29 protein-coding genes (1 of these 29 cut by a window edge) are annotated in these 43,762 nt (G+C 35.6%); 19 read left to right on the top strand and 10 right to left on the bottom strand.

What is annotated here, in order from left to right; genetic code table 11:
- Together QWY92_RS07785 and aspS (QWY92_RS07780) are read right to left on the bottom strand one after the other, a co-directional pair.
- Positions 1 to 314: DUF6503 family protein (locus QWY92_RS07785; protein ID WP_290269965.1), on the bottom strand; the 314-nt coding region annotated here is incomplete at its 3' end.
- 16 nt (positions 315 to 330) lie between these two features.
- Entirely contained in the window at positions 331 to 2,085 is a 1,755-nt protein-coding gene (gene aspS, locus QWY92_RS07780) for an aspartate--tRNA ligase (RefSeq protein ID WP_290269959.1), read from the bottom strand.
- A gap of 398 nt (positions 2,086 to 2,483) precedes the next feature.
- Here aspS (QWY92_RS07780) and QWY92_RS07775 point away from each other — a divergent pair, with 398 nt between their 5' ends.
- The 3 genes from QWY92_RS07775 (at position 2,484) to QWY92_RS07765 (ending at position 8,439) form a co-directional block, all read left to right on the top strand.
- Entirely contained in the window at positions 2,484 to 3,872 is a 1,389-nt protein-coding gene (locus QWY92_RS07775) for a TonB-dependent receptor (RefSeq protein ID WP_290269964.1), read from the top strand.
- Complete coding sequence (locus QWY92_RS07770; protein ID WP_290269962.1) at positions 3,860 to 5,113, top strand: TonB-dependent receptor plug domain-containing protein; 1,254 nt, start codon at positions 3,860 to 3,862, stop codon at positions 5,111 to 5,113. The genes QWY92_RS07775 and QWY92_RS07770 overlap by 13 nt, the downstream gene beginning before the upstream one ends.
- A 386-nt stretch (positions 5,114 to 5,499) precedes the next feature.
- Entirely contained in the window at positions 5,500 to 8,439 is a 2,940-nt protein-coding gene (locus QWY92_RS07765; RefSeq protein ID WP_290268288.1) for a TonB-dependent receptor, read from the top strand.
- Between the two features lie 495 nt (positions 8,440 to 8,934).
- On the opposite strand, the gene QWY92_RS07760 is transcribed toward QWY92_RS07765, so the two are convergent.
- A complete protein-coding gene (locus QWY92_RS07760; protein WP_290268288.1) occupies positions 8,935 to 11,874 on the bottom strand; it encodes a TonB-dependent receptor in 2,940 nt (979 codons plus the stop codon).
- A 387-nt stretch (positions 11,875 to 12,261) separates the two neighbouring features.
- Entirely contained in the window at positions 12,262 to 14,892 is a 2,631-nt protein-coding gene (locus QWY92_RS07755; RefSeq protein WP_290269961.1) for a TonB-dependent receptor, read from the bottom strand.
- Between the two features lie 398 nt (positions 14,893 to 15,290).
- Between QWY92_RS07755 and aspS (QWY92_RS07750) the strand changes: the two genes are divergently transcribed.
- The 5 genes from aspS (QWY92_RS07750) to QWY92_RS07730 all read left to right on the top strand — a co-directional run bounded on the left by aspS (QWY92_RS07750) (position 15,291) and on the right by QWY92_RS07730 (position 21,741).
- Positions 15,291 to 17,045 (top strand): aspartate--tRNA ligase, encoded by a 1,755-nt coding sequence (gene aspS / locus QWY92_RS07750; RefSeq protein ID WP_290269959.1) that lies wholly within the window; start codon positions 15,291 to 15,293, stop codon positions 17,043 to 17,045.
- A gap of 44 nt (positions 17,046 to 17,089) precedes the next feature.
- Positions 17,090 to 17,806: a DUF6503 family protein gene (locus tag QWY92_RS07745; RefSeq protein WP_290269957.1), complete on the top strand. Its 717-nt coding sequence runs from the start codon at positions 17,090 to 17,092 to the stop codon at positions 17,804 to 17,806.
- Between the two features lies 1 nt (position 17,807).
- The gene (locus QWY92_RS07740) at positions 17,808 to 19,601 is read left to right on the top strand and encodes a chloride channel protein (protein ID WP_290269956.1); all 1,794 of its coding nucleotides are present in this window, start codon (positions 17,808 to 17,810) and stop codon (positions 19,599 to 19,601) included.
- A 101-nt stretch (positions 19,602 to 19,702) separates the two neighbouring features.
- On the top strand, positions 19,703 to 21,490 hold the full coding sequence (locus QWY92_RS07735) for a chloride channel protein (protein WP_290269953.1): 1,788 nt from the start codon (positions 19,703 to 19,705) through the stop codon (positions 21,488 to 21,490).
- 14 nt (positions 21,491 to 21,504) lie between these two features.
- Complete coding sequence (locus QWY92_RS07730; RefSeq protein WP_290269951.1) at positions 21,505 to 21,741, top strand: hypothetical protein; 237 nt, start codon at positions 21,505 to 21,507, stop codon at positions 21,739 to 21,741.
- A gap of 207 nt (positions 21,742 to 21,948) precedes the next feature.
- On the opposite strand, the gene QWY92_RS07725 is transcribed toward QWY92_RS07730, so the two are convergent.
- Positions 21,949 to 22,398: a nucleoside deaminase gene (locus tag QWY92_RS07725; protein ID WP_290269949.1), complete on the bottom strand. Its 450-nt coding sequence runs from the start codon at positions 22,396 to 22,398 to the stop codon at positions 21,949 to 21,951.
- Between the two features lie 52 nt (positions 22,399 to 22,450).
- Between QWY92_RS07725 and dxs the strand changes: the two genes are divergently transcribed.
- The 4 genes from dxs to QWY92_RS07705 all read left to right on the top strand — a co-directional run bounded on the left by dxs (position 22,451) and on the right by QWY92_RS07705 (position 26,812).
- Positions 22,451 to 24,223 (top strand): 1-deoxy-D-xylulose-5-phosphate synthase, encoded by a 1,773-nt coding sequence (dxs, locus tag QWY92_RS07720; protein ID WP_290269947.1) that lies wholly within the window; start codon positions 22,451 to 22,453, stop codon positions 24,221 to 24,223.
- A 171-nt stretch (positions 24,224 to 24,394) separates the two neighbouring features.
- Positions 24,395 to 25,180 carry a hypothetical protein gene (locus tag QWY92_RS07715; protein WP_290269944.1) on the top strand — a complete coding sequence of 262 codons (786 nt, stop codon included), beginning with the start codon at positions 24,395 to 24,397 and terminating at the stop codon, positions 25,178 to 25,180.
- A 218-nt stretch (positions 25,181 to 25,398) separates the two neighbouring features.
- Entirely contained in the window at positions 25,399 to 25,632 is a 234-nt protein-coding gene (locus tag QWY92_RS07710) for a hypothetical protein (protein ID WP_290269942.1), read from the top strand.
- Positions 25,633 to 25,687: 55 nt separating this feature from the next.
- Positions 25,688 to 26,812: a glycoside hydrolase family protein gene (locus tag QWY92_RS07705; protein WP_290269940.1), complete on the top strand. Its 1,125-nt coding sequence runs from the start codon at positions 25,688 to 25,690 to the stop codon at positions 26,810 to 26,812.
- A 195-nt stretch (positions 26,813 to 27,007) separates the two neighbouring features.
- Here the strand turns inward: QWY92_RS07705 and dgt are convergent, their stop codons facing one another.
- Positions 27,008 to 28,348: a dGTP triphosphohydrolase gene (dgt, locus tag QWY92_RS07700; protein WP_290269938.1), complete on the bottom strand. Its 1,341-nt coding sequence runs from the start codon at positions 28,346 to 28,348 to the stop codon at positions 27,008 to 27,010.
- A gap of 164 nt (positions 28,349 to 28,512) precedes the next feature.
- Between dgt and QWY92_RS07695 the strand changes: the two genes are divergently transcribed.
- The 3 genes from QWY92_RS07695 to QWY92_RS07685 all read left to right on the top strand — a co-directional run bounded on the left by QWY92_RS07695 (position 28,513) and on the right by QWY92_RS07685 (position 33,388).
- On the top strand, positions 28,513 to 28,902 hold the full coding sequence (locus QWY92_RS07695) for a carboxypeptidase-like regulatory domain-containing protein (protein ID WP_290269936.1): 390 nt from the start codon (positions 28,513 to 28,515) through the stop codon (positions 28,900 to 28,902).
- A gap of 306 nt (positions 28,903 to 29,208) precedes the next feature.
- On the top strand, positions 29,209 to 30,477 hold the full coding sequence (locus QWY92_RS07690; RefSeq protein ID WP_290269934.1) for a beta-helix domain-containing protein: 1,269 nt from the start codon (positions 29,209 to 29,211) through the stop codon (positions 30,475 to 30,477).
- Between the two features lie 82 nt (positions 30,478 to 30,559).
- Positions 30,560 to 33,388: a TonB-dependent receptor gene (locus tag QWY92_RS07685; protein WP_290269932.1), complete on the top strand. Its 2,829-nt coding sequence runs from the start codon at positions 30,560 to 30,562 to the stop codon at positions 33,386 to 33,388.
- A gap of 78 nt (positions 33,389 to 33,466) precedes the next feature.
- Here QWY92_RS07685 and QWY92_RS07680 read toward each other — a convergent pair whose 3' ends face one another.
- Complete coding sequence (locus tag QWY92_RS07680) at positions 33,467 to 33,781, bottom strand: toxin-antitoxin system YwqK family antitoxin (protein ID WP_290269930.1); 315 nt, start codon at positions 33,779 to 33,781, stop codon at positions 33,467 to 33,469.
- A 388-nt stretch (positions 33,782 to 34,169) separates the two neighbouring features.
- On the opposite strand from QWY92_RS07680, the gene QWY92_RS07675 reads away from it, so the two are divergent.
- The 4 genes from QWY92_RS07675 (at position 34,170) to QWY92_RS07660 (ending at position 39,133) form a co-directional block, all read left to right on the top strand.
- Complete coding sequence (locus QWY92_RS07675) at positions 34,170 to 35,360, top strand: porin (RefSeq protein ID WP_290269928.1); 1,191 nt, start codon at positions 34,170 to 34,172, stop codon at positions 35,358 to 35,360.
- Positions 35,361 to 35,432: 72 nt separating this feature from the next.
- Positions 35,433 to 37,736 carry an inorganic phosphate transporter gene (locus QWY92_RS07670; RefSeq protein ID WP_290270021.1) on the top strand — a complete coding sequence of 768 codons (2,304 nt, stop codon included), beginning with the start codon at positions 35,433 to 35,435 and terminating at the stop codon, positions 37,734 to 37,736.
- An 86-nt stretch (positions 37,737 to 37,822) separates the two neighbouring features.
- Positions 37,823 to 38,104 (top strand): pyrimidine/purine nucleoside phosphorylase, encoded by a 282-nt coding sequence (gene ppnP, locus QWY92_RS07665; RefSeq protein ID WP_290269927.1) that lies wholly within the window; start codon positions 37,823 to 37,825, stop codon positions 38,102 to 38,104.
- A 171-nt stretch (positions 38,105 to 38,275) separates the two neighbouring features.
- Positions 38,276 to 39,133, top strand: coding sequence for an OmpA/MotB family protein (locus QWY92_RS07660; RefSeq protein ID WP_290269926.1), 858 nt, complete (start codon positions 38,276 to 38,278; stop codon positions 39,131 to 39,133).
- 390 nt (positions 39,134 to 39,523) lie between these two features.
- On the opposite strand, the gene QWY92_RS07655 is transcribed toward QWY92_RS07660, so the two are convergent.
- The 3 genes from QWY92_RS07655 to QWY92_RS07645 all read right to left on the bottom strand — a co-directional run.
- Positions 39,524 to 41,320, bottom strand: coding sequence for a ribonucleoside-diphosphate reductase subunit alpha (locus QWY92_RS07655; RefSeq protein ID WP_290269925.1), 1,797 nt, complete (start codon positions 41,318 to 41,320; stop codon positions 39,524 to 39,526).
- 2 nt (positions 41,321 to 41,322) lie between these two features.
- Positions 41,323 to 42,597 carry a ribonucleotide-diphosphate reductase subunit beta gene (locus QWY92_RS07650; protein ID WP_290269923.1) on the bottom strand — a complete coding sequence of 425 codons (1,275 nt, stop codon included), beginning with the start codon at positions 42,595 to 42,597 and terminating at the stop codon, positions 41,323 to 41,325.
- Positions 42,598 to 43,279: 682 nt separating this feature from the next.
- Positions 43,280 to 43,762, bottom strand: partial view of a DUF3109 family protein gene (locus tag QWY92_RS07645; RefSeq protein WP_290269921.1) — the 3' portion only. The gene runs 81 nt beyond the window's last position; the window shows 483 of its 564 coding nt (coding positions 82-564); its start codon lies beyond the right edge, outside the window; its stop codon occupies positions 43,280 to 43,282.

The raw sequence follows: 43,762 nt of genomic DNA, 5'->3' as shown, positions 1-43,762 counted from the left end.
AGATAAGGTGCAGTCTGATTTGTTAACAACGGACTCCGCAAGTATCTCGTGTCTTTTTGAGTTTGTAAAGCAAAATATTCTTTAGGTAAACTTATTGAAATATTACTTATTCGTTCGGGTTTGTTGGGCATGTTCATGGTAACTGAAAATGCGCCTTCAAAGTTTTTCCAATTATTATCAGGGTCGTGAAATTGTATAGATTTCTCTAATAATTCAGCACCCGTAATATCTTGGATAAACCGATTGTTGATACGAAAAGTAAGCAAAGAAGGATTAAATTTTTCATGTATTTGGTTTACTAAAAAATCCTGCAAAAGCAGGATTTTAATATTATGATTTTAAATTAAGTTTTAAGCTTAACTCTGTTAATTGATCATCATCAATTGGGGCGGGTGCATCGATCATTACATCTCGGCCCGAATTGTTTTTTGGAAAGGCAATAAAATCTCGAATAGTTTCTTGTCCGCCTAAAATAGCAACCAATCGGTCTAATCCAAAAGCTAAACCGCCGTGTGGTGGAGCACCATATTCAAAGGCATCCATTAGAAATCCAAACTGTGCTTTTGCTTCTTCTTCAGAAAAACCTAAATGTTTCAGCATGATGGCTTGCGTGGCTTTATCGTGAATACGAATAGAACCTCCTCCAATTTCGTTACCGTTTAAAACTAAATCGTAAGCATTGGCTTTTACTTCGCCTGGGTTAGAGTCTAAAAGTTCTATCTGTCCCGGTTTTGGCGATGTAAATGGGTGGTGCATGGCGTGGTAATGTCCGGTTTCTTCATCCAGTTCCAGTAAAGGGAAATCGATAACCCAAAGTGGAGCAAATACTTTGGGATCTCTCAATCCTAAGCGTTCTGCTAATTCCATACGTAAAGCACTTAATTGTGCGCGTACTTTATTTGTATCTCCAGAAAGTACACAAACTAAGTCGCCTGCTTTGGCGCCTGTAATTTCTGCCCATTTGGCTAAATCGTCTTGGTCGTAAAATTTATCTACGGAAGATTTGAAGCTTCCATCGTCATTACAACGTGAATAAATCATGCCTAAAGCACCAACTTGCGGACGCTTTACCCAGTCTATTAATTTATCAATTTCTTTTCTAGTGTAGCTATTTCCACCTGGTACAGCAATACCAACAACTAATTCAGCATTGTTGAATACCCCAAATTCTTTATGTTGTGTTACCGCGTTTAATTCGCCAAATTCCATACCGAAACGGATGTCTGGTTTATCGTTTCCGTATAAACGCATTGCATCGTCGTAAAGCATTCTTGGGAATTTTTCAATTTCAACACCATTCACTTCTTTTAATAAATGACGGGTTAAACCTTCAAACACATTTAAAATATCTTCTTGGTCAACAAATGCCATTTCACAATCTATTTGTGTAAACTCGGGTTGTCTATCGGCGCGTAAATCTTCATCTCTAAAGCATTTTACAATCTGAAAATATTTATCCATACCACCAACCATAAGCAGTTGCTTAAAGGTTTGAGGCGATTGTGGAAGGGCGTAAAATTCACCAGCATTCATACGTGATGGAACTACGAAATCGCGTGCGCCTTCAGGAGTAGATTTTATTAAATATGGTGTTTCAACTTCGATAAAGCCTTCAGTAGAAAGATAATTTCTAACCGCTTGAGATACTTTAGATCTAAAAATTAAACTGTTTTTTACCGGGTTACGACGAATATCTAAATAACGATATTTCATTCTAATATCTTCGCCTCCATCGGTTTTGTCTTCAATAGTAAAAGGAGGTAGTATCGATTTGTTTAAAATAATAAGCTCGGAAACTAAAATTTCTATGTCTCCCGTTGGCATATTCGGGTTTTTTGAAGCACGTTCAATAACCGTTCCTTTAACTTGAATTACGAACTCACGTCCCAAATGTTGGGCTTGTTCTATTAAATCTTTGCTAGTACGCTCTTCATCAAAAACAAGTTGAGTGATACCGTAACGGTCGCGTAAATCGACCCAAACAATAAAACCTTTATCTCTAGACTTTTGCACCCAACCAGATAGGGTTACTTCTGTATTAATGTGTGCCGCAGTTAATTCGCCGCAATTATGACTTCTGTACATTGTTGTAAAATTGAGGTGCAAATTTAACCCAAATTATGCAATTACAAATCTATTCGGTCGCAAATATTGATTAAATAGGGTTGCGTTATGATGTTTTTAGAGTTAATCGCCTAGATGTGTTGTTGAAGAGGGGAGAGGCGAGTCTGTTTGAGTCTTTTTTTGATGCTGTTTTTAAGCGATGCTGGATGGTGTTGAAACCTTGGGTTGATTTTAATTTTTATATTATTGGCAATTATCATATTGATATTTTTTAGCTTAAAAATCAATAATATATATGGTTTGTTACGGTATCTTTTGTTAAAATGCTATATGTAGATGGAATATTATGTTAATTTTTTATTAAGAAAAACGATAATATGTATATATTAGCTATAACTAATTCAAAATAAACTAATTATATGACTAAATTTTTAAATCATTTTGGGATGATGTTTCTGTTATTTATAGGCACATCGGGAACGCTAATCGCACAAGAGGTTTCGGGTGTGGTAAGTGACGAATCTGGTGCTTTGCCAGGTGTATCGGTAATTGTTAAAGGAACAACTACGGGGACCACAACAGATTTCGATGGTAAATACTCCATAAGTGCCGATAGTAACGCTGTTTTGGTGTTTTCGTACGTGGGTTATGAAACTCAGGAAAAAGCAGTTTCAGGAAATAAAATGAATGTTACCATGCAATCGGGAGTGGCTTTAGATGCTATTGTTTTAACAGGAAATAGAGCAAAACCAAGAACTATTTTAGATTCACCTGTGCCTATTGATAATATAGGTTTAGATGAAATGCGTAAAACGGGACAGCCAACTATTGATAAAATGTTGACTTATAAAGTGCCATCGTTTAACTCGTCTACTCAAGCTGTTTCTGATGCTACAGCGCATTTTGATCCTGCAGATTTACGTGGCTTAGGACCAAGTAGAACGTTGGTTTTAGTAAATGGAAAGCGTAAAAACCAAAGTGCATTAGTGTATATTAATGATACGCCAGGAAAAGGTGAAGTTGGTGTAGATTTAAAAAGTATTCCTGCTGCTGCCATTGAGCGTATCGAGGTTTTAAGAGATGGTGCTTCGGCACAATATGGCTCTGATGCTATTGCGGGTGTTATCAATATGGTATTAAAAAAGAACGTTGAATATACTACGGTCAATGTAAAATCGGGGATGACAACCGAAGGAGATGGTTTTAATTTTGGTGTGGATTTAAACACAGGCTTATCTGGTGATAATGGTGCGTATTTAAATTTTACTGCGGGATATTACGAACAAGAAAAAACCAATAGACCAGGGGCTCCTGGAACAGATGCTTTAATTGGAGTGTATGCTGGTGATCAGACTTGGGGAGATTGGTTAGCTAATAATCCTGAATTAGGGATGAACGTTGGGCAACCCGAGTTAAAAAAACTCGATTTGTTTTTTAACGCAGGAGTGCCTTTCAAAAATGATTCAGGTGAGTTTTATACTTTTGGAGGTGTAACGTCTAGACAAGGCACAAGTTTTGCGTTATACAGAGCGCCTTACTGGGTTGGAGATCCATATAATTTATTACACGAAGCGGGTTCTGATTATAATGGGTTTCAGCCCACTTTTGAAACCGATGTTGTCGATAACAACTTAACGGCTGGTGTAAAGTGGAAATTATTTAACTTCGATGTCGATTTTAGTGGAACATACGGAAGAAACAGAATTGATTACGATGTAAACAACACTTTAAATATAGACTTAGGAGCAAATAGTCCAATTGAATTTGCTGTTGGGGGTATACGTTTAGCAACTCGTTGGCGAATTTAGATTTGTCAAGAAGTTTAGGGCAAGTGAATATTGCTTTTGGAGCAGAAATAAAGAAAGAGAACTTTTCTGCAAGAGCAGGTGATCCTGCTTCCTACTATAATCCTACAGGGAATGGTAATGCGCAGTCTTTCCCAGGTTTACAGCCTGCTAATGCGGTGCGTGCCGATAGACATAATTATGGTGTTTATGGCGATTTAGAATGGGAGCCAACCGATGCTTTACTAATTGGTGGAGCTATTCGATATGAAGATTTTAGCGATTTTGGAGACAATGTATCATGGAAAGTAAGTGGGCGTTACTCCTTAGGTGATAAAGGGGCTTTGAGGGCATCATATAGTACAGGGTTTAGAGCGCCATCGTTACATCAAATATATTTAAGTAATGTGCAAACATTGGTTTCTGGTGGTAGTATTTCAAACCAAGGCACGTTTAATAATGTAGACCCAATTATTCGAGAAGATTTAGGTGTGCCGCAGCTTACTGCGGAAACATCTAAAAACATATCGGCAGGTATAACTTATAAGGTTAAACCTAACCTTTCTGTTTCAGCAGATTTTTATAATGTAAAGGTGGATGATCGTGTTTTATTTACAGGTGAAATTGGATTCGATGGCGATGATGGATCAACAAATCCAGTAGAAAGTGTATTGATAGCTAATTCTATTACCAGTTTGAAGTTTTTTGTAAATGCTGTAAGTACAAGTACTTCAGGAGTAGATTTAGTGGTTAATTATACTAATATCGATTTAGGTAAAGGGCTCTTGAATGCTACTTTAGCGGCTAATTTTAATGAAACTACTATTGAAGGCGCAATTGATACACCTGCTATATTTGCAGCAAATGGTTACGAAATTTTCAATAGAAAGGAGCAAGCTAGAATTACATCGGCAAGACCAAAATCTAAAGTATTATTAGGTTTAGATTACGATTTAAATAAATGGGATTTTATTGTAAATAATACTTATTTTGGCGAGGTTACGTGGCAACATGGTAGTAATCCTGCGTTCGATCAAACCTTCGCAGGTAAGGTGCTTACAGATTTAATCGTTGGTTATGAGTTTAATGAAAAGGTTTCGGGGAACATTTCTGTAAATAATTTATTTAATGTGTATCCAGATGAATTAGATGCTAAAGGTGATGTGGTTACCGATCTTGGAGGGCGTTTTAAATACGCTTGGGAAGTAAATCAATTTGGTTTTAACGGTACTATAATTAATGCGAGTTTAGCCTTTAAATTCTAAAGTTAATAACGCTTGTTTTAGAAAACGTATTTTTTATTCTATAAACCCCAAATTTTGGCCTTTTCTCCAAAATTTGGGGTTTTTTTTTAAGTTTAACATTTTTTTTAGACTATTTAAAATAATTCTTAAATACTAATAAAACGTTAATAATACGTTTTATTTTTAAGGCTATACTTTGTGGTTTGTTTTTTAGAATATTGATTGTCATTGAGTTATAGTTGTGTTTGGTTTTTTGTTTAAAAAAACAAGACACAAAAACAGTTTTTTAATTTGTAAGTTTTTATATCGGAAAGGATGTTTTGTGTGTATTGTTTTACATCTAAGCATTTAATATCCAATATAATATGCATATATTAGCTTTAACTAATTCAAAATTATTTATTATTATGAGTAAACTTTTAAACTTTAAATGCTTGATGTTTCTATTATTTATGGGAACTTCAGGAACGCTATTCGCCCAAGATGTTTCGGGTGTTGTAAAAGATGATTCTGGAGCACTGCCAGGTGTGTCCGTTGTTGTGAAAGGCACAACAACAGGAACAACAACAGATTTTGATGGAAATTATTCTATCAACGCCAGCAACGGCGCTATTTTGGTGTTTTCTTATGTGGGTTATGAGACACAGGAGAAAGCTGTTTTGGGTAGTGTAATGAATATAAGGATGCAATCTGGAGTTGCTTTGAATGAGGTGGTTTTAATTGGGTCTAGAAATCCAAGTAGAACATCTGTAGACACGGCTGTTCCTGTTGATGTTATTGATATGGCCGATTTAGCTACTGCGGGTCCTCAAGTTTCAGTAACACAAATTTTGAACTATGTGGCGCCTTCATTTTCATCTAACACACAAACTGTTGCCGATGGGACGGATCATATTGATCCTGCTCAATTAAGAGGGCTTGGACCAGATCAAGTATTGGTTTTAGTGAATGGAAAAAGAAGACACACATCGTCTTTAGTAAATGTAAACGGTACGCCAGGACGTGGTTCTGTAGGAACCGATTTAAATGCTATTCCTGCAGCATCTATTAAAAGAATTGAAGTATTACGTGATGGTGCTGCGGCACAATACGGATCTGATGCGATTGCTGGAGTTATCAATATTGTATTAAAAGATAATGTTAATGAACTTACAGCTGCCATAACTACGGGAGCAAACATGTCTAAAAATGGAAATGATCATGATGGTGGTATCGATGGTGAAAAAACACAAATTGATTTAAACTATGGTATTCCATTAGGTGATAAAGGAGGTTTTATTAACATGACGGGGTCTTTAACAACACGTCAAAGAACTTCTCGTGCACGTGCAACTACTGGAGATATTTTTCATGCTTACAATTCTATAGAGTGGCAAGCGTATCAAGATGGTTTTAATCTGTCTGATTTAAGAACCGATTTAGGAGCTATTCAAAACTATGCTTCACAAGTAGGTCATTTTGATTCTGGTTTACAATCGCAAATCGCTGGTGCTTCAAGTATTGAAGAGTTATCGGGGTATAATACAGTTACAGGAGCGCAAACTGCCGGAATTTTAACTGGTTTAGATGTTACTGATGCTGAGTTAGTGGCTAGAGGTCAAACGCGTAACGATTATAATATGAGCGTAGGTCAGTCTGCTTTAGATCAAGGGCAATTTATGGGTAATTTAGAAATCCCTTTAGGTGATGATGAAAACGAGGCTAAATTATATGCTTTTGGTGGTTTATCTTACCGTCATGGTGATGCTTCTGGATTTTATAGAACGCCTGGGCATGCTTCTGGTAGAGGAAATACCTTATCTTATATTAATGGATTCTTACCAGATATCGAGTCTGATATTATTGATAAATCTTTAGGTTTCGGTATTCAAGGAAAAATTAACGATTGGAATATCGATTTATCTCATACTTGGGGTTTAAATACTTTTGCATATAATATTACGAACACCACAAACTTTTACTTACAAGCTTCATCTCCAACGGAATTTGATGCAGGACTTAATGGTTTTCAACAAAACACGGTTAACTTCGATATGTCTAAGTTTTACGAAGATATCATGTCTGGTTTAAACGTTGCTTTTGGTGCGGAATATCGTGTTGAAAATTTCTTTATTGAAGCTGGTGAAGTATCATCTTACGCTAAATATGATGTTAATGGTGAGATTGAAACTGTTGCAGCGTCTGGAACTCCAGCATTACAAGTAACTGACTTTTTTGGAAATCAAACCGATGCAGGTTCTCAAGTATTTTCAGGGTTTACTCCAGGAAATGCTATAGATACTAAAAGAAACAGTATGGCATTATATGTTGATGTTGAAGCAGATATTACCGAAGCATTTTTAGTGAGTGGAGCAGTGCGTTTTGAGGATTTTAGCGATTTTGGAAGCACATTGAATGGTAAATTAGCCATGCGTTATAAATTAAGTGAGAACACCAATATTAGGGGGGCTTTAAGTACAGGGTTTAGAGCGCCATCTTTACATCAACAATTTTATAGCAAATCGAATACCTTATTTAACGATCAAGGTATTGCAGAGCAAGTGGGTACATTTACAAATAACTCTAGAGCAGCAGCTTTATTCGGAATACCGAAGTTAAAAGAAGAAACATCGTTTAATGCGAGTTTAGGGTTTACTTCTAAAATACCAGATGCTAACCTAACATTTACAGTTGATGGTTACTATATCGCTATTGATGATAGAATTACATACACAGGTAACTTTTCAAGTCCTAATGATGGCTCTCAGTTAGCCGATATTTTTACTAATTTAGGTATTGGTCAAGCAGCGTTTTTTGCAAATGCTATTGATACAGAAACTAAAGGTTTAGATGTTGTTATTTCTCATAAAGCAAATATTGGAAACGGACGATTAACTAATAATTTAGCAGCAACTTATTCAAAAACTAAAAAAGTAGGCGCTACAAAAGGAAGTGATATTCTAACGGCTGCAGGTTTATTGGATAATTATTTTGATGAAGCTTCTAGGATATATTTAGAGCTTGCAGTACCTAGAGTTAAAGCGAATCTATCGCATAACTTAGAAATGGGAGATTGGAATTTCTTCTTAAGAAATGCATTCTTTGGTAGTGTTTTCGATACCGGAAACTTAACAGGTGGTGGTCATCCAGAAATTGGATCTAATGTAGTAACCGATTTAACTGTAGGTTATAACTTTAGCGAATCTCTTAGGTTAACTGTAGGAGCAAACAATTTATTAGATGTTTATCCAGATGAATTACCAGGTTATTTAACGTCTAGCAACCAGTTTGTGTACTCTCGTCGTGTATCGCAATTTGGTAACAACGGACGCTATGTTTTTGGTAGATTAACATTCAACTTGAAATAAGATAGTTTACCTATTAATATTTAAAAGCCTCGTAAATCATTTGATTTACGAGGCTTTTTTTTTGAGCTTATTTAATTATGATGATACAATTTCTCCTTACGTTGAAATGGTTTACGTAAACTTTATACGCTTAGAAGTATACCGACGATTGGCGGTGTCACACACGATTCTATTAGCATAGTTCTATTTAATGATACTACGTGTTTTAACAGACTAATATCAAAAAATAAAAACCCAGACACTTTAATAAAAAAGGTCTGGGTTTTTATTTTTTGATATTAGTCTGTTAAAACACGTAGTATCATTAAATAGAACTATGCTAATAGAATCGTGTGTGACACCGCCAATCGTCGGTATACTTCTAAGCGTATAAAGTTTACGTAAACCATTTCAACGTAAGGAGAAATTGTATCATCATAATTAAATAAGCTCAAAAAAAAAGCCTCGTAAATCAAATGATTTACGAGGCTTTTAAATATTAATAGGTAAACTATCTTATTTCAAGTTGAATGTTAATCTACCAAAAACATAGCGTCCGTTGTTACCAAATTGCGATACACGACGAGAGTACACAAACTGGTTGCTAGACGTTAAATAACCTGGTAATTCATCTGGATAAACATCTAATAAATTGTTTGCTCCTACAGTTAACCTAAGAGATTCGCTAAAGTTATAACCTACAGTTAAATCGGTTACTACATTAGATCCAATTTCTGGATGACCACCACCTGTTAAGTTTCCGGTATCGAAAACACTACCAAAGAATGCATTTCTTAAGAAGAAATTCCAATCTCCCATTTCTAAGTTATGCGATAGATTCGCTTTAACTCTAGGTACTGCAAGCTCTAAATATATCCTAGAAGCTTCATCAAAATAATTATCCAATAAACCTGCAGCCGTTAGAATATCACTTCCTTTTGTAGCGCCTACTTTTTTAGTTTTTGAATAAGTTGCTGCTAAATTATTAGTTAATCGTCCGTTTCCAATATTTGCTTTATGAGAAATAACAACATCTAAACCTTTAGTTTCTGTATCAATAGCATTTGCAAAAAACGCTGCTTGACCAATACCTAAATTAGTAAAAATATCGGCTAACTGAGAGCCATCATTAGGACTTGAAAAGTTACCTGTGTATGTAATTCTATCATCAATAGCGATATAGTAACCATCAACTGTAAATGTTAGGTTAGCATCTGGTATTTTAGAAGTAAACCCTAAACTCGCATTAAACGATGTTTCTTCTTTTAACTTCGGTATTCCGAATAAAGCTGCTGCTCTAGAGTTATTTGTAAATGTACCCACTTGCTCTGCAATACCTTGATCGTTAAATAAGGTATTCGATTTGCTATAAAATTGTTGATGTAAAGATGGCGCTCTAAACCCTGTACTTAAAGCCCCCCTAATATTGGTGTTCTCACTTAATTTATAACGCATGGCTAATTTACCATTCAATGTGCTTCCAAAATCGCTAAAATCCTCAAAACGCACTGCTCCACTCACTAAAAATGCTTCGGTAATATCTGCTTCAACATCAACATATAATGCCATACTGTTTCTTTTAGTATCTATAGCATTTCCTGGAGTAAACCCTGAAAATACTTGAGAACCTGCATCGGTTTGATTTCCAAAAAAGTCAGTTACTTGTAATGCTGGAGTTCCAGACGCTGCAACAGTTTCAATCTCACCATTAACATCATATTTAGCGTAAGATGATACTTCACCAGCTTCAATAAAGAAATTTTCAACACGATATTCCGCACCAAAAGCAACGTTTAAACCAGACATGATATCTTCGTAAAACTTAGACATATCGAAGTTAACCGTGTTTTGTTGAAAACCATTAAGTCCTGCATCAAATTCCGTTGGAGATGAAGCTTGTAAGTAAAAGTTTGTGGTGTTCGTAATATTATATGCAAAAGTATTTAAACCCCAAGTATGAGATAAATCGATATTCCAATCGTTAATTTTTCCTTGAATACCGAAACCTAAAGATTTATCAATAATATCAGACTCGATATCTGGTAAGAATCCATTAATATAAGATAAGGTATTTCCTCTACCAGAAGCATGCCCAGGCGTTCTATAAAATCCAGAAGCATCACCATGACGGTAAGATAAACCACCAAAAGCATATAATTTAGCCTCGTTTTCATCATCACCTAAAGGGATTTCTAAATTACCCATAAATTGCCCTTGATCTAAAGCAGACTGACCTACGCTCATATTATAATCGTTACGCGTTTGACCTCTAGCCACTAACTCAGCATCAGTAACATCTAAACCAGTTAAAATTCCGGCAGTTTGCGCTCCTGTAACTGTATTATACCCCGATAACTCTTCAATACTTGAAGCACCAGCGATTTGCGATTGTAAACCAGAATCAAAATGACCTACTTGTGAAGCATAGTTTTGAATAGCTCCTAAATCGGTTCTTAAATCAGACAGATTAAAACCATCTTGATACGCTTGCCACTCTATAGAATTGTAAGCATGAAAAATATCTCCAGTAGTTGCACGTGCACGAGAAGTTCTTTGACGTGTTGTTAAAGACCCCGTCATGTTAATAAAACCTCCTTTATCACCTAATGGAATACCATAGTTTAAATCAATTTGTGTTTTTTCACCATCGATACCACCATCATGATCATTTCCATTTTTAGACATGTTTGCTCCCGTAGTTATGGCAGCTGTAAGTTCATTAACATTATCTTTTAATACAATATTGATAACTCCAGCAATCGCATCAGATCCGTATTGTGCCGCAGCACCATCACGTAATACTTCAATTCTTTTAATAGATGCTGCAGGAATAGCATTTAAATCGGTTCCTACAGAACCACGTCCTGGCGTACCGTTTACATTTACTAAAGACGATGTGTGTCTTCTTTTTCCATTCACTAAAACCAATACTTGATCTGGTCCAAGCCCTCTTAATTGAGCAGGATCAATATGATCCGTCCCATCGGCAACAGTTTGTGTGTTAGATGAAAATGAAGGCGCCACATAGTTCAAAATTTGTGTTACTGAAACTTGAGGACCCGCAGTAGCTAAATCGGCCATATCAATAACATCAACAGGAACAGCCGTGTCTACAGATGTTCTACTTGGATTTCTAGACCCAATTAAAACCACCTCATTCAAAGCAACTCCAGATTGCATCCTTATATTCATTACACTACCCAAAACAGCTTTCTCCTGTGTCTCATAACCCACATAAGAAAACACCAAAATAGCGCCGTTGCTGGCGTTGATAGAATAATTTCCATCAAAATCTGTTGTTGTTCCTGTTGTTGTGCCTTTCACAACAACGGACACACCTGGCAGTGCTCCAGAATCATCTTTTACAACACCCGAAACATCTTGGGCGAATAGCGTTCCTGAAGTTCCCATAAATAATAGAAACATCAAGCATTTAAAGTTTAAAAGTTTACTCATAATAATAAATAATTTTGAATTAGTTAAAGCTAATATATGCATATTATATTGGATATTAAATGCTTAGATGTAAAACAATACACACAAAACATCCTTTCCGATATAAAAACTTACAAATTAAAAAACTGTTTTTGTGTCTTGTTTTTTTTAAACAAAAAACCAAACACAACTATAACTCAATGACAATCAATATTCTAAAAAACAAACCACAAAGTATAGCCTTAAAAATAAAACGTATTATTAACGTTTTATTAGTATTTAAGAATTATTTTAAATAGTCTAAAAAAAATGTTAAACTTAAAAAAAAACCCCAAATTTTGGAGAAAAGGCCAAAATTTGGGGTTTATAGAATAAAAAATACGTTTTCTAAAACAAGCGTTATTAACTTTAGAATTTAAAGGCTAAACTCGCATTAATTATAGTACCGTTAAAACCAAATTGATTTACTTCCCAAGCGTATTTAAAACGCCCTCCAAGATCGGTAACCACATCACCTTTAGCATCTAATTCATCTGGATACACATTAAATAAATTATTTACAGAAATGTTCCCCGAAACCTTTTCATTAAACTCATAACCAACGATTAAATCTGTAAGCACCTTACCTGCGAAGGTTTGATCGAACGCAGGATTACTACCATGTTGCCACGTAACCTCGCCAAAATAAGTATTATTTACAATAAAATCCCATTTATTTAAATCGTAATCTAAACCTAATAATACTTTAGATTTTGGTCTTGCCGATGTAATTCTAGCTTGCTCCTTTCTATTGAAAATTTCGTAACCATTTGCTGCAAATATAGCAGGTGTATCAATTGCGCCTTCAATAGTAGTTTCATTAAAATTAGCCGCTAAAGTAGCATTCAAGAGCCCTTTACCTAAATCGATATTAGTATAATTAACCACTAAATCTACTCCTGAAGTACTTGTACTTACAGCATTTACAAAAAACTTCAAACTGGTAATAGAATTAGCTATCAATACACTTTCTACTGGATTTGTTGATCCATCATCGCCATCGAATCCAATTTCACCTGTAAATAAAACACGATCATCCACCTTTACATTATAAAAATCTGCTGAAACAGAAAGGTTAGGTTTAACCTTATAAGTTATACCTGCCGATATGTTTTTAGATGTTTCCGCAGTAAGCTGCGGCACACCTAAATCTTCTCGAATAATTGGGTCTACATTATTAAACGTGCCTTGGTTTGAAATACTACCACCAGAAACCAATGTTTGCACATTACTTAAATATATTTGATGTAACGATGGCGCTCTAAACCCTGTACTATATGATGCCCTCAAAGCCCCTTTATCACCTAAGGAGTAACGCCCACTTACTTTCCATGATACATTGTCTCCAAAATCGCTAAAATCTTCATATCGAATAGCTCCACCAATTAGTAAAGCATCGGTTGGCTCCCATTCTAAATCGCCATAAACACCATAATTATGTCTATCGGCACGCACCGCATTAGCAGGCTGTAAACCTGGGAAAGACTGCGCATTACCATTCCCTGTAGGATTATAGTAGGAAGCAGGATCACCTGCTCTTGCAGAAAAGTTCTCTTTCTTTATTTCTGCTCCAAAAGCAATATTCACTTGCCCTAAACTTCTTGACAAATCTAAATTCGCCAACGAGTTGCTAAACGTATACCCCCCAACAGCAAATTCAATTGGACTATTTGCTCCTAAGTCTATATTTAAAGTGTTGTTTACATCGTAATCAATTCTGTTTCTTCCGTATGTTCCACTAAAATCGACATCGAAGTTAAATAATTTCCACTTTACACCAGCCGTTAAGTTGTTATCGACAACATCGGTTTCAAAAGTGGGCTGAAACCCATTATAATCAGAACCCGCTTCGTGTAATAAATTATATGGATCTCCAACCCAGTAAGGCGCTCTGTATAACGCAAAACTTGTGCCTTGTCTAGACGTTACACCTCCAAAAGTATAAAACTCACCTGAATCATTTTTGAAAGGCACTCCTGCGTTAAAAAACAAATCGAGTTTTTTTAACTCGGGTTGCCCAACGTTCATCCCTAATTCAGGATTATTAGCTAACCAATCTCCCCAAGTCTGATCACCAGCATACACTCCAATTAAAGCATCTGTTCCAGGAGCCCCTGGTCTATTGGTTTTTTCTTGTTCGTAATATCCCGCAGTAAAATTTAAATACGCACCATTATCACCAGATAAGCCTGTGTTTAAATCCACACCAAAATTAAAACCATCTCCTTCGGTTGTCATCCCCGATTTTACATTGACCGTAGTATATTCAACGTTCTTTTTTAATACCATATTGATAACACCCGCAATAGCATCAGAGCCATATTGTGCCGAAGCACCATCTCTTAAAACCTCGATACGCTCAATGGCAGCAGCAGGAATACTTTTTAAATCTACACCAACTTCACCTTTTCCTGGCGTATCATTAATATACACTAATGCACTTTGGTTTTTACGCTTTCCATTTACTAAAACCAACGTTCTACTTGGTCCTAAGCCACGTAAATCTGCAGGATCAAAATGCGCTGTAGCATCAGAAACAGCTTGAGTAGACGAGTTAAACGATGGCACTTTATAAGTCAACATTTTATCAATAGTTGGCTGTCCCGTTTTACGCATTTCATCTAAACCTATATTATCAATAGGCACAGGTGAATCTAAAATAGTTCTTGGTTTTGCTCTATTTCCTGTTAAAACAATAGCATCTAAAGCCACTCCCGATTGCATGGTAACATTCATTTTATTTCCTGAAACTGCTTTTTCCTGAGTTTCATAACCCACGTACGAAAACACCAAAACAGCGTTACTATCGGCACTTATGGAGTATTTACCATCGAAATCTGTTGTGGTCCCCGTAGTTGTTCCTTTAACAATTACCGATACACCTGGCAAAGCACCAGATTCGTCACTTACCACACCCGAAACCTCTTGTGCGATTAGCGTTCCCGATGTGCCTATAAATAACAGAAACATCATCCCAAAATGATTTAAAAATTTAGTCATATAATTAGTTTATTTTGAATTAGTTATAGCTAATATATACATATTATCGTTTTTCTTAATAAAAAATTAACATAATATTCCATCTACATATAGCATTTTAACAAAAGATACCGTAACAAACCATATATATTATTGATTTTTAAGCTAAAAAATATCAATATGATAATTGCCAATAATATAAAAATTAAAATCAACCCAAGGTTTCAACACCATCCAGCATCGCTTAAAAACAGCATCAAAAAAAGACTCAAACAGACTCGCCTCTCCCCTCTTCAACAACACATCTAGGCGATTAACTCTAAAAACATCATAACGCAACCCTATTTAATCAATATTTGCGACCGAATAGATTTGTAATTGCATAATTTGGGTTAAATTTGCACCTCAATTTTACAACAATGTACAGAAGTCATAATTGCGGCGAATTAACTGCGGCACACATTAATACAGAAGTAACCCTATCTGGTTGGGTGCAAAAGTCTAGAGATAAAGGTTTTATTGTTTGGGTCGATTTACGCGACCGTTACGGTATCACTCAACTTGTTTTTGATGAAGAGCGTACTAGCAAAGATTTAATAGAACAAGCCCAACATTTGGGACGTGAGTTCGTAATTCAAGTTAAAGGAACGGTTATTGAACGTGCTTCAAAAAACCCGAATATGCCAACGGGAGACATAGAAATTTTAGTTTCCGAGCTTATTATTTTAAACAAATCGATACTACCTCCTTTTACTATTGAAGACAAAACCGATGGAGGCGAAGATATTAGAATGAAATATCGTTATTTAGATATTCGTCGTAACCCGGTAAAAAACAGTTTAATTTTTAGATCTAAAGTATCTCAAGCGGTTAGAAATTATCTTTCTACTGAAGGCTTTATCGAAGTTGAAACACCATATTTAATAAAATCTACTCCTGAAGGCGCACGCGATTTCGTAGTTCCATCACGTATGAATGCTGGTGAATTTTACGCCCTTCCACAATCGCCTCAAACCTTTAAGCAACTGCTTATGGTTGGTGGTATGGATAAATATTTTCAGATTGTAAAATGCTTTAGAGATGAAGATTTACGCGCCGATAGACAACCCGAGTTTACACAAATAGATTGTGAAATGGCATTTGTTGACCAAGAAGATATTTTAAATGTGTTTGAAGGTTTAACCCGTCATTTATTAAAAGAAGTGAATGGTGTTGAAATTGAAAAATTCCCAAGAATGCTTTACGACGATGCAATGCGTTTATACGGAAACGATAAACCAGACATCCGTTTCGGTATGGAATTTGGCGAATTAAACGCGGTAACACAACATAAAGAATTTGGGGTATTCAACAATGCTGAATTAGTTGTTGGTATTGCTGTACCAGGTGGAAATAGCTACACTAGAAAAGAAATTGATAAATTAATAGACTGGGTAAAGCGTCCGCAAGTTGGTGCTTTAGGCATGATTTATTCACGTTGTAATGACGATGGAAGCTTCAAATCTTCCGTAGATAAATTTTACGACCAAGACGATTTAGCCAAATGGGCAGAAATTACAGGCGCCAAAGCAGGCGACTTAGTTTGTGTACTTTCTGGAGATACAAATAAAGTACGCGCACAATTAAGTGCTTTACGTATGGAATTAGCAGAACGCTTAGGATTGAGAGATCCCAAAGTATTTGCTCCACTTTGGGTTATCGATTTCCCTTTACTGGAACTGGATGAAGAAACCGGACATTACCACGCCATGCACCACCCATTTACATCGCCAAAACCGGGACAGATAGAACTTTTAGACTCTAACCCAGGCGAAGTAAAAGCCAATGCTTACGATTTAGTTTTAAACGGTAACGAAATTGGAGGAGGTTCTATTCGTATTCACGATAAAGCCACGCAAGCCATCATGCTGAAACATTTAGGTTTTTCTGAAGAAGAAGCAAAAGCACAGTTTGGATTTCTAATGGATGCCTTTGAATATGGTGCTCCACCACACGGCGGTTTAGCTTTTGGATTAGACCGATTGGTTGCTATTTTAGGCGGACAAGAAACTATTCGAGATTTTATTGCCTTTCCAAAAAACAATTCGGGCCGAGATGTAATGATCGATGCACCCGCCCCAATTGATGATGATCAATTAACAGAGTTAAGCTTAAAACTTAATTTAAAATCATAATATTAAAATCCTGCTTTTGCAGGATTTTTTAGTAAACCAAATACATGAAAAATTTAATCCTTCTTTGCTTACTTTTCGTATCAACAATCGGTTTATCCCAAGATATTACGGGTGCTGAATTATTAGAGAAATCTATACAATTTCACGACCCTGATAATAATTGGAAAAACTTTGAAGGCGCATTTTCAGTTACCATGAACATGCCCAACAAACCCGAACGAATAAGTAATATTTCAATAAGTTTACCTAAAGAATATTTTGCTTTACAAACTCAAAAAGACACGATACTTGCGGAGTCCGTTGTTAACAAATCAGACTGCACCTTATCTATTAACGGCAATACCAACTTAACGGATGCACTTAAAAAAGAGCATAACTTAAGCTGTAAGCGCGCAAAATTATTTAAAAACTACTACACCTACTTGTACGGTTTACCAATGAAATTAAATGATGAAGGCACTATAATAGATCAAAAAGTAACTCAAAAAACTTTTAAAGGAAAAGAATATTTAGTTTTAAAAGCTACTTACCAAAAAGAAGTTGGTAAAGATACTTGGTATTTCTACTTTAATCCAGAAACCTACGCCATGGAAGTTTATCAGTTCTTTAAAGATGAAAGCAAAAACGATGGCGAATACATCCTGCTAACCGGTTTAGAAACCATAAACGGGATAAAAATGCCAAAAAACAGAGCTTGGTATTTCAATAAAAATGATGGATATCTAGCAACCGATATTTTATCTAAATCCGTACAAAACTAAAATGCCTAAAAAAACCATCTTAAAACAAATTCTTATTTGGAGAGCCAAACACATCTCCAAACGCCAGTTTGTTTACCTGCTTAGTATCATTATTGGTTTCGCATCCGGAATGGGCGCTGTAGTTTTAAAAAACTTAACGCACTTTATCCAGCATTTATTAGAAGGCAAATTAGTAAAAGACTATCATCATGCCTTTTATTTTCTATTTCCCATTATCGGTTTAACTCTAGCTTACCTTAGTATAAAATACGTTATCCGGAATAAAGTCAGTCACGGTATTCCATCCACATTATATGCCATTTCAAAACGAAAAGGACTCATGAAACCCTTTCAAATGTTTGGTTCTATTTTAACCGCGCCATTAACCGTTGGCTTTGGAGGCTCCGTAGGTTTAGAGGGACCAACCGTAGCCACAGGTGCTGCGTTAGGATCTAATATTTCGCGCATGTTCCACATGAACCAAACCACCAGAACCCTCCTTATTGGATGTGCGTCTGCTGGTGCCATGAGCTCTATTTTTAAAGCGCCTATTGCGGCTATTATTTTTGCGATTGAAGTGTTTAGTCTCGATTTAACTATCGCATCTATGTTACCACTTTTATTAGCATCACTTTCAGCAATTTTAACCTCACGTTTTTTCTTCGGAAGCGACGTTATTTTACCTTTCAGAATTGAAGATAAATTCTACCTTGCCGATGCGCCATTCTATATCATCTTAGGAATTGTTGCGGCCTTTGTATCCATTTATTTCACGGAAGTTTACGATAGAATTCAAAAGTTTTTCGACACTATTGGTAGCCCAATAAAAAAACTACTTATTGGTGGTATTGGTATTGGCTTACTTGTGTTTTTAATTCCGCCTTTATATGGTGAAGGTTTCGACGTTATTAATAATCTTATTGTTGGCAATCCCGAAAAAGCTTTGGAAAACAACTTGTTTCAAATGGATTTAACCAATATTTGGAACGTTGTTTTACTTCTAACCGCACTTATGCTTTTTAAAATTATAGCTAGCGGACTCACCTTTGGAGCCGGTGGTGTTGGTGGTATTTTTGCACCAACCCTTTTTATGGGTAGTATTATGGGCTTTTGCATATCCAAAATAATTAACAACAGCGGATTAATAAATACGCCAATTTCCGAAAGTAATTTTACCCTAGTTGGTATGGCGGGTGTTTTAGCTGGTGTTTTGCATGCGCCACTTACGGCCATTTTCTTAATTGCTGAACTTACGGGCGGTTATGAGCTTTTTGTTCCTCTAATGATTACCGCAACCATATCTTTCAGTATTACCAAATATTTTAAACCCCATTCGGTTTACAATATGGAATTAGGTAGAAAAGGCGAATTAATTACCCACGATAAAGACCACGCCGTTTTAACTTTAATGGATATCGATAAAGTTATTGAAACCAACTTTATGATTTTAAATCCGAACATGACTTTAGAGCAAATCATCCAGAAAGCGGTAATTAAATCGAAACGAAATATCTATCCTGTTGTAAAAAAGGATACCCAGAAATTAGAAGGCATTATTCTTTTAGACGATTTACGCCCTATTATGTTCGATCAATCTTTATACAACAATGTTTTTGCTTCCGATTTAATGCAGAAACCACCCGAAGTAATCAACCTCGACAAAGATAAAATGACCGATATTATGAAAAAATTTCAAGACAGTAGCGCCTGGAATTTACCCGTAAAAAAAGACGGAAAATATTATGGTTTCATCTCAAAATCTAAGCTACTCACAGCTTACCGTCGTCAATTAATAAATCTTCAAGACCAGTCGTAAAAACCAAAACATAAAGAGAATATCGACGCTATTAAAGTTAAGTGCTTAAAATTGAACACATCCATGTTTTTTTTGTAATTTTATACTGAATTCAGTAACTAATGCCACGATCTACCAAAAGTTTATTACGTAAATTCTTGCTTTGGAAATACAAACACATTTCCGAAAACCAGTTTATTTATATCCTGAGTATTCTAACCGGTTTTCTTGCCGGAATGGGTACCGTGGTGCTTAAAAACTTAACGCATTACATTCGTTTATTATTAGAATTAGAAGCTTTCAGAAACCATCATCACGCGCTCTATTTTATATTTCCTATTATAGGTTTGCTGCTTGTTTACATCATTAAGCAAGTTTGGTTAAAAAAGCATATTGGCCATGGTATTTCATCAACATTACACGCCATTTCAAAATTAAATGGCATCATCCCCAAATATAATATATACGCGTCCTTAATCACAGCACCACTTACCGCAGGTTTTGGAGGTTCAGTAGGTTTACAAGGTCCTGCCGTAAGCGTGGGTTCTGCTTTAGGTTCCAATGCCGCACGTTTACTCCACATGAGTACTAAAACTCGACTTTTACTAATCGGTTGTGCAGCCGCTGGTGCTATGGCATCCATGTTTAAAGCCCCCATTGCCGCCATTATTTTCGCCGTAGAAATTTTCAGTTTAGATATTGCATTTGCCTCATTGGTACCACTATTACTCGCATCTGTTTCCGCAGTACTTACCTCTTACATGTTTTTAGGTACCGACGTGCTATTACGTTTCGAACTCACCGATAAATTTGAAGTTAACGACATCGGTTTTTACATCATCCTTGGGGTGGTAACCGCCATGGCATCTGTTTATTTTTCAAAAGTATTTTTTGCGATAACCAACTTTTTCAAACAATTCGAAAGTCGTGCCGTACGTCTACTAATTGGTGCTTTAGCCATTGGTACTATCCTTTATTTTATCCCGCCGCTATACGGTGAGGGCTACGGTATTATGAATAACTTACTCAAAGGCGACCACCTTGCAGCCATTGGTAAAACACCATTCAATTTAGACCTCAGTAATATTTGGATTGTTATCGCGCTTTTAATTGGCATTGCCATTTTTAAAGCCATTGCCATGACCACCACTTTTGGAGCCGGAGGTGTTGGCGGTGTATTTATCCCAACATTGGTTATGGGTAGCGCACTCGGAAATGCTTTCGCTAAAATCGTGAATAATATCGGGCTCGGTTTTCATGTATCCGAATCTAATTTCACACTCATCGGGATGACTGGTTTAATGGCCGGCGTACTTCATGCACCGCTTACCGCGATTTTCCTCATAGCAGAAATTACTAGCGGATACGAACTTTTTGTGCCTCTAATGCTTGTTTCAGCCATTTCATTCAGTATTACAAAATCTTACATTTCCCATTCTATATATACGCTAAAACTTGCCGAACGTGGCGAACTTATGACCCACGATAAAGATCAAAACGTACTCATGGTTTTAGATATCGATAAAGTAATCGAAACGAATTTCATTACCCTAAAACCAGATATGAAACTCGGCGACATCCTCAAGAATGCCGTCGCCAAATCGTCCAGAAATCATTTTCCTGTGGTTAATGATAATCACGAATTTCTCGGTGTTATCCGTCTAGACGACGTGCGTCATATCATGTTCAATTCTGATTTATACGACACCGTAGATGCCGATAGTCTCATGCATGCCGACGCCGGAATTATAGATTATAACGCCGATAATATGAATACGATTATGGATAAATTTAAAAGCAGTGGCGCCTGGAATTTACCCGTTGTAAAAAACGGAAAATACTACGGTTACATTTCAAAATCTAAACTCCTTACCGCCTACCGCGAACAACTTATTAACTTTACAAAATAATCACAAATCCACGAATGAAATACCTCATCGCCATATTAACCATCGCCGCTTTCACCAGTATCATTCTTGGTTTCGTACTCGAAGTAGATTACACCGAAAAGCTCATCGGCTTTGGCGTAACAAGCCTTTTTCTTATCGTTTTCCCCATATTTTCATACTACCGTTGGAAAGGAAAAGACCCCAAAGATTACATGCTAACCAAAGAAAATCTGGATAAAATGAAAGCCTCTCAACGCGATAAAAAAAATTAAACTTTTTTGGGCGTTACCCGAAAAGGGTCGGGCTTTCCGTTCCAAGTCCTCGCACCTCCTACGTCGGGCTGTGGGCTATCCACTGCAATCCCTAACGCGGGCATATTTGCCGTAAGCATTTCAAACTCGTCATTCAAACAACAGGAGAAATCGTATAATAAAAATCGTGTACTTTTTTTTAAAGAAGCTAACAACCTACGTTAACTCCTAATTCAAACCACGTCTAGCAATAAAAAAACGTTTCATTAAAGCAGAAGCTTCATCTTCCAGAATACCCCCTTTAATTTTTGTTTTGGGATGCAATTTCGTGTTTAAATGAATACAACCGCGTTCCAAATCTCTGGCGCCATAAACAATATTAGAAATCTGACTCCAGTACAACGCACCTGCACACATTTGGCACGGCTCTAAAGTAACGTACAACGTGCATTTTTGCAGATATTTTCCACCTAAAAAATTAGCAGCTGCTGTTATGGCTTGCATTTCAGCATGTGCCGTAACATCATTCAAGGTTTCGGTTAAATTATGTCCGCGTGCAATAATTTTATTATCAATTACAATTACAGCACCCACCGGAATTTCGCCACGTTCAAAAGCCGACTCTGCTTCCTGAAGTGCCTTTTTCATAAAATAAGTATCATCAAAAGGTTGTATCATCTAGCAAAAATACAATTTGAAACTATTTAATTACGCTCCAACTTGAAAAATCATGTATTTTTGCGCTGTGCAAAACAACATACTCAACCAAATAAACTCACCCGAACAACTTCGTCTTTTAAACCAAAAAGACTTACCGCAACTTGCTCAAGAACTGCGAAACTTCATTATTAATATTGTAGCTACAAAAGAAGGGCATTTAGGCGCTAGTTTAGGCGTTGTCGAGTTAACTATTGCATTGCATTACGTTTTCAATACACCCAACGACCAGCTTATATGGGATGTTGGTCACCAAGCTTACGGTCATAAAATATTAACAGGAAGGCGTGATAATTTTCATACCAACCGCCAATTACATGGTATAAGTGGCTTTCCAAAACGTGATGAGAGTATTTACGATACTTTTGGTGTTGGACACGCCTCCACCTCTATTTCTGCAGCTTTAGGCATGGCCATTGCTTCCAAATTAAAAGGTGATTTTGAAAAACAACACATTGCCGTTATTGGCGATGCGAGTATTGCTGGAGGTATGGCTTTCGAAGGCTTAAACCATGCAGGTGTTACCAACTCTAATATTTTAGTAATTTTAAACGATAATGCTATTGGTATAGACCCCAGTGTTGGGGCTTTAAAACAATATTTAACCAACGTTAAAAAAGGCACACAAAAACAAGATAATATTTTTGAAGCCTTAAATTTCAACTATTCCGGGCCTATTGATGGGCACGATTTACCAAAACTAATTCCGGAATTAGAACGTTTAAAAACCGTAAAAGGTCCGAAGTTTTTACACGTTATTACTACAAAAGGAAAAGGTTTAAAACAAGCTGAAGAAGACCAAGTAAAATATCACGCACCAGGAAAATTCAATGCTAAAACAGGCGATTTAAGTATCAAAGCCCCAACCATTGAACCTCCAAAATATCAAGATGTTTTTGGCCATACCATTGTTGAACTCGCTAAAATTAATAAAAAAATTGTAGGCATAACACCTGCAATGCCCACCGGAAGTTCCTTAAAATACATGATGGCCGATATGCCCGACCGTGCTTTTGATGTTGGTATTGCCGAACAACACGCCGTAACTTTAGCTGCAGGTATGGCTACTCAAGGTTTAATACCATTTTGCAATATTTACTCGACCTTTTTACAGCGTGCTTATGACCAGATTATTCACGATGTAGCCTTGCAAAAACTACCTGTTATTTTTTGTTTGGATCGCGCGGGATTAGTGGGAGAAGATGGCGCCACCCATCACGGAGTTTTCGACTTATCTTATTTAAGATGCATCCCAGATTTAATTATTTTTGCTCCGCGAAACGAAATCGAACTACGCAACATCATGTACACAGCGCAATTGGGACTAGATTATCCCATAGCCATTCGCTACCCTAGAGGTCGTGGTGTTACCATTGACTGGAAACAACCGTTTTCAAAAATTGAAATAGGCTCAGGTGTTTCACTTAAGCAAGGAAATCATCTTGCAGTTTTAAGTATAGGCAACATGGCCGAACCTGTAAGTAAAGCCATTGAAACTTTAGACGTTTCACATTACGATATGCGTTTTATAAAACCTCTAGACGCTAACTTACTACACCGTATTTTTAAAGCAAACCAAACAATAATCACTATTGAAGATAACGCTATTACCGGAGGTTTTGGTACAGCTATTTTAGAATTTTCAGCTGAGCACAACTACAAAAACACCATTAAAACCTTAGGTATTCCAGACCATTTTATTGAACACGCTAAAGTTGATGAATTACACCAACGCATTGGTTTAGATGCTGATAGCATCTTAAAATTCATTAAAACACTGCTTTAAATAACTTTTTTAAATTTGTTTTCGTGAGAAAAAACAACTATCTTAGTTATATTCTAACACATCTCTCCCCACAGGTACATTTTAATAGCCACACCCTTGCAGAATGAGTCCGCACACAGACCTATTTATGCAAGCAGAACACTGTTAATAGACTTTAAACCTTTATTAAAGATGAAAAATTTTATTGGCCTGGGGAGGCTATTTATCGTAATTACGGTTCTTTTTATGAGCTCCTGTGGCGACTCCAAACGAGCTCAACAAAAAGTTGATGAATCGGCTACTGAAAGCATTAAAGAAGCTATAGAAGAGGCCATGGAAGAAGCAGTAGAAAATACTACTGAAAACATAGGTGATACCCCGAAAGATATTCAAGCACCCATTATAATCCCGAAAGAAAACGAATTAAATAAGGACAAATACCGTGTACATTTATCAGTTGATAGTATTATTCACTTGAATGAAATAGGCATACTACGTGTATGGCTTGGCGATACCTCGATTAGACCGGAACGCATGGTCGGAATGGTTGAAGATGAAACCATGTTCCCAAAATCGGTTGGAAAATACGCCAAAATAACACCTGTTGCACCCGACTTTGAAGTACTCAACCCCATGCCTGCAAAATGCCATAAAATAGATGCTAGCGGTTCGGAAGTTCGTTTTTCGATTAAGCCAAAATCTAAAGGAGTTTACCGAGTTAGCGCCAATATCGAATTATTTGAAACCAGTGATTGCAGTGGTACATCGACTCCAAAAACAGCTAAAACCTTATCGGTAAACGTAAATGTTGATCGCAAAAATGACTTTTTAAAAAAATTAGATGAGTTGCTTAATATTGTTTGGGATAACTTCGTGAAATTCTGGGGAGCTTTAGTAGCTTTACTTTTCGCTGTTCTACTCTTTTTTATCCGACGTAAATTAAAAAACAAAACTGGTTTTGAAGAGGATGCCAATTAGTAAGCTCCAACAATTTCTTTCTCACTTAAACAAAACTAGTAGAAGCTATAGTATTATTCTACGCTAAAAGTTAAAATTGAAGAATAAAATCTATCTCATTTTTATTATGCGGCAAAGTGATATATATTTGGGTGTACTGATATCCTTCGGTTACCGAGAACTAAAAAGAATAAAATCAGAAACTACCAATAGTTTACTGACTACTATATAATAACACAATGATTATAGAACAAGAAGAGAAATTTAAAGAAGTACTTTCTAAAATAGAAGGAAAAATTAATGAACAAACTTTTTTTAATAAGTTCTTGGAATTGTATCCTGAGGTTTGGAAAAAACGTAAAATTATGTTTTCAAAATTTAATAAAAGCAAACAATTTGGACAAAAAATTCCGTTACCAAAACCTGAAGTTTCTTTACGAAAGGAAATTAGGGTGTGGTTACAAAAACAATAACATTGGAATTAAAACGACATAAACACCAACAACACTTCCCTTTGACACACCACTAATGAAACTTGCAAAATTAACATTACTAACCATTACTATTTCCGCTACCTTTTTTATAGCCTGCAAAGAAAACACGAGTAAGAAAACAGAAACCTCTACGGAAGTGACTTCAAAACCTTACGAAAAGATGCCAACAGCCATGTCTGACCAATGGGCATTTATAGGAGAATCTATAAACGAACCTGGTTATGATGTTTGGGGAAGTTCGCCCATAAGAGATGAGCAAGGTAACGTACATTTATTTTCGGCAAGATGGCCATCGAACACGCCTTTTAAAACAGCTTGGCGTTTTAATAGTGAAATAGCACATTACGAAGCCAAAAGTCCGGAAGGTCCGTTTCGATTTAAAGGTGTTATAGGACAAGGGAAAGGCGGCAACGCTTGGAATGCCGCAGGTTTCCATAACCCTAATATCAGGAAAATTGACGATAAATATGTTTTAGTTTACATCGCTAATGATGGCGATAAACAACATGGCCCGAGCCAACGTATTGGTATGCTTATTAGTGACAACATTTACGGGCCTTGGATAGAAACTCCAAACAAAAACACCCCATTACTTAGTCCGCCAAACGATAATACCATTTGGTGCCATAATAGCGGACTAGGCGTAAACAACCCAAGTATTATAAAACTCCCTAACGGAAAATATCATTTATATTTTAAAGCCATGGCTGGCCCAAAAGGATCGGGTGCAAAAGTAAGTATGGGCGTTGCTATTTCGGATAAATTAGAAGGACCTTACCTTATCCAACCCGACCCTATTACGAGTAATAAAGCCCGAATAGAAGATGGTTATGTGTTTTTGTGGCGTAATCAAGTTTGTTTGTTAACTACGGATAATCATGGTATTTTAGAAAAAGGCGGCGGTTTGCTTTGGGTATCAGAAGATGGCCTTAAGTTTAATTCCGAACCGTTGTCTGGATTTCATAATTTCCAACAATATTATCTTAACGGGCAAGTTCCTGAAGGTGCCAATCCGCGCTATGGAAAACATGTTAAATTTGAAAGACCTCAGCTTTTAATGGATGCTAATAACGAACCGGAATACTTGTATTGCCCAAGTGGTGTGGCTCTAGATGGTAGCGATGGCTCGAATAATTATGTGTTGAAATTTAGGAAATAAGATAACTAAACGGACTTAGAGTACGCACTTACATTCCGGATAATAATTCATTTACTTTTACACAAATATCTTGGCAGGCTGTTGCGTTAGGGATGGAACGGCCTGTTTGAGCTCCCCGACCTTTTGGGAGGGAGCGAGTAGTGATAGCCCGACCCTTCCCGATAGCAATCGGGAAGGGTAACGCCCAAAGGGGTACTAAAACCCGAAACCTTTTATCTTTTTATATTCTTTTATAGCTTTACTATCGGTGAGGAGCGACACGTAGTAACACACACTAGATAGACGTTTGTACAGACTAGTGCTTGTTGAATTGATACCTTTAGGCAGGCTTTTTAGTATGAGTTTATCGTAATTAGATGCCGTGTTATTGAAATCGTTATTTACAGCACTTGCATAGGTATTTAACAGCGTGTTTATAACGCCATAACCTGCAATTTCTTTATCGATAACCTCGCTGGATTGGTAAACGTTATCGATACTAATTTTAATGATGTCGTTTATTTGGGCTTCGTACTGGCTTTTATCAAGCAATGCACAATCAAAACTCCCGTTTAATATAGCTTCTTCGTTTTCCATAAACAGGTTTACGGCTTCGTTTATTAAACTACCAATAGATAATGCACGTAAATAACCAATGCGGTCTTCGCGGGAGGATAGTGCGTAATAATTTTCGGGCTTTATATTATGACGAATGATTTTTGAAAGATATTCTAGAGCAAACTCTTCTTGAATAAGTCCGAGGTTGATACCGTCTTCAAAATCGATTATGGTGTAACAAATATCATCGGCTGCTTCCACTAGAAAAGCTAAGGGATGACGTGAAAAACTTAAATCGGTTTCGCTACGTTTTAATAAACCAAGCTCGTTGGCTACATCTTGAAAAGCTTCTTTTTCACTTTGGAAAAATCCGTATTTTTTATCTGCAATATGTGCTGTTGGCTTTTTAGGTAACGATTCTTTGGGGTATTTCATAAACGCCCCAAGTGTGGCGTAGCTTAAACGGAGTCCGCCCAAACGCCCATCGCGATCTTCGGTTAAAATTTTAAATCCGTTAGCATTACCTTCAAAATCGCAAAGATCTTGATATTCTTTATCAGTCAATTGATTTTTGAAACTTTTACCAGCACCGGTGATAAAAAATTCACCAATGGCTTTTTCCCCAGAATGCCCGAAAGGTGGGTTCCCGATATCGTGAGCCAAAGCTGCTGCGGCAACAATAGCACCAAAATCGTTGGCTTGATAGCCTAATGAACTTTGCAAATGTGGGTGTTTTTCTAATAGTTTTTTACCCACCAAACGCCCAAGTGAGCGCCCAACCACACTAACCTCTAAACTGTGCGTGAGGCGTGTGTGAACAAAATCGGTTTCGGATAACGGAATAACCTGAGTTTTATCTTGTAAACTTCTAAATTCTGATGAAAAAATTACACGATCGTAATCTACTTCAAAACCTAAACGGGTTTCGTCTTGTTCTTTTCTAATACGTTTATTGGTGTCGCCAAAGCGTTTTAAGGATAGTAGTTGTTCCCAGTTCATGGTAAAAATTTATATGCTGGCAAGATAACATTTCCTAATAAAAAATAAATAAAAATTCGCTTAACATTAGGGTAACCTTATCATCACAGTTGTTTAATTGTTACATAACATTCTAGTGACCTTAATGCCTTTATTTTGCAGAGCAAAATTTATTTAGTATTACCATGAAACATCTTTTTTTAATATTCGCTTTTTTAATATCGGCTACAAGCTTTGCTCAAGATAACGTATCTATCTCAGGAAATATTCTAGATTTAGAATCGAACCAAGCTCCACTAGAACTAGCAACTATAACTATTAAAGAAACGGGCGCTAAAACGGTAACAGACAAAAACGGAAGCTTTAAATTTGAACATTTACAAGCCGGAACGTACAATGTATCACTTAGTTTTGTGGGTTACGAATCTAAAACGATAGCTGTTAATGTTGTTGATAACAGGATAACTACAATAAATGAAACCTTAGGCGCCAACACTTTATCTTTAGACGATTTAATGGCCGCTTTCGCAAATAGTAAAACCGCAGAAACATCATCGGTTACAGCAAGTAATTAAAGGATAATAACATATTTCATTCATTATAAAAAAAACAGTCTTCTTAATTAGAAGGCTGTTTTTTTTATGTCTTTATATTATGTTCCCAAATAATAGATTACCACATTTCCTCGAAATCAACTATAGCATTAAGCCATTTTCTAATGTTAACTTAATGTAACCCTCTTGTAAAATCAAGCAACATTAAGGTAACCTTTTACTAACACTTTTATTACCGTTCGTTAATCTTGAATTAACACCATTTTAAGATTACGGTAGTTTCTTTGCCGAAAGAAATAAACAAAATATATCAAAATTAAAAAACTCATGAAAAAAATAATTTTACCTCTGTTAATGGTATCTACACTAGTTTTTACTGGTTGTCTTAAAGATGATGATACACCTATTATAATAGAAGAAATTACAATTATCCAAGATGGTGGCAATGGCACAAGTACTACGGAAACGGTTGCAGTAACTGGAGCAATTACTGAAAATACCACTTGGACGAATGACAAAATATATGAATTAAACCAAAAAGTAGTTGTTGATAATGGAGCTACTTTAACTATTGAAGCTGGAACTATTATTAAAGGAAAGCCAGGAACAGGTTCTTTAGCATCTGCTTTAATTATTGCAAGAGGTTCTAAAATTAATGCTGAAGGTACTTCTACAAGCCCAATTATTTTTACTTCTACAAGTGATGATATTGATGCAGGCGAAAATGCAGGTTCTAATTTAGATGAATCTAACAGAGGACTTTGGGGTGGCCTAATTGTTTTAGGTAACGCACCTTGTTCTTTTAAAGGTGATTTAGTTGAAGTTCAAATTGAAGGTATTCCTGCTGATGATACTTTTGGATTATACGGTGGAACAGATGCTGCTGATAACTCTGGAGTACTTAAATACATTTCTATCCGTCACGGTGGTGCTTTAATTGGTGAAGGAAACGAAATTAACGGTTTAACACTTGGTGGTGTTGGTACTGGAACTGTAATTGAAAACATTGAAGTTATCGCAAATGTTGATGATGGTATCGAGTTTTTCGGTGGTACAGTAAACGTAAAAAACGTATTAGTTTGGGGACAAGGTGATGATGCTTTAGATATTGATCAAGCTTACTCTGGAACTATTGACAATGCGGTTGTTGTTTTAGGAGACGCATCTGATCATGCTTTTGAAATTGACGGACCAGAAGGAACTGCTACAGGATCTTTTACTTTACAAAACGCAACTATTGTTGGAAACGGTGTTACTGCAAACGGTGAATATGCCGATTACAGAAGTGGTGCTACTGGAGCAACTAACAATGTTTATGCTTACGGATTTAAAGCCGATTCTGATGTAGAATTAGATAACGACGGTGTAGCCACAAACTATAACGACGCTAAATTAACATTCTCTGCTTGGGAAATTGTATTACCAACAGGTGTTACCGCGGTAACAGATGTTTTTGCTAACAAAGCAGAAACTGTAACAGTTACTGGTTTCGGCTCGGAAGCTACTGCAGTTGCTAAAGGTGCACAAACTGTTGGAGCAACAATCTCTGAGTTTACTTGGACTTACGCTGTAATCGAAGGTGGTTTATCATTATAAAAAATAACCGCTTCACTTTATATTAAAAAAATATACAACTACTGCTTACTTTCGGGTGAGCAGTAGTTTTCAAATTATATTTATGAAAAATATTTATATCCTTCTTACGCTTTTTTTAACTTCAATATTAAGTTTAAGCGCACAAACAGGAACTGTTACTGGAAATGTGCTAGATGGCGAATACAATAATGAAGCTATGGCTTTTGCCAACATTTTAGTAAAAGGAACTACAACCGGCACAACAACAGATTTTGATGGTAAATACCAACTAAATTTAGATGCCGGAAATTATACCCTAATATTCTCTTTTGTTGGATACGAATCGAAGGAAATTAGTGATATTGTTATTAAAGCAAACCAAGTTTTCTATTTAGATGTTATTTTAAAATCGAATTCTTTAGACGAAATTGTAATTACTACAAGCGCCAAACGCAATACTGAAAATGCGGTTTTAAATCTTCAGAAAAAATCGGTTACCCTTTTAGATGGTTTATCGGCGCAAAGCATAAAATCTAGCGGAGCAAGTAACATCGCAAGTGCTGTAAAAAGTGTTCCTGGTGTTTCTGTAGAGGGAGGAAAATATGTTTATGTACGTGGTCTTGGAGATCGTTACACAAAAACAACTTTGAACGGGGTTGATATTCCCGGTTTAGATCCTGACAGAAACACAATTCAAATGGATATTTTTCCAACTAATATTATCGATAATATTATTGTAGTAAAATCTGCTGCTGCCGAATACCCTGCCGATTTTACCGGTGGTGTTGTAGATATTGTAACTAAAGATTTTCCAACGAAATTTGAAGCGTCTATTTCGCTTGGTGCAGCTTTTAACCCAAGCATGCATGGTAAAGATAATTTTTTAATAGGAAATTCTAGTAGCACGGACTTTTTTGGATATGATGATAATTCTAGAAGCCGCCCAATTCACCGTTACCAAAACATTCCTGGTACATTTGATAACCGTGGCTTATTAACAACCCTTACAAGCCGTTTCGATAGCCAATTAAGAGCTAAAGAAGAAACAAGCAAACCTAACTTCGATTTCGGTTTTACTATTGGAGATCAATTTGAAGTAGGTGAATATAACAAGTTTGGTTACTTAGCTTCTTTTTCATACAAAAACAGTACAACATTTTACGAAAACAGACGTGATGGCGCATACTCTATAGATGCTAACGATACGTCGAATAATGAGTTAGTTGCCGATAGAATTTCTAATGGTCGTGAAGGTATTAATAATGTTCTTGTAAACGGACTTGTTGGACTTACTTTTAAAACACAAAACTCAAAATACCGTTTTAATGTACTTCATATTCAAAATGGAGAATCTGCTGGTGGTTTCTTTAGTCAAACCGTAGCACAAGGTGGTTCTGGTTCTGGCTCTGGATATGAGCCATTAACAAAAGACGCTATTACTTATACCGAACGCTCCGTAACCAACGTATTATTAAATGGTACGCACTCTTTTGGTGCAGAAAATGACTGGAACTTCGAATGGAAATTATCTCCAACAATATCTAAAGTTCACGACTTAGATCATAGAGTAACACCGCTTCAAGAATCTCAAACTGGCGATTATTTTATTAGTGCTTCCGCAGCAACGTTCCCTATTAGAATTTGGCGTTTTTTACAAGAAGAAAACTGGGCTGGTAAAGTCGATTTGAGTAAAAAATACGAATTATTCGGAAAACCTGCAAAAGTGAAATTTGGTGGTGGCCATACGTATAAATTTAGAGATTTTAGTGTAGACGATTGGACGTTTGACAATAACGGAACATCAGTTTTAAACGGAAATCCTGATAATATTTTAGCAACAGAAAACCTTTGGAGTAGAGATAACTCAAACGGTACATATTTAATTTCTGGTGATCTTTTTAACCCTAATGATGCTTATGAAGGTGAGCAACATATTTCTTCAACTTACATTTCTAATGAATTTAATATTTCTGAAAAACTAAAAACTATTTTAGGTTTAAGAGCTGAAGCCTTTTCATCATATTACACTGGGCAAGATGGTGCAGATTTATATAATAGATTCAAAGTGATTGATGTTTACGATTTATTTCCGTCGGCCAACTTTATTTATGCCGCTACCGAAAAATCTAACATTCGTACATCATATTATAAAACAACAGCAAGACCTTCTTTTAAAGAAGCTTCTTTATCTCAAATTTTCGATCCTATTACAGACCGTTTATTTATTGGTAACATCGATTTGAAACCAACCTATGTAAACAACTTCGATTTAAGATTTGAAAACTTCGGAGCTGGCGGACAAATGTTTGCGGTAAGTGCTTTCTTTAAAGATTTTAAAGATCCTTTAGAAAAATCATTCTTTGCTTCTGCCCCAACCCAATTAACTATTGGTAACTTAGGTAGCGCCAAGGTTTATGGTGCCGAGGTAGAGTTTAGAAAAAGCTTAGGTTTTATTGCTGAAGATTTAAACGATTTAAAGTTTGCTTTAAACGTATCGGTTACCGAATCGGAGTTAACCATGTCTGAGGAAGAATACAACTCTAGAGTTGCCAACGCAAGAGATGGCCAAACCATAGACGAAAAAAGACAATTACAAGGGCAAGCACCGTTTTTAGTAAACACGAGCTTAAACTACGCTAATAAAGAACTTGGTCTACAAACCGGTCTATTCTTTAATGTGCAAGGTAAAACCTTAGAGGTTGTTGGTTTAGGTGGTGTTCCAGATGTATTTACAAAACCATTCCAGAGCTTAAACTTTACGTTAAACAAAGCTTTTGGAGCGTCTAAAAAATCATCTATAGATATTAAAGTATCAAACATCTTAGGCAGCGACAGAGAAAGTGTTTTCCAATCGTATGAAGCCCAAGATCAAATATTCTCTTTAAGAGAACCTGGTACCGAGTTTTCAATTGGATACGCATATAAGTTCTAAAAGATTTCTTTTTATAAAAGTAAAACGCCTAAAACATATTGTTTTAGGCGTTCTTTTTATGTTAAAATAGTATGCTATTTATAAGGTAGCTACGTTATTTTCATAACTTACTACTTTTTTCTTTCCTTCGATCCAGTGAATCCATTTTCCAACTTTTTTACCATCTTTATAAAAAGCAACCGTTGTTTTTTCACCAGCTTCATCAAAACTAATCCATTTTCCGTCTAGTTTCCCATCAGCAGTAAAAGTTCCTGTTTGGCTAACTTTACCATTTTCATGATAGTAAACAGCATCAATTTGATTTGTTTCTTTATTTAAAGTTAGCTTTTTATCATTTTGAGCAAAAGTCAAAGATGTAAACAAAGCTAATGCGATAATTAATATATTTTTCATTGTAAGTTGGGTTTGAGATTATTATTTCCATTACGAAGATAGAAAATATTTTACAATTACACAACATTTACGTAACATTAAATTAACATTGGAAGTATAAATAATTATTAATCAGTATTTTACATTTTATTAAATTCACCACAATATTAATAATTACTTAATATTGTGGTTACATTTAAGTCAATTTAATCCAAGATATTTGTAATATCCTTGGACAACAAGATTAGTTTTTCATATAATCTATTAGTTTTTGTCGACTACATTATAGTGAATTCTAATAAGGCTACCTATTTTTAGGTAGCCTTTTTTGTTTCAAACTTAATCATTAGGAAACATTAAGTTAACATTCTTTTTAGTTCTTTGCAGCGACAAAAACTAATACTGAATAATGAAACTTAAACTTATCCTGTTTGGAGTAGTTTTCTGGTTTATGGCTTCCGCGCAAGCGCAAGAGATTACAACCGGAAAATTCGGAAACGGTATTTTCAACGTGGTTGGAAAAGACAGCTCTTGGACCATGAAAGTAGGATTACGAGTTCAACTTCTTGGCTCTTCCGTTTGGGAAGATGGCGAAAAAAGCGACGCCAACTTCCTAATTAGACGCTCTCGATTGAAATTTAATGGTTTTGCTTACAGCCCGAAATTAAAATATAAAATTGAATTGGGCTTATCTAACAGAGACCAATCGGGTGCTTCGGAATTTACAGGGAACGCGCCACGTTATATTTTAGATGCATTTTTAATGTGGAATTTTTATAAGAATTTTGAACTTTGGGTAGGCCAAACAAAATTACCTGGCAACCGCGAACGTATTATATCTTCAGCAAACTTGCAACAAGTAGATCGCTCTTTACTTAATAGCCGTTTTAACATCGATCGTGATTTCGGAATGCAATTAAAACATCATTTTAACCTAACCAACTCTTTTATTGTTAAAGAAACTTTTTCAATAGCACAAGGTGAAGGCCGAAATGTAACTACTGGAAACTTAGGCGGACATCAATATACTGGCCGATTAGATTTTTACCCTTTCGGTGAATTTACCAGTGATGGCGATTATAAAGGTGCCGACTTAAAACGAGAATCGACCCCAAAACTAGCACTAGGCGTAGTATACGATTATAACAATAATGCTGTAAAAACACGCAGCAATATGGGAAGCTATATGGAAACTGATACCGGTTTTTTTGAAACCAACATTAGCACACTTTTTATAGATGCCATGTTTAAGTATCAAGGATTTTCTTTTATGGCTGAATACGCCGATAGAGATGCCGATAACCCAATTGCCATGAATTCTGATGGCACTTTAACTGGCGATGTGGTGCAAGTAGGCCGTGGTTTAAACCTTCAAACCGGGTATTTACTTAAAAGCAACTACGAAGTTTCTGGACGTTACACCAATATTACTTTAGATAAAAACATCACCAACGAAAACGCCGAAAACCAATACACCATTGGTTTGTCAAAATATATTGTTGGACATAAATTAAAAATTCAAACCGATTTAAGCTACTTAGATGTGGCAGGCGGAAACAATAAAATCATGTATCGTTTACAGTGCGATATACACTTTTAAAGAAATAACATTAACATAACACAACACCATTATATAGTCATGATATTTGCAACCTTATTTCAACCAGACACTATGGATAATATCTATTTGTATATGATTATCGCCTTAGCCATTCTTGCAATTGCAGATTTGGTGGTGGGCGTTAGTAACGATGCCGTAAACTTTTTAAACTCGGCTATTGGCTCTAAAGCCATTTCTTTTAAAACCATTATGATTGTGGCCAGTGTAGGTGTTGCGGTTGGAGCTGTTTTTTCTAGCGGTATGATGGAAGTTGCTCGTAAGGGTATTTTTAACCCAAGTGAGTTTATGTTTAACGAAATCATGATCATCTTTATGGCCGTAATGATTACGGACATATTACTGCTCGATTTCTTTAACTCCGTTGGGATGCCAACATCAACTACAGTTTCCATTGTATTCGAATTATTGGGGGCTGCAGTTGCCATTGCCTTAATAAAAATTGGACACGATGGTGGCGATTTTGGCGATGTTATTAACTATATCAACACTTCAAAAGCGTCTCAAATTATATTCGGAATTCTGCTCTCGGTGGTCGTCGCATTCTCCATTGGTGCTTTAGTACAATGGGTTGCCCGTTTACTATTATCTTATAATTTTGAAAATAAAGCCCCATGGGTTGGTGCGCTATTTGGTGGTTTTGCCATTACAGCCATTACCTATTTCATCTTTATGAAAGGATTAAAAGGCACCTCTTACGCCAACGAATCTTACGATATTTTGGGTGGTGGTACTATGGCTCACTTTTTAGAAACTCAAGTACTTGGTATTATTTTAGTAAGTTCTGTAATATGGTCTTTACTTTCATTAGCTCTTATTTCGCTTGCCAAAATAAACATCTACAAACTTATTATTTTAGTAGGTACGTTTGCCTTAGCACTTGCTTTTGCTGGTAACGATTTAGTAAACTTTATTGGTGTACCTGTTGCGGCTTACAATGCCTTTTTAGCATGGTCGGCCTCTGGAGTTCCTGCTTACGAATTCCCGATGACTATTTTAGCCGAAAAAGTACCAACCAACAACTGGTTGCTTTTTGCTGCAGGTATGATTATGGTACTAACGTTATGGTTTTCTACCAAAGCGAAAAACGTTGTAAAAACATCGTTAGACCTTGCTAGCCAAAGTGAAACTAAAGAACGTTTTCAACCTAACTTTTTATCACGTGGTTTTGTGCGTGTAGCGGTTTTACTTTCTCAAACAACATCATATTTACTACCAAATTCTTGGCAAGCTAAAATTGATAAACAGTTTGAAGTTCCAGTGATTACCTTATCAAAAAATAAAACAGTAGAATTACCTGCTTTCGATTTAGTGCGAGCAGCATTAAACTTAATGATTGCTGCAGTTTTAATTTCTATAGCAACCTCATACAAATTACCACTATCTACAACATACGTTACTTTTATGGTAGCCATGGGATCATCACTTGCCGATAGAGCTTGGGGTGCAGAAAGTGCTGTGTACCGTGTAGCGGGTGTAATAAACGTTATTGGTGGATGGTTTTTTACAGCCTTTAGTGCGTTTTCAGCAGCAGCTTTAGTCGCCTATTTATTAAACCTAAACATTACGGTAATGTTCCCTATATTATTGGTTGCAGCCTTTGGTTTATTAATTAGAAGTTCGGTAGTTCATAATAAAAAATCGAAAGAAGTTAGAGCAGAAGATAGCTTGATAAAGGCAGAAAGTAGTTCTGTACAAGGTGTTATTCACGAAAGTGCTGGCAATATTGCTAACGTAGTAAAACGTGGAAACAAAATTTATACAAACGCTATAAACGGTCTCGCTAAACAAGATTTAGTATCGCTTAAAAAGAACCAAAAACAGGTTAATAAATTATCTATTGAAGTTGACGATTTACGTAACAACATTTTCTATTTTATTAAAAACTTAGACGAATCTAGTGTTGGTGCAAGTAATTTCTACATTAATGTTTTAGGCTACTTACAGGATATGGCACAATCTTTAGAATATATTTCTAAGGTGAGTTATAAGCATATTAACAACAACCATAAGAAACTGAAATTCAACCAAATTAAAGAGTTGAAAGAGGTTGATGCATCGGTTGAAGGATTGTTTCATGATATGAAAACGGCTTTCGATTCGCATTCTTTTGAGCAAATAGGACAAATTTTAAGCAGAAAAGACGATGTGTTTAAGTTGTTATCTGAAAAAATTCAGAAACAAGTTGAAAGAACACGTACTGAAGAATCGAGTCCGAAGAACACCACCTTATACTTTGGGGTGTTATTAGAAACGAAAGATTTGCTTAAAGCCACTATGAGTTTATTAGAAGAATATCATAATGCGCACGATTCCTCTGTGGAACCTGCAACAATTTCTAGTACAGAAGAAGAATAATATTTTTACCAAAATTATAACGCAAAAAAGCATCTATTCTATAGGTGCTTTTTTATTTTTGTAATCAACTGAAAAAATATAAAGAAATGATATCTGCAAACGAATATTTTGATAGCAACGTAAAATCGTTAGGCTACACATCGGCAACAGGACAATCTACTATAGGTGTTATGGAAGCTGGAACCTACGAATTTGGAACAACAAAACATGAAACCATGAATGTTATTGAAGGGGAAATGTTAGTAAAATTACCAAACTCATCAGAATGGGTAACTTATAAAGCTGGCGAAAAATATACCATTGATGCCAACGAGAAATTCCAGGTAACCGTGAGTGAACAAACAGCTTACTTATGTCAATATAAGTAAATCTAAAAAAGATACAAATAACAAAGCGCACCCTAATAGGTGTGCTTTTTTGTTTTAAACACATCTGCCTAATCAGAAACGATTTAAGCCTGGTTTCTTTAAATAAATTTACTTATTAACGTCTAAACACGATACTTCACCGTAAATGTAATAAATGAAAATTTTATTATTATGAAGAAAATATCGATTATATTACTATTGGCCCTTACTTTTTCTTGTGTTTCAAAAAAGAAATACTTAGCCCTTGAACATGAAAATGGTGAAATAAAAAGTGAACTACTTAAAACCAGAGTAGCGAAAGAAGACTTAGAAGCAAAGTTTGATAAAATTCAGTCTCGCGTTGATACTTATAACGCCAAATTAGCGACTTTAAAGCAAGAAAACGATACCAAACTAGATGTTGTTGGTAATGTTGTTATCTCTAATACTGTCAAGTCTAAAATGCGTGAAACACTTAAACATGTTGATCCAAACAAACTAAGCCAAGCAAAAACGCTTAAAGATTCTATGAATTTAGCTGTAGCCTATAATCTGCAAAAAACCATTAACGAAAGTAACATCAATGAAGATGAAGATTTTGCGGTAAACATTAACGAAACTGTAGTTATGATTTCTATCGCAGATGATATGTTATTTAATACTGGTAGTCATCGTTTAAGCGCTAAGTCTGATAATATTTTACAAAAATTAGCCGATGTAATTAATTCTGAACCTAGTTTAGATGTTATGGTAGAAGGGCACACAGATTCTAGAACAATAAACACGGTTAACATTGCCGATAATTGGGATTTAAGTGTATTAAGATCTACATCTGTTGTTCGTAAATTACAAAGCAAATATAATGTTGCTCCAGAAAAACTAATTGCAGCTGGTAGAAGTAGCTACCAACCTGTTGCGACTAATGATTCGGCTGAAAACAGAGCAAAAAACAGAAGAACAAAAATTATTATTCTTCCAAACATTGATAAATTTTTCGCTTTAATGTCTGAAAACAATGAAGACTTAGCCGAAACCAATATTTTGGATTAAAACACACCAAACTATATAAGCATAAAAAAGCACCTCAATTGAGGTGCTTTTTTATTTTGTTACCAACTGAAAAATATAACATTGGTTCAAACGAGAAATTCCAAGTAATAGTTAGCGTTCAAACATCGTATTTATGTCAATAGCCATAACTTTAGTTTAAAACCCAGTTTAAACACTATTTAAAACCTAGCTACTGCATTATCTAGCAACTTATGGGTTATATAAAAAAGGAAGCCTCACAGCTTCCTTTTTCGGTTTTAAATATAAAGTAAATTCTTTTCTATTTCAATTGAAGGCATAAAAAAAAAGCACCTCTTTCGAGATGCTTTAATTAACACTTACCTACCCCTATAGCAGGATTTTCAATACTCTATCTTTTAAGTGTGAATATTAACCTTCACAACTTTTACATTCTTTCTTTTGTTTGAATTTTTGTGCAGCATTCATACTGTGTTGGTAATACAACGATTTAACACCTAATTGCCAAGCTGTAACATAGATTTTATTAATATCTTTTACAGGCATATCTGGGTGCACCATAATATTTAACGATTGTGCTTGATCAATATGGTTCTGTCTGTTGGCAGCCTGATAAATAATAGTCATCTGGTCAATTTCAGAATAGGTTTTAAACACATCTCTTTCGTGCTCTGTAAGCTCTTCTTCTAGATGTTGTACCGATCCATCATTATCACGAATAGACTTCCAAATTTCCGTAGTATTAATTCCTTTTTCTTCTAAAAGATCTAATAAGAACGGGTTTTTAATAGTCGTTTTTATTTTTGCAATATCTTTTACATAACTATTAGACCAAATTGGCTCAATACCTTGTGATACTTGTCCTAAAATAAAAGCTGAAGAGGTTGTTGGAGCTACAGCATTTAATGTTGTATTTCTTCTACCGTAACCTTTTAAAACTTCTGGCTCGCCAAATAAAACAGCTAATTCTTCTGAAGCTTTAACTGATTTTTCTTTAATCGTTTTAAATATTTCACTGTTTAAATCGAAAGCTTCTTGACTATCAAAACCTAACATTTTAGATTGTAATAATGAGTGCCATCCTAAAGCGCCCATACCTAAAGCACGGTTTTCTTTTGCAAACGTATACGCTTTCTCCATAAACATGAAGGTGTGTCTATCGTCTCTATTATCAGAATCCCTATAAACTTCTAACTTGGTAATAAATTCTTCTAAAACGGCATCTAGAAAGTACACCATAGTTTCTACCGCATCGGTATCTTTCCACTCATCATACTTTAATAAATTGATAGAAGATAATACACATACAAAAGACCAACGATCGTTAGTAGGTAACATAATTTCCGAGCATAAGTTACTAGCGTAAATCTCATGATTTTTATCTTTATAAACATCTGGTGCGTTGTTGTTCGCGTTGTCTCTAAAGAAAATATATGGGTATCCTATTTCGCCTCTACGTTGTAATACTTTTGCCCAAATGGCTCTTTTATCAGCATCACCATCAATCATTTCTTGCATCCACTCGTTACTTACAGTAACACCGTGCGTTAATTCTTGAATTGGATTTCCTTCTGTTCCTATTTCTAAAAACTCGTGGATATCCTGGTGCTCAATTGGTAAATACGGTGAAAAACGACCACGACGTACAGACCCTTGACTTACAACATCGACCATTTTTTCGAAAAGTTGCATGATGTGAACTGCACCTGAAGACTCTCCGTTATTTTTTACTGGTGCACCTCTATGGCGCAATTTTCCGAAATATCCTGATGTACCACCACCAAGTTTAGACATCATTCCAACTTCTGATTGGGTATATAAAATATCGCCCATATCATCAGAAATATGCGAACCAAAACAACTAATTGGTAAGCCACGACGTTTCCCAAAGTTAGACCATACTGGAGATGCTAAAGAGTAATACCCTTCGGCCATGTACCCGTAAAACTTATCGGCAAAACCATCGATTTTTAAAATTTCTTCGGCACGTTCTGCAATTTCTCTTATTCTTCCTTCTGGTGTTGCACCTTCTGTAAGGTATCCAGATCCTAAAAACTTGCGACTATTTTCGGTTAACCATTTAATTTCTGGCTGTTTCCCTATTTCTTTTCTAGCTTCTTTTCTAGCTTTTTTCAAATCATCGTAATTAGATGATGTTGTGTCTTGATTTAAACTCTTTTCGGTCTGATTTTCTGTCTGATTGTTCATTTTTAAAATAGGTCGTCGCTAGTTATACTTTTCGTTCTTTTACTGTAATTTATGGAGCGTTTAACAAAGAAATCACCGTGTTTTGTTCCGATAATTTCATCATCAAACCATTCAGTCTGTTTTATTAAATCGTCATTAACTTCAAATACTTTTTCAATACCAATGCTCTCTAACGAATTATTGAATCTGTTTTTAATAAATTCATTAATCACATCTTTTGGTAAGAAATCCAATTCACCATCTTCAAAAATCCAATCCACGATATCACTTTCAGAATCGAAAGCTTCAATACATAATTGTTTAATTAAGGCTTCATGCTCAGCATCAAACCAAGTTGGGTTTTCTTCTTTTATAATTTGAATAATATCAATGCCGAAATCGCCATGTATTTGTTCTTCTTTAGAAGTCGCTTCAACAACATTAGACACCCCTTTAAGCATGTTTTTATGTTTATTAAACGCCATAATTATTAAAAATTGTGAAAACAGAGACACATGTTCAATAAATAAAGAGAATAGCAAAATAGATTCTGCATAATCCTTATTATTTTCACTTTTAGCATTTTTTAAAGCGGTTTCTAAATAATGTACACGTCTCATTATTACCGGTTTTTTCTTTAGGTTTTTAAACTCATTGTTAAGACCTAATATTTCCAGTAAATGCGAATATGCATCATGATGGCGTACTTCACTTTCAGCAAAAGTAGCACCTACCGAACCAATTTCTGGTTTTGGCATTTTATTATAAATATCGCCCCAAAAGCTTTTTACAGCAACTTCAATTTGAGAAATAGCCAACATAGTATTCTTAATGGCATTTTGCTCTATTGGTGTTAGGCGTGTTTTAAAATCTTGAATATCACTAGTGAAATTAAATTCTGAATGAATCCAATACGAATGTCTAATCGCATCAACATAATCGTTAAGTGCTGGGTATTCGTAAGGTTTTAGGTTAATTCGTTTTTCGAAAATATTGGTTTTTCTACTTCTAGTTTGCTCGTTTCTATATAATATGTATGCTTTTGCAACATCGTGAAACTGGCTATCCATTAATTTATCCTCAACAAGATCTTGAACTTGCTCTACGTTGGGTAAATAATTAATATCTTTTTCTTTTCTTTCTAGTAACGTTTTTAAAACTTTTATAGCAACCGATTCAGCATCTTCTTTAGTTCCGTTTCCAACTGAAAGCATGGCTTTTTCAACTGCATTAGAGATTTTGCTTAAAACAAAAGGACTTGTTTCGTAATCTCTTTTTATAATTTGTGTAATCTCCATAATTATTTTCTGTTACTAGCTAGATCGTCATTTGAATCGTAATAAGTAATTCAAAATACTATTAATTAATCTGTAAAATCGTGTTATGTTTTCCCTTTAGAGAAATAAAAAGAGGCTTCTTTTACATTACTAATCCATCTTATATTAAAAAGAAAAGCGTTGCTATTTTTGCCGACAACAAAGATTGACAATTGTAGTTTAAAATGAAAGGGTATTTTATAAACATTGTCAACAAGTTTTTAACAATTTAGAAATATCGCAAAAAGCTCCCGCTATTTTTTTGATATTCTTATCATTCTGAATATCAAAATATTAAAAACATTAAAAAACCAAGTTTGCACCTAGAATTATCACTACAAATTCGCCTTAAAACCCCTTGTTTTACACTTGATTGTCCTGTATTTCACTTTCCTTATTTTTGCCAATTTTCAATAATTCATGAAAGGATTGCTATTTAATTTTGCATTATAAACTTTCCTAAAATCAAAATTTAAATACCACTTTTTTTATTTTTTTTTCACTTAAAAAGTGTTCAAAATTTAAAAATAGTAAAAGCAAAACCAGCCTTAAAAAAGTATGATTTTATAAAATACTCGCGTACGCATCACCACAAAAGTTGCAATGCTTTAAAATAATTTATTTTGAAAAAAATAAAACCGAATAAAGACAGCCGATTTTTAATTTACATGGTTTCGGCTACCTTTTCAAGTTCCATATACCAGTCTTCGCCAAACTTTCTAATCAAAGCTTCCTTTACGAATTTATAAATAGGCACACCCAATTCTTCTCCTAAAGAACAAGCATCGTCGCAAATTTGCCATTTATGATAGTTAATTGCAGAAAACTCGGTATAATCGCTCACTCGAACTGGGTATAAATGACAAGAAACGGGCTTTTTCCATGATATTTCACCCTGATTATAAGCTTCTTCAATAGCACAAAGCGCTACGTTTTTATCATCGAAAATCACATAAGCGCAATCGGCTCCATTAATTAACGGCGTTTCCAAATCGCCATCTTCCGATGTTGTAAAAGTACCTTGAGCTTCGATAGCATCAATACCTTCTTGGCGCAAAAAGGGTTTCACCTTCGGGTAAATAGATTTTAATATTTCTGTCTCCTCCGCTTCCAACGGCGCTCCCGCATCTCCATCGATACAACAAGC

The organism is Algibacter miyuki (genome assembly GCF_030409805.1).
Taxonomy (GTDB): Bacteria; Bacteroidota; Bacteroidia; order Flavobacteriales; family Flavobacteriaceae; genus Algibacter; species Algibacter miyuki.
The sequence above is the reverse complement of the archived record's forward strand: the minus strand, read 5'-3'. Positions and strand labels throughout refer to the sequence as shown.

What these genes read in the sequence shown, in the direction of transcription:
- aspS (WP_290269959.1), bottom strand. Translation starts at nt 2,085, where the DNA reads ATGTACAGAAGTCATAATTGCGGCGAATTAACTGCGGCACACATTAAT.
- QWY92_RS07775 (WP_290269964.1), top strand. Translation starts at nt 2,484, where the DNA reads ATGACTAAATTTTTAAATCATTTTGGGATGATGTTTCTGTTATTTATA.
- QWY92_RS07765 (WP_290268288.1), top strand. Translation starts at nt 5,500, where the DNA reads ATGAGTAAACTTTTAAACTTTAAATGCTTGATGTTTCTATTATTTATG.
- QWY92_RS07760 (WP_290268288.1), bottom strand. Translation starts at nt 11,874, where the DNA reads ATGAGTAAACTTTTAAACTTTAAATGCTTGATGTTTCTATTATTTATG.
- QWY92_RS07755 (WP_290269961.1), bottom strand. Translation starts at nt 14,892, where the DNA reads ATGACTAAATTTTTAAATCATTTTGGGATGATGTTTCTGTTATTTATA.
- aspS (WP_290269959.1), top strand. Translation starts at nt 15,291, where the DNA reads ATGTACAGAAGTCATAATTGCGGCGAATTAACTGCGGCACACATTAAT.
- QWY92_RS07745 (WP_290269957.1), top strand. Translation starts at nt 17,090, where the DNA reads ATGAAAAATTTAATCCTTCTTTGCTTACTTTTCGTATCAACAATCGGT.
- QWY92_RS07740 (WP_290269956.1), top strand. Translation starts at nt 17,808, where the DNA reads ATGCCTAAAAAAACCATCTTAAAACAAATTCTTATTTGGAGAGCCAAA.
- QWY92_RS07735 (WP_290269953.1), top strand. Translation starts at nt 19,703, where the DNA reads ATGCCACGATCTACCAAAAGTTTATTACGTAAATTCTTGCTTTGGAAA.
- QWY92_RS07730 (WP_290269951.1), top strand. Translation starts at nt 21,505, where the DNA reads ATGAAATACCTCATCGCCATATTAACCATCGCCGCTTTCACCAGTATC.
- QWY92_RS07725 (WP_290269949.1), bottom strand. Translation starts at nt 22,398, where the DNA reads ATGATACAACCTTTTGATGATACTTATTTTATGAAAAAGGCACTTCAG.
- dxs (WP_290269947.1), top strand. Translation starts at nt 22,451, where the DNA reads ATGTATTTTTGCGCTGTGCAAAACAACATACTCAACCAAATAAACTCA.
- QWY92_RS07715 (WP_290269944.1), top strand. Translation starts at nt 24,395, where the DNA reads ATGAAAAATTTTATTGGCCTGGGGAGGCTATTTATCGTAATTACGGTT.
- QWY92_RS07710 (WP_290269942.1), top strand. Translation starts at nt 25,399, where the DNA reads ATGATTATAGAACAAGAAGAGAAATTTAAAGAAGTACTTTCTAAAATA.
- QWY92_RS07705 (WP_290269940.1), top strand. Translation starts at nt 25,688, where the DNA reads ATGAAACTTGCAAAATTAACATTACTAACCATTACTATTTCCGCTACC.
- dgt (WP_290269938.1), bottom strand. Translation starts at nt 28,348, where the DNA reads ATGAACTGGGAACAACTACTATCCTTAAAACGCTTTGGCGACACCAAT.
- QWY92_RS07695 (WP_290269936.1), top strand. Translation starts at nt 28,513, where the DNA reads ATGAAACATCTTTTTTTAATATTCGCTTTTTTAATATCGGCTACAAGC.
- QWY92_RS07690 (WP_290269934.1), top strand. Translation starts at nt 29,209, where the DNA reads ATGAAAAAAATAATTTTACCTCTGTTAATGGTATCTACACTAGTTTTT.
- QWY92_RS07685 (WP_290269932.1), top strand. Translation starts at nt 30,560, where the DNA reads ATGAAAAATATTTATATCCTTCTTACGCTTTTTTTAACTTCAATATTA.
- QWY92_RS07680 (WP_290269930.1), bottom strand. Translation starts at nt 33,781, where the DNA reads ATGAAAAATATATTAATTATCGCATTAGCTTTGTTTACATCTTTGACT.
- QWY92_RS07675 (WP_290269928.1), top strand. Translation starts at nt 34,170, where the DNA reads ATGAAACTTAAACTTATCCTGTTTGGAGTAGTTTTCTGGTTTATGGCT.
- QWY92_RS07670 (WP_290270021.1), top strand. Translation starts at nt 35,433, where the DNA reads ATGGATAATATCTATTTGTATATGATTATCGCCTTAGCCATTCTTGCA.
- ppnP (WP_290269927.1), top strand. Translation starts at nt 37,823, where the DNA reads ATGATATCTGCAAACGAATATTTTGATAGCAACGTAAAATCGTTAGGC.
- QWY92_RS07660 (WP_290269926.1), top strand. Translation starts at nt 38,276, where the DNA reads ATGAAGAAAATATCGATTATATTACTATTGGCCCTTACTTTTTCTTGT.
- QWY92_RS07655 (WP_290269925.1), bottom strand. Translation starts at nt 41,320, where the DNA reads ATGAACAATCAGACAGAAAATCAGACCGAAAAGAGTTTAAATCAAGAC.
- QWY92_RS07650 (WP_290269923.1), bottom strand. Translation starts at nt 42,597, where the DNA reads ATGGAGATTACACAAATTATAAAAAGAGATTACGAAACAAGTCCTTTT.